The organism is Bacillota bacterium (assembly GCA_029961055.1).
In the GTDB taxonomy this organism is placed as follows: domain Bacteria; phylum Bacillota; class Sulfobacillia; order JAIMAT01; family JAIMAT01; genus JAIMAT01.
In genome coordinates this window covers 1-56,911 of sequence record JASBVM010000051.1, presented here as the reverse complement: position 1 = coordinate 56,911, position 56,911 = coordinate 1, and the positions used below count along the sequence as shown (strand labels likewise).

Genomic DNA, 56,911 nt, shown 5'->3' with positions numbered 1-56,911 from the left:
CCCCGGCCGGCGCCCCGCCCGAGGAGGGCGGCGAGGGCGTGGCCCTGCTCCCCGCGGAGGGGGCGCGGCTGCTCGCCGCCGGGGGTGTCCGGCCGCTCCCCGGCGAGGGCGGGGCGGGAGCCGGCGGGCTGGCCCCCGGCCGGTGGGACGTGGTCTTCCCCGTCCTGCACGGCCCCTTCGGCGAGGACGGTTCGATCCAGGGCCTCCTGGAGGTGGCCGGGATCCCGTACGTGGGCGCGGGCGTCACGGCCTCGGCGCTGGCCATGGACAAGGCGCTGACCAAGGACGTCCTGCGCGCCCACGGCCTGCCCGTCCTCCCCTTCCTCCTCGTCCGGCGCGACGAGGAGCCCGGCCGGGTGGCGGAGCGGGTGGAGAAGGAGCTGGGCTACCCGGTCTTCGTCAAGCCCGCCAACCTCGGCTCCAGCGTCGGCATCTCCCGCGTCGACCGCCCGGAGCGGCTGCCCGCGGCGCTCCAGCGGGCCGGCCGCTACGACCTCCGCCTGGTGGTGGAGCGGGCGATCCCCGCCCGGGAGATCGAGTGCTCGGTCCTCGGGAACAGCTCGCCCGAGGCCTCGCTTCCCGGCGAGATCGTCCCGCACCGGAGCTTCTACGACTACCGCGCCAAGTACCTCGAGGAAGGAAGCGCCCTCCTGATCCCGGCTCCGCTCGACCGCCCCACCACCGAGCGCGTCCGCCAGCTGGCGGTGGAGGCCTACCGGGCGCTGGGCTGCGAGGGGATGGCGCGGGTCGACTTCCTGATGGAGCGGGGGAGCGGCCGGCTCTACGTCAACGAGCTGAACACCATCCCCGGCTTCACGTCGATCAGCATGTACCCCAAGCTCTGGGAGGCGACGGGTCTGCCGCTCCCCAAGCTGCTGGAGCGGCTGATCGAGCTGGCGCTGGAGCGGCACCGGCTCCGCGCCGGCCTCAGCCTCCTGCCCGACCCGGACGAGGCGGCCGACGCGGCCGGCCCGGGCGAGCCGGCGGGGTAGCCTTCCGGGCTCAGAGCCAGCGGTCGGCCCAGCGGTGGAGATCCACCACCGTCCGCCAGAGGTCGTATCCCTTCTCGCTCAACCGGTAGCGGATGCGGACGGGGACCGTGGTCGCCTCCACCTCGCGCACCACCAGGCCCCGGCGCGCCAGGTCGCGGAGCCGGAGCGAGAGGAGCCGGTCGCTGAGGCCGGGCACCTCTTCCGCGATCTGGCTGAAACGGCGCGGGCCGGCCAGGAGGGCGGCCAGGATGGGGAGCGTCCAGCGCCTCTCCACCAGCCGGGTCGCCTCCATGTACCGGTCGCAGACCAGGCCGCACGTGCGCAGCGCCGCCTCCAGCGCCCCCGCGGGGGATCCCCCCGACGGGGCGGGGGCGTCGAAGGGCGCTTCCTCGTCGCGCCAGGGGAGGGTGGCGCTTCCGATGGCCGGCATGCGGGATCGCCTCGCTTTCGTGGGGCGGCTCCGCTTCCCTGGGACCGGCGGAGCCGCCGTTCTGTAGGCAGGCTATCCCGGGTGAGCGCCGGGCGGGTTGCGGGTCGACGAAGGTTGGATGAAGCAGGCGTTAACCTCCGGGACGGGACCGGCGGGGGATGGCCCCGGGCGCGCCGGTCCGGCACCCGCCCCACGAAACCTCTGTTCGGCGGGATCGACTCTCGCCTATAATCAGGCCACCGACAGGCGATGCGGTACCATGGGCCAGGCCGCCCGGTCTCCGGACGGACGGCGCCGGACCGGATCCGCGCGCCGCGGCCGGAAGGAGGGGAGCAGATGGCCCAGGTCGTGCGGGGCGAGAACGAGTCGCTGGACGCCACCCTCCGCCGGTTCCGCAAGGTCTGCCAGAAGAGCGGTGTTCTGGCGGACGCGCGACGCCACGAGTACTACGACAAACCCAGCGTCCGCAGGAAGAAGAAGTCGAAGGCCGCGCGGCGGAAGCGCGCCTGACCGCATCCTCTCCCGGCCTCGCAGGGCGCCGGCTCCGGCCGGCGCCCCGCTTCTACCCGGCGACCCACGTCCATAGACTCCTCGCGAGAGGGAGGGAGGCCCTTGCCAGAGCGGCCCAGCGGGCTGGCGGGCGCCCTCGAAGCGTGGCTCGAGCTGCCGGACGACACCCTCCTCGACCTGCCCCGGCTGACGCTGATCGGCCAGGTGATGCTCCTGCTGGAGAATCACCGCGGCCTCGTCCGCTACACGCCGGAAGAGATCCGGGTCGCCACCCGCATCGGCCTCCTGCTGGTGGGCGGAGAGGAGCTGGTGGTGCGCAAGATGGACCGCGAGCAGCTCGTCCTCGCCGGCCGGATCGCCTCCATCCGCCTCGAGCGCCCGGTCCGGCCGGAGGGACAGGCGCGGCCGGAGCGGCCGGGCGAGCGGAGGAAGCGGCCATGGGGCTGAGGCTGGCGCTCTGGTGGAGGGGCTTCCTGCGGGTGACGCTCAGCGGGCGGAGGCCGGAGCGGCTGCTCAACCGGCTGATGCAGGAAGACGTGCCCGTCTGGGGGGTGCGGACCGCGCGGGAGGATGGCGGGCTGGAGCTCCTCCTCCGGCTCCGCGACCTGCCGGCGCTGCGCCGTGCCGCGCGCGGCCTGCGCGTCCGGGTCCGGATCCGGGAGCGCGGGGGAGCGCCCTTCCTCGCGCGCAGGATGCGGGCGCACCGCGGCTGGGTGGGCGGCGCCGCGCTGGCGCTCCTCTTCGTCTACCTGCTGTCCAACTTCGTCTGGTTCGTCGAGGTGCGGGGGAACCACCAGCTCCCCCGCCAGGCCATCCTGGCCGTGCTCGCCCGGGAGGGGCTGAAGCCGGGGGCCTTCCGGCCGCTGATCGACCCGGCGAGGGTGGCGGGTGCCCTGGAGCGCTCGCTGCCGCAGGTGGCCTGGGCCGGCATCCGCATCCAGGGCTCCCGGGCGCTGGTGCGGGTGGTGGAGAAGCTGCCCGAACCGAAGCCGGCGCCCGCCCGGCCCGCCGACGTGGTCGCCCGGCGGGAGGCGCAGGTGGTCCGGGTGGAGGCGGAGCAGGGCCTGGCCCAGGTGAAGCCGGGCGACATCGTGGAGCCGGGCCGGGTCCTGATCAGCGGCCAGGTGCCGGTCGCCCGCGAGGGCGGCGGCGAGGGCGAGGGTGTCCTCTGGGTCCACGCCCGCGGCCGGGTCCTGGGGCGGGTCTGGTACAGCGCCTACGCCGAAGCCGCCCTGGTCTACCCGGCGGAGGTGCCCACGGGTCGCTCGTACGCGCGCTGGCAGGTGGAGGTGCTGGGCGCGCGCCTGGAGGTGGGCTGGCCGCCGTGGTGGCAGGCGCCGCCCTTCGGGCAGTACCGGCGCCGGGTGGTGGAGGTGCTGCCGGCCCAGTGGCGGCACCTCTGGCTGCCCGTGAGCGTCCGGCGCGTGCAGTATAATGAAAACGCCACCGTGCTCCGGCGACGCGACGTCCATGCCGCGGAGCGGGCGGCCCGCGAGAGCGCCCTGGCCCTGATTCGACGCCAGCTCGTCCGCGGCGCGCGCATCGTGGAGGAGCGGACGCAGGTGGTGCAGCGGACGGCCCAGCGGGTCGGGGTCTGGGTGCAGCTGGAGACCATCGAGGAGATCGGCGTCGCCCGGGCGGTGGAGCCCGCACCCGTTCCAGGGGGCGCCGGGCAGGAGGGGCGGACGGCTCCTCCGGGAGGTTGATGCCGAGCTTGCCGGCGAAGAATGTCTCCACCCGGCAGATCCTGATCCCCGATGACGCGGCCCGCCTTCTGGCCGGCCGTCAGGAAGAGCCTCTCAAGGCCATGGAGCGGGCCTTCGACGTGGAGATCGTCGCCCGCGGCAACGAGCTGGCCATCTCCGGTTCCCCGGAGTCGACGGAACAGGTTCGCGAACTGGTGGAGCAGCTGGTGGAGCTCCAGTCCCAGGGGCAGGAGATCTCCAGTCAGGACGTGCACTACGCCATCGACCTGGCGCGGCGCGGCGAGGTGCAGCGGCTGGGCGAGGTCGCGCGGGACGCCATTCTGACCACGCCCCGCGGCCGGCAGGTCCATCCCAAGACGCTGGGGCAGCGCCGCTACGTGGAGGCGATCCGCCGCAACGACATCGTCTTCGGCATCGGCCCCGCCGGCACGGGCAAGACCTACCTGGCGGTGGCCATGGCCGTGGCCGCGCTGCGCGAGCGGCGCTTCGTCCGCCTGGTGCTCACGCGGCCGGCGGTGGAGGCGGGGGAGAAGCTGGGCTTCCTGCCCGGCGACCTGCAGGAGAAGGTCAACCCCTACCTGCGGCCGCTCCACGACGCGCTCTGGGACATGCTGGGCGTCGACACCTTCGAGCGCTACGTCTCGCGGGGCATCATCGAGGTGGCGCCGCTGGCCTACATGCGCGGCCGCACGCTGGACGACTCCTTCGTCATCCTGGACGAGGCGCAGAACACGACGCCGGAGCAGATGAAGATGTTCCTCACCCGCCTCGGCTTCGGCTCCAAGGCGGTGATCACGGGCGACGTCACCCAGGTCGACCTGCCCCGCGACCAGTACTCCGGCCTCCAGGTGGTGCGCGGCATCCTCCAGGGCATCGAGGGCATCGCCTTCGTCTACCTGCAGGAGACCGACGTGGTCCGCCATCCGCTGGTGCAGAAGGTGATCCAGGCCTACGAGCGCTATGAGGAGGCCGAGCGCTCCCGGGACGGCAGGAAGTAGGGCGAGGCCGTTGCCGCCGTCGCAGGGCAGGGGGCCGCAGGATGCGGTGCGGGCGCGGGAGGCGGTCCGCCGCCTCTTCGCGCGCATCGCGCCGGGCCGGCGCGCGCAGCGGACCCTCCTGGTCGCCGGCCTCTGGCTGGTGCTCGCCCTCGTCCTGGGCACCGCCGCCTGGCCGCGGACGCTGACGGTCAGGGCCGGGCAGGTGGCGCCCGTCACGCTCAAGGCCCCCCACGACTTCGTCGACCGCCGGACCACCGAGAAGCTCCGGCAGGAAGCGGCCAGCCACGTGGCTCCGGTGATGCGGCGCGACCCCACGGTCACCGGGCGCGTCCTCGATCAGATCCAGAACGACTTCTCCGTCGTCCGCCAGGTACGCGCCGCCCAGCTCCCCCTCGACCAGAAGATGACGCTCCTGGAGAGCCGGCTCGACCTGCCCACCACCCGGCAGGCGCTCCGGGAGATCCTGACCGCCAGCGACCGTACGGTCGACTCGGTGGAGCGGATGCTGGACCAGGCGGTCTCCAGGGAGCTGGGGCAGGAGATCACCCAGGCCAACCTCTCCGCCTACCAGAGCGACCTCCGCCTGGCCACCGCCCAGATGGACTTCACCGCCGGCCTCCGCCAGTTCATGGCCGACCTGGGGGCGGCCCGCCTCCAGCCCAACACCTTCGAGGACAGGCAGCGGACCGCGCAGGCCGTGGAGGCCGCCCGGCGGGCGGTGCCGGACCAGATGATCCTGCGCGGCGAGGTGATCGTCCGCGAGGGCGAGCGGGTGACCCCCGAGCAGGTGGAGCTTCTCCGGGAAGCCGGCCTGCTCCGCGCCGCCGGGCCGCTGGACCGCCTGCGCGCGGCAGGCGGCGCGGCGGTCTGGGCGGGGCTGGTGGTGGCGCTGCTGGCGCTCTTCCTCCGGCGGTTCTGGCCGCATGTCTGGAGCCGGGTGAGCCACCTGGCGCTCCTGGCGCTGACCATGGCCAGCGCGCTGGCGCTCTCGCTCCTCCTGCGCCCCGTCTCGGCCTTCCTGGCGCCCCTGGCGGGGACGGCCATGCTGGTCACCATCACCTTCGAGCCCATGCTGGGCGTGGTGGTCGCCGTCCTCCTGGGCGGGGTGCTGGGCTTCGTCCTCTCGCCCCAGCCGGCGCTGACGCTGGTGCTGGGGGCGGGCGCCCTGATGGGCGTGGAGGCGGTCCGCCGGGTGCGGCTGCGCAGCGACATCCTCCGCGCCGGCCTCCTGGTGGGTCTGGTCCAGGCGGTGGCCACCCTGGCGGTGGAGGGGCTGCTCTCGCCGACGCCCCTCGGCAGCGCCACCCTCTGGATCGACGTCCTCGCCGCCGCGGCCGGCGGCCTCCTGCTGGGCGGGGTGACCACCATCGGCATGCTTCCGCTGGCGGAAGCCTTCGGCATCCTGACGCCGATCCGCCTGATGGAGCTGGCCAACCCCGACCAGCCGCTCCTGCGACTCCTGATCACCCAGGCGCCCGGCACCTACCACCACAGCCTGATGGTGGCCAACCTCGCCGAGGCGGCGGCCGACGCCGTCGGCGCCAACGGGCTCCTGGCCCGGGTGGGCGCCTACTACCACGACGTGGGCAAGATCCGCCGGCCCTACTTCTTCGTCGAGAACCAGTTCACCGGCGAGAACCCGCACGACCGCCTCTCGCCCTACCTGAGCGCGCTGATCGTCCAGTCGCACGTGCGCGACGGGCTGGAGCTGGCCCGGGAGTACGGGCTCCCCGAGGAGATCCAGGCGTTCATCCCCGAACACCACGGGACCGCCCTGGTGAGCTATTTCTATCATCGGGCCGCCAGCCAGGCGGGCTCGCCGCCGCCCGAGGCGCAGTTCCGCCACACCGGACCGCGCCCGCACAGCCGCGAGACGGCGATCGTCATGCTGGCCGACGGCTCGGAGGCGGCCGTGCGCTCGCTGGAGCGGCCGACGCCCCAGCACATCGAGGGAATGGTGCGGAAGATCATCCAGGACCGGCTGGCGGACGGCCAGCTCGATCGTTCGGACCTGACGCTCCGCGACCTGGACACGATCCGGGAGACCTTCGTCCGGGTGCTGACGGGAGCCTACCACCACCGCGTGGAGTATCCGGACAACCGGATGATCGAGGAGCTGGAGAGGGAGGTCGGCGAGGGTGACCGTCCGGGTGAGGGTGGAGCTGCCCAGCGACGAGGGCATCGATCCGGCGCTTGAAGGGCTCCTGGAGCGGGTCGGCCAGCGGGCGCTGGAGCGTGCGGGGGTGGGCGCGGGTGAGCTGGACGTGACGGTGACGGGCGACGAGGAGGTCCGGCGCCTCAACCGCCTCCACCGGGGCGTCGACCGGCCCACCGACGTCCTCTCCTTCCCCCAGTACGAGCCCGAGGAGATCCGTCGCCTGGCCGGATCGGCCGCCCCGCGCGCCCGCGAGGCGCCGCCGCTCCTCCTGGGCGACGTGGTGGTCAGCCTCCCCACGGCGCGCCGCCAGGCGGGCGAGTACGGGCACTCGCTGGAACGGGAGATGGCCTTCCTGGTCGTCCACGGCACGCTCCACGTGCTCGGCTGGGACCACCAGGAGCCGGAGGAAGAGGAGCGGATGATGGCCGAGACGGAAGCGGTCCTGGCCGAGTTCGGCCTCCGGCGGGAGGCCGGGGGATGAAGCCGCCGGGCCGGCCCGTGAGGCGCCCGCCGCTGCGGGCGCGGAGCCGGCTGGACTCCTTCCGCTACGCGTTCCGCGGCCTGGCCAACGCCTGGCGGACCGAGCCCAACTTCCGCATCGACGTGGTCGCCGCCTACCTCGCCCTGGCCGCCGGCTGGTGGCTGGAGGTGGGCGGCACCCGGCTGGCGGTGGTCGCGGTGGCCATCGCGCTGGTCCTGGCCGGGGAACTCTTCAACACGGCGGTGGAGGAAGCGGTCGACCTGGCGATGCCCCGCCTCCACCCCAAGGCGGGGCGCGCCAAGGACGTCTCCGCCGGCGCGGTCCTGGTGATGGCGGCGGGGGCGCTGGCGGTGGCGCTGGGTGTCCTGCTCCCGGCCGCGCTGGAGCCGGGGTGGGTCGTCCGGCGTCTGCTGGAGAGCGGCTGGCGGGAGGGGCTGGTCCTGGCGGGCGCGCTCGTCCTGGCCGCTCTGGCCTGGGCGGGCGGGCCGCGCGGGGGTCGCGGAGGGCATGGAGCGAGCGGGGGGCGCGGGGTGCGATGAGCAGGCGGAGGTGGCGACGGATCGGGGAGCCCTTCCTCGCCAGGCTGAGGACGCTCTTCCTGAGCGGGCTGGGCGCGCTGGTGCCGGTGGTGGCCACCGTCTACGCCCTCTGCCTGCTTTTCACCTGGACCGACAGCTTCTTGCGCGGCGTGCTCTTCAGCTTCCTGCCCTGGCACCTGCCGGGGCTGCGGCGGGGTTTCTGGTCGCCCGGCTTCGTGACGAGGGACCCCGGGGGCCTGGGCGAGCGCTGGCCCGGCCCGCCCGCCGCCGGCGACGGCCGGGCGGACCGCGGCGGCTCGCGGGCTGCGCCCGGATCGCTGGTCAACGTCTTCATCCCGACCACCCCCAACCCGGCCTCGGGCAGCCGGGTGATGGTCCCGCGCGACGAGGTGGTCTTCGTCGACATGAGCGTCGAGGAAGCGATGCGCGTCATCGTCTCCGCGGGCATGGTGGTGCCGGCTCCGCGCGGCGACACCGCCGGGCCGGGCGGCGCCGAGGGCCCCGCCCGGCGCCAGGGGGGCGGGAGGGCATGAGCTACCGGTCGGGCTTCGCCGTCCTGGCCGGACGGCCCAACGTCGGCAAGTCGACGCTGCTCAACGCGCTCCTGGGGACCAAGGTCTCCATCGTCTCGTCCAAGCCGCAGACGACGCGCCACCGGATCGCCGGCGTCCTCCACCACCCCGGCGGGCAGGTGGTCTTCCTGGACACGCCCGGCCTCCACCGGCCGCAGAGCCGGCTGGGCGAGTACATGGAGCGCGTGGCCGAAGGGGCGCTGGAGGGCGTCGAGCTGGTGCTCCACGTGGTGGCCGCCGACCGCGAGCCCCGGGAGGCGGAGCGGAAGGCGGCCGAGCGGATCGCCCGGGCCGAGGCGCCCCTCCACCTGGTGGTCAACAAGATCGACCTGGTCGACGCGGCGACGCTGGAGCGGCGCGAGGAAGCCTACGCCTCCCTGGCGCCCTACGCGCGGCGCTGGCGCGTCTCCGCGCTGACCGGCGCGGGGCTGCCCGAACTGCGCGAGGGCGTCCTGGCCGCCATGCCCGAGGGACCGGCCTACTTCCCCGAGGGCGAGCGGACGGACCAGCCGGAGGAGCGGGTGATGGCCGAGCTGATCCGCGAACAGGTGTTCGAGCTGACCCGGGAAGAGATCCCGTACTCCACCGCCGTCACCGTCGAGGCGCTGGAGCCGCGGCCCCAGGGCCGCCTCTACGTGGGGGCGACGATCTGGGTCGAGCGCGACTCCCAGAAAGGGATCGTCATCGGCCAGCGCGGGCGCATGCTGCGCGAGATCGGCAGCCGGGCGCGGCAGCAGATCGAGGCGCTCTTCGGCACCCCGATCTACCTCGACCTCTACGTCAAGGTGAAGGAGGACTGGCGCGACCACCCGGGCCGGCTCCGCTCGCTGGGTTACGCCGACGAGAACGGGAGGTCGTGAGACGGCGCGACTCCCAGGCGCGGTAGGATGTTGCCATCGGGAATAGGCCCCGGACTGGCGACCTGAGACTATCCCTGGCGGAGGGGGATGGTCGGGGTGGACTCGCAGGAACTCTGGTGGGAGCTCTTCCGGCTCACCGGCAGTGTCTCGGCCTATCTGGCCTATCGCGAGCTCTCGGCCGCCCGTTCCCAGGCCCCGGAAGGCGAGGCCGATGCCGTTCTACAAGACCGAGGCGCTGGTGTTGCGCTCCTCGGAGATGGGGGAGGCCGACCGGAGGCTCGACCTGCTCAGCCCTGAGTTCGGTCCGATCCGGGCGGTGGCGCGGGGGGCGAGGAAGGTGCCGAGCCGGCTCGGCGGCCGTCTCCAGCCCTTCGCCCGCGTGCAGCTCCTGCTCTGGCGGGGGCGGACCTTCGACGGGATCAGCCAGGCCGAGGTGATCCGCTCCTTCCACGAGCTGCGGGAACACCTGGAGAGCTTCGCCTACGCCTCCGTGGCGGCGGAGGCGGCGCTCGCCCTGACCCGCCCCGACGCGGACGCGCCCCGCCGTTACCGCCTTCTCCTCTACGCCTTCGACCGGCTGGCCGGCGGCGGGCGACCGGAGACGGTGCTGGCCTACTTCCTCGCCCAGCTCCTGCGCATCGAGGGCTTCGAGCCGTCCTGGTCGAGCTGCGTCCGCTGCGGGCGCCCCGTCACGGGCGCGCGCCGCTTCGCGCCGGCCGAGGGGGGCGTCCTCTGCGGCGAGTGCAGCCTCCGCTCCGGCCAGGGCGAGCCGCTGCCGGAGGCGGTCGCGCGGCTGGCCGAGGAGCTGGGACGCCTCGGCCCGCGGAGCGCCGAGGCGCTGCCCGTCGACCCGCAGACGGCCGGGGAGGCCCTGCGGGCGCTGGCCCGGACGCTCTCCGCCATCCTGGACCGTTCCATGAAGTCGATGGAGCTGCTGGATATAATCAGACACGATGCGAAGGGGAGTGCTGGCCATGGCGGATGAAGAGCGGCAGGGCGGGATCGGCCCGGAGCTGGACGAGCGGGAGCTCCTGCGGCGGATCGACCTGTTGCGCGAGCGGACGGGCGTCTCCTACCGGCGCGCCCGCGAGGTGCTGGAGGCGACGGGCGGCGACGTGATCGAGGCGCTGGTGGAGCTGGAGCAGGCGGAGCCCGTCCTCCGCGAGCGGATCCAGACGGCCGGCTCGGAGCTGCTCGGGCGCCTGCGCGAGCTGATCCAGCAGGGGAACGTCACCCACCTCCGGATCCGCCAGGGCGACCGGACGCTCCTCTCCCTGCCGGTGACCGCCGGGGCGGTGGGTGCGCTCGTCTGGCCCGTGGCGGCCGGCTACCTGGCGGCCGCCGGCATCCTGGCCGAGGCGGCAGGGCTGGTGGAGATCGAGATCGTGCGAAGGGAGCCGACGACGCGTTGACCGTCCCGCTCCATTTCCAGGAGGTGATCCTCCGCCTCCACCAGTACTGGGCCCGCCAAGGCTGCGTCCTCTTCGAGCCCTACGACGTCGAGAAGGGCGCCGGCACCATGAACCCGGCGACCTTCTTTCGCGTGCTCGGCCCCGAGCCGTGGCGCGTCGCCTACGTGGAGCCCTCGCGGCGGCCGGTGGACGGGCGTTACGGCGAGAACCCCAACCGGCTCTACCAGCACTGGCAGTACCAGGTGATCCTCAAGCCCTCGCCCGACGACGTCCAGGAGCTCTACCTGGGCAGTCTGGAGGCGCTGGGCCTCGACCTCCGTCACCATGACATCCGCTTCGTCGAGGACAACTGGGAGGCGCCGACGCTGGGCGCCTGGGGCCTGGGCTGGGAGGTCTGGCTGGACGGGATGGAGATCACCCAGTTCACCTACTTCCAGCAGGTGGGCGGCCTGGAGACCCACCCGGTCTCGGCGGAGATCACCTACGGGCTGGAGCGGCTGACCAGCTACATCCAGGACGTGGACAACGTCTTCGACATCGCCTGGGCGCCGGGGATCAGCTACGGCGAGGTCTTCCGCGAGTCGGAGGTGGAGCAGTCGCGCTACAGCTTCGAGCTGGCGGACGCGGAGACGCTCTTCCGCCTCTTCGACGCCTACGAGCGGGAGGCCCGGCGCCTCCTGGAGGCGGAGCTGCCGGTCCCGGCCTACGACTACATCCTCAAGTGCTCCCACACCTTCAACCTGCTGGACGCCCGGAACGCCATCAGCGTCTCCGAGCGGGCGACCACCATCCTGCGCATCCGCGACCTGGCCCGGAAGGCGGCGCGCGCCTGGCTGGCCGTGCGCGAGGCGAGGGGCTACCCGCTCCTGGCCGGCGGCGCCCCGGAGGCCACGGCCGGGGAAGGGGCCCGGGCATGAGCGACTTCCTCCTGGAGATCGGTGTGGAGGAGCTGCCGGCTGCCTACGTCCTCCCCGGCGTGGGGCAGCTGGGCCGTCTCCTGCGGCAGGCGCTGGCCGGGGCGCGGATCGAGGCGGAGGAGCCGGAGCGCTGGGCGACGCCCCGCCGGCTGGCGGTGCGCTTCCGCAACCTGCCCGAGCGGCAGCCCGACCGGGAGTGGGAGGTGCGCGGCCCGGCCGCCTCCGTCGCCTTCGACGCCCAGGGGAGGCCGACCCGGGCCGGCGAAGGGTTCGCCCGCTCCCAGGGCGTCCCCGTGGAGGCGCTGGAGGTGCGGGAGACGGAGCAGGGCGCCTACGTCTTCGCGCGCCGCCGGGAGACGGGGTTGCCCACCGCCCAGCTCCTCGCCCGGCTGGTCCCCGAGGCGGTGGCCTCGATCGACTGGCCGCGGAGCATGCGCTGGGGAAGCGGCTCCTTCCGCTTCGCCCGGCCGATCCGCTGGTGCGTCGCGCTCCTGGGGGAGTCGGTGGTGCCGCTGGAGCTGGACGGGGTGCGGAGCGGGCGCGAGAGCCGCGGGCTCCGCGTCCACCACCCCGAGCCGGTGGTCTTCGCCTCGGCCGCCGACTACCCCGGGCCCCTGGAGGCCGCCGGCGTGCTGGCCGACCCCGAGGAGCGCCGGAGCCGGCTCCTGGAGGCGGCGCGCCAGGCCGCCCACGCCGCCGGGGGGACGCTGGTGGAGGAGGCCGAGCTGGTGGACGAGGTGACCCAGCTGGTGGAGTGGCCCAGCATCGTCCTCGGCCGCTTCGACCCCGCCTTTCTCGAGGTGCCGGAGGAGGTCCTGATCACCACGCTCCGCCACCACCAGCGCTGCTTCCCCGTGCGCGGCGCGCACGAGCGGCTGCTCCCGCTCTTCATCGCCGTCCGGAACGGCGGGGGCGAGGGGGCCGAGCAGGTCCGCCACGGGAACGAGAAGGTGGTGCGGGCCCGCCTCTCGGACGCCGCCTTCTTCTGGCGGGAGGACCTGGAGCAGCCGCTGGAGGCGATGGTGGAGCGGCTGCGCGGCGTCCACTTCCACGAGGGCCTCGGCAGCCTCTACGACAAGACCGGGCGCGTGCGGCGGCTGGTGGGCTGGCTGGCGGAGACGCTGGGCATGAGCGCCGAGGTGCGCCGCCGGGCCGAGCGCGCCGCCTGGCTGGCCAAGGCCGACCTGGTCAGCCGCATGGTCTACGAGTTCCCCGAACTGCAGGGGATCATGGGCGGGCACTACGCGGCGCGGGGCGGCGAGCCGGCCGGGGTGGCGCAGGCGATCCGCGAGCAGTACCTGCCGGCGCAGGCGGGCGACCCGCTGCCGGCCTCGGTGGAGGGCCGGCTGCTGGCGGTGGCCGACCGGCTGGACACGCTCGCCGGCCTCTTCGCCGCCGGCGAGCAGCCGAGCGGCTCCCAGGACCCCCTCGGCCTGCGCCGGCAGGCGTCCGGCCTGATCGCCATCCTCCTGGAGGCGGGCTGGCCCGTGGGGATCGAGGAGGCGCTGGAGCAGGCGCTGGCGTTGGAGCCGCCGGAGCTCACCGAGGAGGAGCGGGGGAGGGTCCGGGAGCGGCTCCTGGACTTCCTGGCGGCGCGGATCCGCGTGCAGATGACGGAGGAAGGGCTGGAGCACGACGTGATCGACGCCGTGCTGGCCGGCCGCCTGGGCGTCCTCCCGGACCTCTGGCGGAGGGCGCGGGCGGTGGCCGCCCTGGCCGGCGACGGGGCGCTGGCGGCCGACGTGCTCACCGTCTTCCGGCGGGCGGCCAACCTGGCCAGGGAGGAGTCCGGCGGCGAGCGGCGGCCGAGCCGCGAGCTGCTGGTGGAACCCGAGGAGCGCCTCCTCTACGACGCGCTGGAGGTGACCGAGCCGCGGCTCCAGGAAGCGGTCGCCGCCGCCGACTACAGCGGCTACTTCCGGCTCCTGGCCAGCCTCCGCTCGGCCCTCGACCCCTTCCTGGACAAGGTGCTGGTGATGGCGGAGGATCCCGCCCTGCGCGCCAACCGGCTGGCGCTGCTCGGATGGGTGAAGCGCCTCGCCGCGCTGGTGGCCGACCTGGGGCGGCTCTCCGGCGAGCGCGGCCAAGCCGGCCCTTCCCGGCAGGAACCCCCGGCGGTGAAACGAACTTCCTGAAGGCGAGGACGCGGAGGGGTGTCGGCGATCGCGTCGGGGGAGAGCGAGCAAGCCGGGAGAGGTCGCTTCACCATCTTCGTGGTCTCCGACTCGCTCGGCGAGACCGCCGAGGTGGTGGCGCGCGCGGCCGCCAGCCAGTTCGAGCACGGTCGGATCCGGATCCACCGGATCCCCCACGTGGACAGCGCCGAGGCGGTCCGGAGCGCGGTCCGGCAGGCTTCGGGCGACCACTCGATCCTGCTCTACACCATCATCTCGCCGGAGATGCGCCGGCTGATGGTCCACGAAGCCAAGGCCGCCGGGATCCCGACCATCGACCTCCTCGGACCGGTGCTGACGCTGATCCAGCGGGTGACGCGGCTGACGCCCAGGCTTCAGGTGGGCCTCCTGCACCGGCTGGATCAGGAGTACTTCCAGCGCGTCGAGGCCATCGAGTTCGCCGTGAAGTACGACGACGGCCGCGACCCCCGCGGCTTCCACCTGGCGGACGTGGTCCTGCTGGGCGTCTCCCGCACGTCGAAGACCCCCGTCTGCATGGTCCTTGCCAATCACCGGGTCAAGGCGGCCAACCTGCCGCTGGTGCCGGAGGTGGAGTTGCCCCGCGAGATCTTCGAGGTGCCTCGCTCCAAGTTGATCGGTCTCACCATCCACGCCGAGCAGCTCCAGGAGATCCGGCGCGAGCGGCTCCGCGCCATCGGCCTGGATCCGTCGGCGCCGTACGGCGATCTGCGCCGCATCGTGGAGGAGCTGGAGTACGCGGAACAGGTCTTCCGCCGCCTGGGCTGCCGCGTGATCGACGTCAGCAACCGGGCGGTGGAGGAGACGGCCAGCCGAGTCTTGCAGATGCTGGGGAAGGAGGACGCGTGATGCTCGAGCGGCTAGTCTACCGGTTCGAAGAGGGCAGGGCGTCCATGCGGGACCTCCTGGGCGGCAAGGGCGCTTCCTTGGCGGAGATGACCCACGTCGGCCTCCCCGTGCCGCCGGGGTTCACCCTGACCACCGAGGTCTGCCGCCTGTACAACGCCAACGGCAAGGTGCTCCCCGAGGGGATCCCGGAAGCGATCGAGAGCGAGATGCGGGTGCTGGAGGAGAAGACGGGCAGGCGCTTCGGCGACGCCGAGAACCCGCTTCTGGTCTCGGTCCGCTCCGGGGCCCCGATCTCGATGCCGGGCATGATGGACACGATCCTCAACCTGGGCCTCCACGACGGGAACGTGGAGGGCTTCGCCCGTGCCACCGGCGACCGCCGCTTCGCCCTCGACTGCTACCGGCGGCTGATCCAGATGTTCGGGAACGTGGTCATGGGCGTCGCCCACGACGCCTTCGAGCAGGTGCTGGAGCGCGCCCGGGCCGAGCAGGGGGCCTCCAGCGACGCCGAGCTGAGCGCCGAGTCGCTGGAGCGGGTGGTGGCCGAGTACAAGGCGGTGGTGGAGCGGGAGGCGGGCGAGCCCTTCCCGCAGGACCCGCACCAGCAGCTGCTGCGCGCGGTCCGCGCCGTCTTCGACTCCTGGGAGAACGAGCGCGCCAAGGTCTACCGGCGCGTCAACAAGATCCCGGACACCCTGGGCACCGCCGTCAACGTCCAGGCCATGGTCTTCGGCAACACGGGCGACGACTCCGGCACCGGCGTCATGTTCACCCGCGACCCCTCCACCGGCGAGAAGGTGCTCTACGGCGAGTACCTCCCCAACGCCCAGGGCGAGGACGTGGTGGCGGGCATCCGGACCCCGCTGCCCATCGTCCGCCTGGAGCGGGAGGCGCCGGCCGTCTACGCCGAGCTGCAGCGCATCGCCGACCTGCTGGAGCGCCACTACAAGGACATGCAGGACCTGGAGTTCACGGTGGAGCACGGCAGGGTCTACATGCTCCAGGCCCGCGCCGGCAAGCGCAGCGCGGCGGCCGCGGTGCGCATCGCCGTCGACATGGTCAAGGAAGGGCTGATCGACCGGGAGACCGCCCTCCTCCGCGTCGACGCGCAGCAGCTGATCCAGCTCCTCCATCCCAGCGTCGACCCCTCCTACAGCGGCGGGATCCTGGCGGAAGGGCTGGCGGCGGCGCCCGGGGCGGCCACCGGCGAGGTGGTCTTCAGCGCCGACGAGGCCGAGCGGCTGGGGAAGCAGGGGCGGAAGGTGGTCCTGGTCCGGACCGAGACGACGCCCGACGACATCCACGGCATCGTCGAGGCGCAGGGCGTCCTCACCAGCCACGGCGGGATGACGTCCCACGCCGCCGTCGTCGCCCGCGGCATGGGCAAGCCGGCGGTGGTCGGCTGCGAGGCGCTGGAGATCCACGCGCAGGAAGGCTTCTTCCGCGTCCGCGGCCAGGAGGTCCACGCCGGCGAGGTGATCACCGTCGACGGCACCTCCGGCCGCGTCTTCCTGGGCGCGGTGCCGCTGAGCACGCCCGGGCTGAGCGCCGAGGTGCAGGAGCTGCTGGGCTGGGCGGACGAGGTGCGGCGGCTGGGCGTCCGCGCCAACGCCGACACGCCGGTGGACGCGCAGCGCTCGCGCGAGCTGGGCGCCGAGGGGATCGGCCTCTGCCGGACCGAGCACATGTTCATGGCCCAGGAGCGGCTCCCCGTCGTCCAGGAGATGATCACCGCCCAGAGCCGCGAGGAGCGGCAGGCGGCGCTGGACCGGCTGCTGCCCATGCAGCAGCAGGACTTCTACGAGATCTTCAAGGCGATGGACGGGCAGCCGGTGATCGTCCGCCTGCTCGACCCGCCGCTCCACGAGTTCCTTCCGGACGAGCAGGTCCTGGGCGAGGAGATCGCCCGGATGAAGGCCGAGAAGGCCGACCCGCAGGCGATCGCCCACAGGGAGAGGATGCTCGCCTCCACCCGGGCGCTGCGCGAGTTCAACCCGATGCTCGGCTTCCGCGGCTGCCGCCTGGGCATCGTCTACCCGGAGATCAACGAGATGCAGGCGCGGGCCATCTTCCAGGCGCAGGCCCAGCTTCTCCGGGAAGGCTTCCACCCCGTGGTCGAGGTGATGATCCCGCTGGTGGGCCTGCAGGGCGAGATGCGCGCCATGGACGACCTGGTCCGCCGGGTGGCGCGCCAGGTGATGGAGGAGCAGGGGATGGAGCTGGACTTCCACGTCGGCACCATGATCGAGGTGCCGCGCGCCTGCCTGATCGCCGACGAGCTGGCGGAGATCGCGGAGTTCTTCTCCTTCGGCACCAACGACCTGACCCAGACCACCTTCGGGTACAGCCGGGACGACGCGGAGGGGAAGTTCCTGCGCGAGTACCTGGAGCAGAAGCTCCTGCCCGAGGATCCCTTCGTCTCCATCGACGAGCGGGGGGTCGGCGAGCTGGTCCGCCTCGGCATCGAGCGGGGACGCTCGCGCCGGCCCGACCTGGAGGTGGGCATCTGCGGCGAGCAGGGCGGTGATCCGGCCACCATCGACTTCTGCCACCGGGTGGGGATGGATTACGTCAGCTGCTCGCCCTTCCGGGTTCCCATCGCCCGGCTGGCGGCCGCCCAGGCGGAGCTGCGCGCCCGCGACGCGGCCAGGGCGGCGGAGCGCGCCGAGGTCAACCAGTAGCCGGAGCGGCCGCGCAGCCGGCGCAGGGCGCCGGCGTGGCGCGGAAGGCGCGCGGTGCGCCGGCATCTTCACGGAGGAAGGGCGCCTGCCCCGCGGGGCGGGCGCCCTTCCGGCGCGCCCGGGGCGGGGAGGACGCGGAGGACGGTTCGAACCGTGCGCGGAAGGAGGTTGTCCCGCGGGCGGGGAAGGCTTCCTCGCGCGGGCGGGAGGGTGAGCGTCCAGTGGCGGAGATCGTGGACCGGGTCCGCCGGGCGAACGATCTGGTCGAGCTGGTCTCCGAGACGGTCCGCCTCCGCAGGCAGGGGCGGAACCTGGTCGGCCTCTGCCCCTTCCATCACGAGAAGAGCCCTTCCTTCACCGTCTCGCCGGAGAAGCAGCTCTTCCACTGCTTCGGTTGCCAGGCTTCGGGCGACGTCTTCAGCTTCGTCATGCGGCGGGACGGGGTCGGCTTCCGGGAGGCGCTGGAGAGACTGGCGCGGAGGGCGGGCATCGAGCTGGAGGAGACGGCCGATCCGCGCGAGCGGGCGCGCCGGCAGCGGCGCCGGGCGGCGGAAGAGATGCTGGAGCTGGCGGTCCGCTGGTTCGGCGAGTGGCTCCAGGCGCCGGAGGGGGCCGAGGCCCGGCGGTATCTGGCCGAGCGGCAGGTGGCGCCGGACAGCGTCCGCGCCTTCGCCCTGGGTTGGGCGCCGGGCGGGAACCGGCTCCTGCGGCGGCTGGAGGCGGCGGGCATGGAGCTGGCGGCGGCCCGGGCGGCCGGCCTGGTGGCGGAGGGGGAGCACGGCCTCTACGACCGGTTCCGCGAGCGGCTGATCTTCCCCATCCGGGACGAGCGGGGCCACCTGGTCGGCCTGGGCGGACGTCTCCTGACCGATGGCCAGCCCAAGTACCTGAACTCGCCCGAGAGCGAGATCTTCTCCAAACGGCGGGTCCTCTACGGGTTGGACCGCGCCGCCCCCAGCATACGGAACCGGGGGCGGGTGATTCTCGTCGAAGGTTATATGGACGCGCTCACCGCTCAACAGGCGGGGTTCGGCGAGACGGTCGCCTCCCTGGGGACGGCGCTGACCGCGGAGCAGGTGGAGACGCTCCGTCGCCTGGCGAAAGAGGTCGTGATCTGTTACGATGCAGATTCCGCCGGCCAGGAGGCGACGCTGCGCGGCCTGGAGATGCTCCGCCAGAGCGGGCTCAGCCTGCGGGTGGCGGAGCTGCCCGAGGGGAAGGACCCGGACGAGCTGATCCGCCGGCGCGGGCCGGCCGCCTTCCAGGCGGCGGTGGAGGCGGCCCGGCCGTGGCTGGAGTACCGCTTCCAGCGGCTGGTCGAAGACCGGAACCTGGAGGACATGGAGGTCCGGGTGGAGGTGGCCGAGGCGATGGCCGGGCTCCTGGCCGCGGAGAGGCACCCGGTCCGCCAGAGCGAGGGGATCCGCTGGGTCGCGGAGCGACTCGGGGTGGAGGAGACGGCGGTGCGCCGGCTGGTCGCCGGGAAAGTCGAAAAGCGTCGCGGGGTCGGCTCCGCATCACATAATCGGAGGCCGAATCGCTATACTAACGAACGCGCTTCGCGCATCCAGGGGCCCACGAGCCAGCGAGCGCGAGAGAACGGGGCAGGAACCGGGTCGGCGGCGACGAAAACCTTACTACGGGTGCTCCAGCATCATCCTCAGCTTCTTTCGCGGCTTGACGGTTTCGACACGGGTGTTATACCGGCGGATGCCGAACGCAAGGCCGTCGAAGCGCTGCGCGAGGCGCGCGGGGATTTGTCCGGGGCCCTGCGTAGACTGGAGGCGGAACAGGAGGCGAAGGCGGCTTCCTTTCTCACCGCGGCGGCGATGGACGAAACCCCGGACGCGGATCCGGAACGGGCGCTGGAAGACAGCCTGCTCAGGCTGAGACGGGAGGCGCTGCAGCGGAGGAGCAGGGAGCTGGGAGTCGCCATCGCGGAGTGCCAGCGGAGCGGGAGGGATTGTACGGAACTCTTGCGGCAGTGGAAGGAGTGCGAGGACCAGCTGCGCCTGCTGACGGGTTCCACCGGAGCCGGGCGTTCCGGCGGCCCGATCCCGGAGGGGAGAGGGGGGAGACGGGATGGCTGAGAAGGAGATCGTTCAGGCACCGGATGTCCGGGAGCTGCTCGAGCGGGCCAAGGACCGCGGCCACATCACCTATCGCGAGGTGAACCGCGGCCTGCAGCACAGCGGTCTGACGCCGAGCCAGATCGACGACGTCTACCAGGCGCTCTCCGACATGGGCGTCGAGGTGGTGGACGAGGGCGAGGAGGAGCCCCAGGAGGACCTGGTGGGCTTCGAGGAAGAGGAGCCCGAACTGGCGCCGGAGGAGACAAGCATCGAGCCGGCGGCCGGCGGCAAGGTCCACCACGAGGCCCTGGGCGACGAGGAGCTGGAAGCGCCTGACGGCGTGGCCATCGACGACCCCGTCCGCATGTACCTCAAGGAGATCGGCCGTGTACCGCTTCTGACCGCGCAGCAGGAGATCGAGCTGGCGAAGCGGATCGAGGCGGGCGACGAGGAGGCCAAGCGGGAGCTGGCGGAGGCCAACCTCCGCCTGGTGGTCAGCATCGCCAAGCGCTACGTCGGACGCGGGATGCTCTTCCTCGACCTGATCCAGGAAGGCAACCTGGGCCTGCTCAAGGCGGTGGAGAAGTACGACTGGCGGAAGGGCTACAAGTTCAGCACCTACGCCACCTGGTGGATCCGCCAGGCGATCACCCGCGCCATCGCCGACCAGGCCCGGACCATCCGCATCCCGGTCCACATGGTCGAGACGATCAACAAGCTGGTCCGCGTCCAGCGGCAGCTCCTCCAGGAGCTGGGCCGCGACCCCACGCCCGAGGAGATCGGCGAGGCGATGGGCATCGACGCGGAGCGGGTGCGCGAGATCCAGAAGATCGCCCAGGAGCCGGTCTCGCTGGAGACACCCATCGGCGAGGAAGAGGACTCCCACCTGGGCGACTTCATCGAGGACGAGGACGCGCCCGCGCCGGCGGAGGCGGCCAGCTACAGCCTCCTCAAGCAGCAGCTGGAGGAGGTGCTGCACACGCTGACCGAGCGGGAGCAGGAGGTGCTCCGGCTCCGCTTCGGCCTGGACGACGGGCGGCCCCGGACGCTGGAGGAGGTCGGCCAGGTCTTCGGCGTGACCCGGGAGCGGATCCGCCAGATCGAGGCCAAGGCGCTCCGGAAGCTCCGGCATCCGAGCCGCTCCAAGAAGCTGAAGGACTACCTGGAGTGAGGCGGGAGATGTCCGGCTACCGTCCTGGAGGGCGCCCCCCGGCGGGGCGCCCTCCCCATCCCCGTGTCGTCGAGCTCGCCCATGCCACCTGGACCGAGGTGGCCTCGCTCCCGCCGGAGCGGACGGTGGTCTGCCTGGCGGTGGGACCGATGGAGGAGCACGGGCCGCACCTCCCCTTCGGCACCGACGTCGTCAACGCCGAGACGATGCAGGAGCGGCTGGTCTCGGCGCTCGTGGAGCACGGCTACCACGCGCTGGTCTGCCCCACGCTGCCGTACGGGACGGCGCCGCTGGCGCGGGAGTTCCCCGGCTCGGTCTCCGTCCGCCGCGAGCACCTGGCCGCCTTCGTCGGCGACGTTCTGGCCTCCTTCGCGCGCAACGGCCTGCCCTGGATCGTGGTCACCAGCTGCCACATCGACCCGCCCTTCATCCGCGCCCTGGACGAGGCCTGCCAGGCGGTCAACGAGCAGGAGGGCGCCCGCGCCCTCCACGGCTACGAGGCGCTGATCCTACGCGACCTGCTCGAGGGGGACCCCGCCGAGCTCTGGGGCGAGGAGGCCCGCGACGACGTCCACGCCGGCCTCATCGAGACCAGCTACCTCCTCGCCGTCCGCCCCGAGCTGGTCCGCCTGGAGGAGGCGCGCCGGCTGCCGCCGGTGCCCGTCAGCTTCCGGGGGCTGCAGCGCCTGCGCTCCTTCCGCCAGCTGGGCGAGGGCCTGGGCTACACCGGGCGCCCCGGCGCGGCCAGCCCCGAGGCGGGCCGGATCTGGTGGGAGCGGTACACCGCCGCCTACGTCGACGCGGTCCTCCGCCACCTCCAGGGCGAGGACGTGAGCGGCCTGCTCCACTGGACGCCCGGGCCCCGGGCGGGCGAGAGGGGCGCCTGAGGATCCACCTGCCACCACCACCATCGCGAGCGATCCCGACCGCTCGCGCGGGAGAGGAGGAAGGCTACGGTGCCAGCGGAGGCTCCCACCATCGACGCCCGGCGCCTGCTCCGGCGGATCGAGGAGCTGGGCGAGATCGGCCGCCTGCCCGAGGCGCAGGGAGGCGGCATCAACCGGCCGACCTACGGTCCCGCCTGGCTCGAGGCGAGGGCCCGGGTGGCCGCCTGGATGAGCGAGGCGGGCCTGGCGGTCCGGGTGGACGCGGCCGGCAACCTGATCGGCCGCAGGGAGGGCGCCGGCGGCGCGGCCGGAGCGGCTGCCGAGCGGCCGGTCCCGGCCATCGCCCTGGGTTCCCACATCGATACCGTCCCCCACGCGGGGGCGCTGGACGGCGCCTACGGGGTGCTGGCCGCGGTGGAGGTGGCCGACGCCGTCCGCCGCGCCGGCAGCGAGCTCCGCCACCCCCTGGAGGTCCTGGTCTTCGCCGACGAGGAGGGGCGGATCGGCGGCGGCCTCTTCGGCAGCCGCGCGCTGGCCGGCCTGGTGGAGCCGGAGTACGCCGAGCGCAGGATGGACGTGGGCGACGCCATGCGCGAGGCGGGCCTCGACCCGAGGCGCCTCGGCGAGGCGGCGCGGAAGCCGGGGGAGCTGGCCTGCTACGTCGAGCTGCACGTGGAGCAGGGGGGTCGCCTCGACCGGATGGGGGGGCGGCTGGCGGTGGTGCGCGGGATCGTGGGCATCCGCCGCTTCCTGGTCACCTTCCGCGGCGAGGCCAACCACGCCGGGACGACCGAGATGCGCGGACGGCGGGACGCCGCGCTGGCGGCCGCCCACTTCCTGCTCGACTTCCGCGAGCGGATCCTGGAGCGGGGGGAGGGCGTGGTCGGGACCGTGGGAGCGCTCCGCCTCGAGCCGGGCGCGGTCAACGTCATCCCCGGCGCCGCCCGCCTGGAGGGCGAGTTCCGCGCCCTGGAGGCGGCGGAGCTGGCCGAGCTGGAGGCGGAGGTGGCGCGGCTGGCGGAGGCGGCGGCCGAGCGCGAGCGGTGCACGGCCGAGTTCGAGCCGGGCGCCTGGGACCCGCCCACCCTTTGCGACCCGCGGGTGATGGCGGCGCTGGAGGCGGCCGCGCGAGAGCGCCTGCGGGGCGACGAGGAGGTGCCGCGCCTGGACAGCCGCGCCGGCCACGACGCCCAGAGCATGGCCCACCTCTGCCCGGTGGGCATGCTCTTCGTCCCGAGCCTGGGCGGCTTCTCCCACGTGCCCCAGGAAGCGACCCGACCCGAGGACCTGGTCCTCGGCGCCGAGGTGCTGCTGGGGGCGACGCTCCGGCTCGACCGGACGCTCTGACCGTCTGACCGGGGCGCCGCGGCGGCGGTGGCGCTGCGGGAGCGGAAGCGGGGGTGAGGCGGGGGTGCGTCTGATCCTGGCCTCCAGCTCGCCGCGCAGGCGGGCGCTGCTGGAGGCGCTGGGTCTTTCCTTCGAGGTGATCCCGCCGGATGTGGACGAGCCGCGGCAGGACGGCCTGCCGCCCGGGCGGGTGGTGGAGCGGCTGGCGCTGCGGAAGGCGCTGGCCGTGGCCCGCCGCCTGGCGGCCGGCGGGCCGCCGCAGCCGGAGCCGGCCTGGGTCCTCGGCTCCGACACCGTGGTCGTCCTCGACGGCGAGATCCTCGGCAAGCCGGCCGACGCCGCCGAGGCGGCGGCCATGCTGGGACGCTTGGCGGGCCGGACGCACACGGTCTACAGTGGCATCGCGCTGGTCCCGGTCCGGCCGGGGGCCGGCGAGCCGCCCGGCGAGGGCGAGGCGCGGGTCGCCCACCAGCGGACGGAGGTCCACCTGCGCGCGCTGCGGCCGGGCGAGGCGGAGCGCTACGTGGCCACGGGCGAGCCCATGGACAAGGCGGGCGCCTACGCGGCCCAGGGCCGGGGAGCGGTCCTGATCGAGTGGATCCGGGGCGACTATACCAACGTGGTCGGTCTCCCGGTCCCGCTCCTCCTGGAGCACCTGGCCGCGCTGGACCGCGGGAGGGGATGAGGCGAGATGGTGCCGGTGCACGTCGAGCGCGTCCTCGAGCTGGTCACGGTGGAGGGGGAGAGGAGCCACATCCTCGTCCTCGTGGACGAGGAAGGGAGGACCGCCCTGCCCATCACCATCGGCTCCGGCGAGGCGGAGGCGATCGCCATCGGCATGAGCGGCGCGCAGCCGCCGCGGCCGCTCACCCACGACCTGCTCCTGCGCGTGGTGGAGGAGCTGGGCGGCCGCATCCAGCGGGTGCTGGTCCACGACATGCGCGGCGAGACCTTCATCGGCCAGCTCGACGTCGCCACCAGCCGCGGCGTGCTGGAGGTGGACTGCCGCCCCAGCGACGGCGTCGCCGTCGCCGTCCGCGCCGGCTGCCCCATCCTCGTGGACGAGGAAGTGCTCGCCAAGGCGGGCGTCGACCCCGACCGCTTCCGCGGCGAGGAGTCCTCCCCGCCCACCTGGGACTGAGCACCGCCCTTCCTCACGAGGACCCCGGCGCTCAGGAAGGGGGACGGACATGGACGGGATCCGCACGGTCTACGACTGGGTGCGCGCCACCCGGCAGGCGCTGCTCGACCACCTCGAGGGCTGGCCGCCCGAGCTCTACCGCCGCCCGCTGGAGCTCCTGGCGGGCGAGAGCGTCCGGGACCGGCACGTCCACATCGCCGAGGGCTACGTCGTCTGGCTGGAGCGGGTGGGGCTGCAGGAGCGGTCGTTCGCGGACCCCGCGCCGGGAGAGGTCCCGGACGCCCGCCGGGCGCGCGCCCTCTTCGCCGAGGTGGACCGGCTGGTGGAGCGTTTCCTGGCGCGGTTCGAGGGGGAGCTGGACCGGCCGCTTCCGCGGCGCTGGAAGGGGGAGGAGCTGGAGCTGACGCCCCGCTGGCTCCTCGCCCATCCCATCACCCACGAGTTCCATCACAAGGGGCAGATCGTCCTCGCCGCGCGGCTGCTCGGCCACCCGGTCGCGGACTCCGATCTGCGCTTCCCGCACGAGGCGGCGGCCCTCCCGGGAGCCGGGGCGGCCGGGGGAGACGACCGCGCGAGCGCTGAGGCGGCCGCGGGGCCCCGGCTCCGCATCGCCGACGCTCGCGGGGAGCCGGAGCGGGCCTGGCTCGCGAAGCTCTGGCGCGAGCGCTGGGGCGACACCGTCATGGTCACCCGCGGGCGCGTCCATCGCCTCGACTCCCTCCAGGCGCTGGTCGCCTACCTCGACGGCCAGCCGGCCGGAGCCGCCACCTGGCACGCCGACGACGACGAATGCGAGCTGGTCAGCCTCGACGCCACCCGGCAGGGGAGGGGCGTGGGCAGCGCGCTCCTCGCCGCCGTGGAGGAGCGCGCCCGGGCGGCCGGCTGCCGCCGCCTCTGGCTGGTCACCTCCAACGACAACCTGGACGCGCTCCGCTTCTACCAGCGGCGCGGCTACCGGATCACGGCCGTGCACGCGGGCGCCGTCGACGCGGCGCGCCGGCAGAAGCCGTCCATCCCCGAGCTGGGCGACGGGGGCATCCCCCTCCACGACGAGATCGAGCTGGAGAAGAGGCTCCCGGAGACGACGGGCGGCTGAGGGCGAGGAGACCCTGCCCGCTCCCTGCTCCCCCCGGCCCGCCTCAGCCGCTCGGATGCCTATCCGGGTTGCTGCAGAAGAACCTGACGCCTCCGGTACCCGCCGGGTACCCGCCGCCCTTCAGGCGGCCTCGCGGTCTCACCGCCGCAGGGTGACCTCCCAGAGGCCCGGCTCGCTCTCGCGGCTGTCGAAGCCGAATCCCCGACTCTCGGCCAGCCTGCGCAGATTGGCGACGGAGGACGGCCGGTCGACGACCACGACCAGGTCGCCCGTCGTCTGGTGGAGCGCCTGCTTCACCTGGTGCACGGGGTCGGGGACCGGCAGCTGGCGCCGCGGGTTGAGCGGCCAGCCGCGCGTGTCCAACCGGTTCCCCTCGAGCTTGAGACGGGGGCGGTACTCGCGCATGAGGCGGGCCTCCGCCTCGGCGAAGCCTGCCGCCGTCAGGTCGCCGCGCCCGAAGAGCGTGCAATGGCAGGTCCCCGTCGCCTCGATGTCCGCCAGGGCGAACTTGCACGGGCACATCAGCTTCCTGTCCATCGCCGCGTCGCCCGTCGGCTCGAAGCAGGGGCACTGCTGCGTGCCGTAGAGGTCGCGGTTCTCCTCGATCCAGATCTTCAGGTTGGTGCGCATCATCCGGTGCGGATTGACCCGGAGCCCGTTCCTGCGGGCGAAGTTCTGGATCCACCGCTCGTCCCGGCGCAGGCGGTCGCGGTACCTCCACCAGCCGGCGAAGAAGTCGCGGTAGGCCCGCCAGGACGCCCTGATCCTCGACCACGTTCTCACGCTTTCGATCCCCTCCGGTCCACGGGCTGAGACGCCGGAGGGAAGGCAGGAAGCGGGCAGATACCCCGGAGGGTAGCGTGCGGCTTGGCCCGGCCGGCGTCAAGCCACCCGCGGAGGGCGGCGGTGACCGCCTCTCCGGACCGACGGCGAAGGCGACCCCGCAGAATTACATGTGCGTTACGGACCCGGGAAGCGACTCCCCATCGCGTCAAAGTGGCGAAACGCTCACACCACGAAACCCGCGACGGCAGCCGTCGCATAGCCGAATACGCCAAGGAGGGAGCGCCCTCGGGCGCTCCCTCCTTAGAGTCCTAGCTGAGCGGTAGAGGTCCACGATAGCGTAGTGGCCGCTCCCGTCCGTGTAGAGATCGACTGTATCGCCAGGCTGCAGACCGGTGAAGCCGATGTACTTGCCCGACGTGATGCCGCTGAAAGCCGCGCCATTCACCACGGTCAGGTAGCCGCCGCTGAACCCGGCATCTTGAAGCTGGTGTCAACTGTGCCGTCGACCTTGACCGCCTTGAGCGTGACCGCCGTGGACGAAGCATTCAGCACTTGGCAAGGTGCCCTTGCCACTATCCGGCAGGGTCGTCACCTTCGACAAGGGGATTTTGGATTCACTGCGGGCAGGGTCTTCGCCAGCGGGGCCGGGAGCCTGCTCCGGCCCGACAACATCCGCCACGCATGGCTCCGGATTTGCGAGCGAGCAGGCGTCGAGGGCGTCCGGCGCCATGCCCTGAGGCACTCCCTCGAAGTCTCCTCCAGGAGGCGGGCGTTCCCCCGCTGGAAGGGGTCGCCCACCTCGGGCATAGCCGCGTCACCACGGCGCTCGGCGTCTACACCCACGCCTACGAAGGCCCGGCCTTCGTCCAGGCTCAGGACGCCTTCCGCAGGCTCCGCGGAAGCGAGGCGGATGGCCCAGCGAGATGAACCGCTAGCGCCGGAGAGAACCTGGGACAGGGTCGCTCTCCGCCCTTCGTGCTTTCGGAGATTGACCGGAGAGCCGTTCTCGGTCAATCCGCATCCGAACGAAAAAGCCCGAACCCCGCGTGGATTCGGGCTTCTTGGTTGGTGGGCGCGGCAGGGTTCGAACCTGCGACCTTTCGGATGTGAACCGAACGCTCCACCGCTGAGCTACGCGCCCTGGAAATCCGGGGAAGGAGCGGTCATGGATCCGCTTCCTCCAAATCTGGTGACCCCACCGGGATTCGAACCCGGGTCGCCACCTTGAAAGAGTGGAGTCCTAGACCGCTGGACGATGGGGTCCCGATCCAGGGCTTCACTATAGCACGGGCCGGGGCGGGGCTGCAACGGCCGCCGGACGCGGGCGCGCGGCCAAGGCCGGGCGGGGCGGGTGCCGTCTGGTAGAATGGCGGGGAATCGCCCGGCGGGGTCAGGAAGGAGGGGGCGCGGTGGAGCTGGGGCTCGTGGCCATTCTGCTGCTCATCCTCTTCCTGCCCTTCGTGGCCCACGCGATCGAGGAGAACCTGGAGGTCTTCCTGTTCGTCATGGGCGTGGCCGCGGCGCTGGTGGCGGGCGTGGCCGGCGGGCCGCTGCTGCTCCGCGCCCTGCGCGAGCCGGTCGCGATCACGCTGGCGGTGCTGGTCGCCAGCCTCCTCTTCAAGTGGTTCCACGGGGGGATGGAGGCGGCGGTCGCCCGGGTGGTCGACCGGGTCCCGCTGCCGCTCTTCGCGGGGCTGCTGGTGCTGGTGTTGGGCCTCCTCTCCAGCGTGATCACGGCCATCGTCGCCTCGCTGGTGCTGGCCGCTCTCCTGCACGCGATGCGCCTCCACCGCCGCTCGCAGATCAGACTGGCGGTGCTGGGGAGCTACGCCATCGGCCTGGGCGCCGTGCTGACGCCGGTGGGCGAGCCGCTGGCCACGATCGCCGTCAGCCGGCTGCAGGAAGACTTCTGGTTCCTGGTGCGGACGCTGGGCCGGTACGTCATCCCCGGCCTGGTCCTGCTGGCCGTGGTGGCCGGCGCGATGGTGGCGCACGCCCGGGCGCGCGAGGCCGCCGCCGAGGAAGAGCTTCCGGAGGCGCCGGAGGACTCCTACCTCGAGGTGCTGCTGCGGACGGTCAAGGTCTACCTCTTCGTCGTCGGCCTCACCTTCCTGGGCGCCGCCTACGAGGAGCTGATCAACCGCTACCTCCTGGGCCTCCACCCGGCCTACCTGTACTGGATCAACATGCTGAGCGCGGTGCTGGACAACGCCACGCTGGCCGCGGCGGAGCTGAGCCCGCGGATGACGACGCTGCAGGTGGAGTCGGTCCTGATCGGCCTCCTCGTCTCGGGCGGGATGCTCATCCCCGGCAACATTCCGAATATCATCACCGCCGCCCGCCTCCGCATCCGCATGGCCGATTGGGCGCGGCTCGCCGTGCCGATCGGTGCGGTGCTGCTCGTCGGCTACTTCCTGGTGCTGTTTATCTGAGGTAGGCGGGGGGCGGGGAAGCCCGTCTCCCGGACGGCCGGTGGCGCATAGCGCCAAAATCGACCGGCAGATCGCCGGTTCCCGAGGCAGGGGACGAGCCCCCGGTGGCGTAACTGCCTTCAACGTACAACATGTGGTGGAAGGTAATCGCCACAGACACAACATATAGTGTCCACGGCTCGGGCCGGGCGCTCCCGCCCCGTCCGGGGGCCACCCGGCCGGAGCCGGCGTCGAAGGAGTTGGGGTCATGGCAAGGAAGGCCGACGCGCGTGCATGGGCGTCGACGCGCTTCGCCGGCATGCCGACGGAGCTCTCGTGGAAGATCTTCATCGACCGCTACACCATGAAGGACGCCAACCGCGCCTTCCAGCCGGGCGACCTGGCGGTGGTCCCGACCCGGGAGGATCCGCGCTGGCCCCAGAAGGAGCTGGCCGAGGTGCTGGCCGTCGACGGCGACCGCCTCCGGGTCCGGCTCCTGACCGGCGAGGCCAGGGGCGAGGAGCTGGAGCGCTCGCGGCTCAGCTGCGACCGGCCGCTGGAGACGACCCTCGCCGAGGTGGCCGCGCGCATCGGCCGCGGCGTGGCGGCGGTGGAGCCCGACGACGAGCGCCGCGCGACGTGGGCCCGGGCTTTCGCCGAGGAGATCGAGGCGCTCCGCCTGATCCCCGGGGGCCGCGTCTGGGCGGGCGCCGGCACCGGCCTCGACCTGACGCTGTACAACTGCTACGTCATCCCGAGCCCCCGCGACTCGCGCCAGGGGATCGTGGAGACGCTCGGCCAGATGATCGAGATCATGTCCCGGGGCGGGGGCGTCGGCATCAACGTCTCCTCGCTGCGGCCCTTCCGGGCGCCGGTCCGCTCGGTCAACGGGCCCACCCAACGCCCGTCTCCTGGATGGAGCTCTACTCGATGGCGACGGGGCTGATCGAGCAGGGCGGGAGCCGCCGCGGTGCCCTGATGCTCCAGCTGGACATCCGCCACCCCGACTGGAAGCGCTTCGTCGACATCAAGAAGCAGCCGGGCCGGGTGGAGAACGCCAACATCTCCTTCCGGATCACCGACGACTTCATGCAGGCGGTCAAGGAAGACCGGGAGTGGGAGTTCTGGTTCCCGGACACCTCCACCCCCGGCTACGACGAGATCTGGCGCGGCGACTTCGACGACTGGGAGGCGCGGGGTCTGCCCAAGGTCGTCTACGATCGGCGGCCGGCGCGCGAGGTCTGGCGCGAGATCATCGAGGCGGCCTGGGAGTCGGCCGAGCCGGGCGTGGTCTTCTCCACCCGGCACGAGAAGGACTCCAACTCGTGGTATTTCAACAGGTTAATCTGTACAAATCCATGCGCCGAGCAGCCGCTTCCGGCCTGGGGCGTCTGCACCCTCGGCCACGTCAACCTGGCGCGGATGGTGAACGCCGAGGGGACGGACGTGGACTGGGAGAAGCTGGGCCGTTCCGTCCGGACGCTGGTCCGCTTCCTGGACGACGTGGTGGACGCGACGCCCTACTTCATGGAGGAGAACCGGCAGAACCAGCTGCGCGAGCGCCGGGTGGGGGCCGGCACCATGGGGCTGGGCGAGCTCCTGATCCGGCTCGGGCTGCGCTACGGCTCGCCCGAGGCCGTGGAGTTCACCGAGCGGCTCTACCGCTTCATCGCGCTGGAGGCCTACCGGGAGTCCATCGACCTGGCGAAGGAGAAGGGGCCCTTCCCCGCCTTCGACGCGGAGAGCTTCCTCCAGTCCGGCTTCATGCGCCGGATGCCGGAGGAGATCCGGGACGCCGTCCGCCAGCACGGGATCCGGAACGTGACGCTCCTCACCCAGGCGCCCACCGGGACCGTGGGCACGATGGTCGACACCTCGACCGGCATCGAGCCCTTTTACGCGCTCAAGTTCACCCGGCGCTCCCGGCTGGGCGAGGACGTGCAGTACGTGCGCGTCGCCCAGGAGTGGATGGAGGCGCACCCGGGCGAGGAGCTGCCGGGGTACTTCGTCGGGGCGATGGACCTGACGCCGGAGGAGCACGTCCGCATGCAGGCGGCGGTGCAGCGCTGGACCGACTCCTCCATCTCCAAGACGGCCAACGCGCCCGCCGACTACACGGCGGAGCAGGTCTCCGACCTCTACATGCTCGCCTACGACCTGGGCTGCAAGGGCGTCACCGTCTACCGGGACCGCTCGCGGCAGGAGCAGGTGCTGGCGACCCAGGAGGCGCCCGCCCGGGCGCAGGGGCGCGCCGGGGAGACCAGGGAGGAGGCGGCGCCGGGGCGGCCCGCCGCCGAGCCGCGCCTCCGGCCCGAGGCGCGGCCCGAGGTGCTGACCGGCCGGACCACGCGCATCCGGACGCCGCTGGGGAACCTGTACGTCACGGTCAACGAGCTGAACGGCAGGCCCTTCGAGGTCTTCACCCAGATCGGCAAGGCCGGCTCGGACGTGACCGCGCTGACGGAGGCGCTGGCCCGGCTGATCTCGCTGGCCCTCCGCTCGGGCGTCGATCCCGACGCGGTGGCCGAGCAGCTGATCGGCATCGGCGGAAGCCAGTCCGTCGGCTTCGGCCCGCACCGGATCCGCTCCGTGCCGGACGCCCTGGGGCGGCTCCTGGCGGGCACCTGGCCGGACGGCCACGCCCCCGGCGAGGAAGGGGAGGCGGACGACGCCCCCGCGGCCACGCTGGAGCCCGCCGCGACGGACGGCCCGGCGGCGGCACCCGCGCCCCGGAGGCCCCGCAGCCCCAAGGACATCGACCTCTGCCCGGTCTGCGGCGCCATCGCCGTCCACCAGGACGGGTGCGTCAAGTGCCTGGAATGCGGCTTCAGCTCCTGCTGAACCGGCGGCCGGAGCGGCGGCGGAACCGGTCCGAGGAAGGGGGGCACGCCGGCGCCTATGCGCTCCTGGTGCTGGCGCCCCTCCTCTGGAGCGGGAACTTCCTGGCGGGCAGGCTGCTGGCGGGCAGCCTGCCCCCCGTCACGCTCAGCCTGGTCCGCTGGCTGGTGGCGACGCCGGTCCTGCTCCTCCTGGCGCACCGGGCGGGGCTGGGCCGCCCGCCGCGGGCCGCCCGGCCGGCGCTGGCCTGGATGGGGCTGAGCGGCGTGGCGATCTTCACGCCCGCGGTCTACCTGGCCCTCCACACCACCGCGATCCTGAAGGCCTCGCTCCTCCAGTCGACCACGCCGGTCTTCGGCGTCGCCCTGGCGGCGCTGGCGGGCCTCCGCCCGGGCTGGAGGCAGGCGGGGGGCTCGCTGCTGACGGTGGCCGGCGTGGCCCTCATCCTGCTCGCCCCCGCCCGCCTCCCGGCGGCCGCGCCAGCCCCCGGGGGCGGGGCGGCGGGCGGCTGGGGAGGTCTCCGGCTCGGCGACCTGCTCATGCTCCTGTCCGCCCTCCTCTGGGCCGTCTACACCCTCTACGCCCAGCGCGCGGCGGAGGCCTGGCAGTCGGCCCCGGACGCGCCGTCGCCGGGCTCGCGAGCGGTGCGGCCGGCCCCCGGCCGCACCGACCTGGCCCTGGGCGTGACCGCCTGGTCCTCGCTGGCGGGGTTGGTGCCGCTGGCGCTCCTGACCGCCGCGGAGTGGCTCTGGGGCGGGGCGTGGAAAGAGGCGTACGGCAGCGGTCCCCGCCTGGAGCTCTCGCTCTCCGCGCTGGCGGGCGTCCTCTACGTGGCGCTGGGCGCCTCGGTGCTGGCCATGTGGGCCTGGAACAGCGGCGTCCGCCGGATCGGCTCCGCCCGCGCCATCAGCTTCAACAACCTCCTGCCCGTCTTCACCGCGCTCTGGGGGAGCCTCTTCCTGCAGGAGCCGGTCGATCCCTGGTCGGTGGCGGGCGGCCTGCTGGTGGTCGGGGGGGTCAGCCTGGCGGCCGGGGCGGCCCGCCCGGGTGCGGGCGCGACGGCGGTGGCGGGGCCGGAGCGTCGCGGGAGCATCCGCCCGTGGCGGTGGAAGCGGCCGCCGGTGCAGGAGAGACCGCCGGCGGAGTGAGCGGGCCGCGCCCCCGGCCCTCCGGGCGCCTTGCCGCGGACGGGGGCGGGGCACGTCAGCGGGTATGGCCGCCCGGCGCGTGCCGACGCTACCGGGGCGAGGCGACCGGCTCGACCTGCAGCACCCCGCGCAGGATCGATTCGACCGAGGGCACGCCCGCAGTCCCGGGCGAATTCCAGAAGTTCCGGTAGTCGAGATGGCCCACGCCCGGCATGACGAAGACGGAGGCCGGGCTGGCGTAGGGGTAGGTCTGCATCTCCACCGGGACCACGCCGTCGCTCCGGGGATAGCCGAGGAGGGCCAGGAGTGCCAGGCCTGCCAGGACCTGGATCCCCATGGTGAGGGAGGGCCGCCGGATCTCGCCGACCATGGAGACGATGGGGTAGCCGAGCCTCGGGTGCAGCCCGGCCACCTCGGCCTGGACGGTTGCCGGCGTGAGCCAGCGGTCGGAGGGGGTGCCGTAGCCGAGGAGATCCGGGACGATCCGGGTCAGGGGGTTCCCGGCCAGGGCGCGGTCGACGTCGGCCAGGGGGCTGCCGCCCCAGGGCGTCCCCAGCGTCACCAGCGCGGCGACGGCCGGGCTCCCGTAGCGCGCGGTGGCCTCGGCCACGTCCAGCCCGCCCATGCTGTGCCCGATGGCGACGAGCCGGTCCTGGGCCATCCGGCTGAGGCGGTTCAGCTGTTCGGCCAGGATGGCGCCGTCGGCGACGGCGTCGGCGCCGGGGTCGAGCTTGACCGCGGCCACGTTGTAGCCGGCCTGGAAGGCCTGGCCGTACATGGGTTGGAAGTACGACGGGCCCTCGTGGATCCCGTGCACGAAGACCAGCCAGGGCGCCTCGCGGCCGGGATGGCGGGAATAGAAGACGGTGCCGACGGCGGCCGAGCGGTCGAGGCTCGGGTCCAACGCCTCCGGCGGGACGGCGCGCAGCGTGACCGTGGCGAGGGAGCGGGGGGTGAGGGAGCCGGGCTCCCCGCCGTAGGGGACGGCATCCCCCGGGGAGTCCGGTGGAACCGCGCCGGGTGCCTCCGCCCGGGCGACCGCCGGCAGGAGCGCGATGGTCCACAGCACCAGGATCGTGGACCAGGCCAGGAGGGCGCGCCAGGGTGGGCGCCCGGGACGGGCGGGCCGCATGCTCGAAGCTCCTCCTCCTTCCGACTCCTTCCGACCGCGGCGGACGACGGGTAGGGGTCTACCCGCCCGGGCGGAGGTCGGGGCCGGGGTGCCGTCCGGCACACCCTTTTCATTTTCATATGTCTACGCGTCCGGTCCTTCCGTGGGAACCGGGGAACCGGCGGCGGCTGCTGCGGGCTGGCCCACCGGTGCGAACCCTCCTCCCCTCCTCCGGGGGAAGAACCGGGCGGCCGGCGCCTGGGCCGGCCGCCCGCTGCCGCTCTTCCCGCGGCCGGGAGAGCCGGGAGAGAAGACAGGGAAGGGCCGTCAGCTGTGCGAGGCGACCCGCTCTTCCTCTCCCGCAGGTTCGACCAGGTAGCCGTGGTCGGCCTCGAACATCTGGCGGAAGAGGGAGTAGAAGACGACCAGCGCGCCCAGCGCGGCGAGCCAGAGCTGGTGGAAGAGACCGCCGTAGCCGAGGATCAGGACGCCGGCCGCCAGGACCAGCGGCAGGAGGGTGGGCGAGGGGAGGCGGATCGCGCCGGGTGCCGGCTGCCCGCCCTCCGCGGCGGGGCCGCGCTCCCCGCCCTGCTTCGCCGCCCAGAAGGCGTCGCGCGAGCGGACCTCGGGGATGCGGGCGAAGTTGTAGGCCGGCACCGGCGAGGGGACCGACCACTCCAGCGTCCGGGCGTCCCAGGGGTCGGCGCCGGCCTGGCGGCCGCGGTAGACGCTCCAGAGCATGTTGCCCACCGTCATCAGGACGCCCGCCCCGAGGATGTAGGCGCCGATGGAGGAGAGCAGGTTGAAGGTGGCGACGCCCAGCTCGGGCGGGTAGGTGTAGATGCGCCGGGACATGCCCAGGAGGCCGCTGAGCAGCATCGGGAAGAAGGTCAGGTTGAAGCCGACGAAGGTGACCCAGAAGGACCAGACCCCCGTCCGCTCGTCCAGCAGCCTGCCCGTCATCTTGGGCAGCCAGTAGTAGGCTGCGGCCAGCATGGAGAAGAGGATGCCGCCCACGGCCACGTAGTGGAAGTGGCCGACCACGAAGTAGGTGTCGGTCAGCTGCAGGTCGGCCGGCGCCGTCGCCAGCATCAGCCCGGTGAGCCCGCCGACGATGAAGACCGGCAGGAAGCCGACGGCGTACAGCATGGCGGTGGTGTAGCGGATCCGGCCGCCCCACAGGGTCAGGAGCCAGGTGAAGACCAGCGCGGCCGTCGGCCAGGAGACCAGCTTGGTGGTGATCATGAAGGCGTCGTTGACCACCGGCCCCATGCCCGTGGCGTACATGTGGTGCGACCAGACGGTGAAGGAGATGGCCGCGATGGCGATCAGGGCGAGGACGGCGCCGCGGTAGCCGAAGAGCGGCTTCCTCGAGAAGGTGGGGATCACCTCGGAGATGACGCCCCAGGCCGGCACCGCCAGGATGTAGACCTCCGGGTGGCCCATGATCCAGAAGAGGTGCTGCCACATCAGCGCGTTGCCGCCCATGGCCGGCACGAAGAAGCCCGTCCCGGCCCAGCGGTCCAGGAGGAGCAGGATGAGCGCCACCGTGAAGGGCGGCATGGCGAAGAGGATGAGGGCGCCGGTGATCAGGCTGGCCCAGGCGAAGATCGGCACCCGCATCAGCGACATGCCCGGGGCGCGCATCTGCAGGACGGTCACGATCAGGTTGACGGAGGAGACGATGGAGGAGAGGCCTGAGATCAGGAGGCCGAGGATGTAGAAGTCCTCGCCGACCCCCGCGTAAGGTCCGGCCAGCGGGGTGTAGTTGAACCAGCCCGCGTCGGGCGCCCCGCCCAGGAACCAGCTCGAGTAGAGGAGGAGACCGCCGGCCAGGTAGAGCCAGTAGCTGAGCGCGTTCAGCCGCGGGAACGCGACGTCGCGCGCCCCGATCATGATGGGCATGAAGTAGTTGAAGTACGCCGTCTCCATGGGCAGGACCGCGAAGAAGAGCATGGTGGTGCCGTGCATGGTGAGGAGCTGGTTGAACAGCCCGGGACCGATCAGCTGGTTGTCGGGCCGGATCAGCTGCGTCCGCATCAGGAGCGCCTCCACGCCGGCGACGGCGAAGAAGGCGAAGGAAGTGACCAGGTAGAGGATACCGATGCGCTTGTGGTCCACGGTCGTCAGCCAACTGAGGAGACCCCGCTCGGAAGGCGCCCGGGCCTCGACCCGGGGAAGCGCACGTTCGGCGGTGGCCATGCTGGGAGGACCTCCTTTCGAACCGGAGCGGGCCACCGGGCAGGAGGCGTGGCATGGAAGGACCGGGCCCGGCGGCGTTTTCCCTGATTGCACTAAATTATGTAGTCGCATCCGTTCCGCGGCAATCCATTTCGAGCTAAGAAAACAAAGGATAGGCAAAAGTATGAAAACTCCCCGCTGTTCCGGGGAATCCTGCCGACCCGCATCCCCGCGCCGGGCGGAACGACCGGGCGGGGGCGACGGCCCGGGTGCGGCGGGACCGGGTGCCCGCCGGGGTCGCCGGCACGGACGAGCAGGCGCTCGCCGCTGCGGGTCGAAGTAGGCTCCCATCCGAGGGCGACGGGAGGAGGGCGAGAGGTTGGAGGTCAGGGGCGAGCAGGTGCTGCGGGCGGCGCGCCCGGTGGTCTACGGCTTCCTCATGGATCCCGAGGTGCTCTCGCGCTGCATCCCCGGGTGCAAGGCGCTGCGCCAGGTGGCCGACGGCGCCTACGAGGCCGACCTGGAGCTGGGCGTCGCGGCCATCAAGGGGCGCTACAGCGGCCGGGTCGAGATCCGCGACGCCGAGCCGCCGGAACGATACACGCTGCTGGTCTCGGGCCAGGGAGGCCCGGGTTTCGTCAACGCCGAGCTTCACTTCGCCCTGGAGGAAGAGGACGACGGCACCCGTCTCCGCTACGAGGGCGAGGCCCAGGCCGGCGGCACCATCGCCAGCGTCGGCCAGCGGATGCTGGGCGGGGTGGCCAAGCTGATCACGGGCCAGTTCTTCTCGGCGCTGACGCGCGAGGTGGAGGCGCGCACGGCGCAGGGGGAGGCGGGTGCCCCGTGAAGCCGCCCCGCTTCGCCTACGCGGTGCCGGAGAGCCTGGAGGAGGCGCTCGGCCTCCTCCGGGAGTACGGGGGCGACGCCAAGGTCCTCGCCGGCGGGCAGAGCCTGATGCCGATGCTCAACCTGCGGCTCCTCAGGCCGTCGGTCCTGGTGGACATCAACCGTCTCCCCGGCGAGGACCGGATCGAGGAAGAGGACGGCTTCCTCCGCATCGGCGCGCTGGTCCGCCACCGGCAGGCGGTGCGCTCGCCGCTGGTCCGGCGGCGCCTCCCGCTCCTGGCGGAGGCGGTCGGCCAGATCGGCCACCCGCAGATCCGGAACCGGGGGACGCTCTGCGGGAGCGTCGCCCACGCCGACCCGGCGGCGGAGATCCCCGCCGTCCTGGCCGCGCTGGGCGGCGAGGTGCTCCTGCGCAGCGCCGCGGGGGCGCGGAGCGTGCCGGCCGAGCAGTTCTTCCTCGGGTTTCTGACCACCGCGCTGGGACCGGAGGAGATGGTGGAGGCGATCCGCCTCCCGGTGGCGCCGCCCGGGAGCGGGTCGGCCTTCCTCGAGTTCAACCGGCGGGCGGGCGACTTCGCCATCGTCGGCGTGGCGGCGCAGCTCACCCTGGACGAGCGCGGCCGCATCCGGGCGGCCGGCCTGGCGCTGACCGGCGTGGGCGGGGCGCCCTTCCGCGCCGGCTCGGCGGAGGCGCTCCTGCGCGGGGAGGCGCCGTCGGAGGCGCTCTTCGCGCGGGCGGCGGAGCGCGTCGCCGAGGAAGTCGACCCCGAGGCGGACATCTACGCCTCCGCGGAGTACCGGCGCCACCTGGCCGGGGTGCTGACCCGCCGCGCCCTGGCGGCCGCCTGGCGGCGCGCGACCTCTGGCAACCGGGAGGGAGAGGCTTGACGGAGCTGTTGGAGAGGAAGCGGATCCGGCTCCGCGTCAACGGGCGCGAGGTCGAGGACGAGGTGGAGGTCCGGACCACCCTGGCGGACTGGCTGCGCGAGGGGCTGGGGCTGACCGGCACCCACCTGGGCTGCGAGCACGGTGTCTGTGGCGCCTGCACGGTCCTGGTCGACGGCCAGGCGGTCCGCTCCTGCCTGATGCTGGCGGTCCAGGCCGACGGGACCGAGGTGCGGACGGTGGAGGGCCTGGCCGGGCCGGAGGGGCAGCTCCACCCGGTGCAGCAGGCCTTCCTGGAGCACCACGCGCTCCAGTGCGGCTTCTGCACGCCGGGCTTCCTGATGACGGCGGTCGCCTTCCTCGGGGAGAACCCGGAGCCGGACGAGGCGTCGATCCGCGAGGCGTTCTCGGGCAACATCTGCCGCTGCACCGGCTACCAGCCCATCGTCGAGGCGGTGGCCGACGCGGCCGGGCGGCTCCGCCGGGCACCCGCGGGCGGGGCCGGGCCCGCGCGCTGAGGCGCTCGCCATGCGCTGCGGCATCCTCACCGCCAGCGACTCCGGCGCCCGCGGCGAGCGGCAGGACCGCTCCGGCGACCTGATCGAGAGCTGGCTCCGGGAGCACGGCCACGAACCGGCCTACCGGACGCTCCTCCCCGACGACGAGGAAGCGATCCGCCGCGCGCTCCTCCACTGCGCCGACGAGCTGGACCTGGAGCTGGTCCTGACCACCGGCGGCACCGGCCTCGCCCCGCGCGACGTGACGCCCGAGGCGACCCGCGCGGTGGTGGAGCGGGAGGTGCCCGGCATCGCCGAGGAGCTCCGCCGCCGGGGCGCGGCGGCCACCCCGCGCGCGCTCCTCTCCCGCGGCGTCGCCGGCGTCCGGCGCGGCACGCTGATCGTCAACCTCCCCGGCAGCCCCTCCGGCGTCCGGGACGCCCTGGCCGCGCTGGAGCCGATCGTGGAGCACGCCGTCGCCATCCTGCGCGGCCGGCCCGTCGACCACTGAGCGGCCGCGGCCGGGGGCTGGGAGGCGGGGGCGGGCCGGCGCTACCAGGTGGAGCCGCCCGACGGCGGCGGCCAGTCCCCGATCTGCCGCCGCAGGAGGACGATCTGCCCGAGGTGGTACGAGTTGTGGATGGCGGTGTCGGTGAGCAGCTCGCCCACCGAGCGCCGGCTCCCCGCGACGGGCTCCTGCCAGCGGGGCAGGTAGCCGCTCACCTGGCCCAGGGTGGAGAGGAAGTGGGCCACCTCCCCGTCCAGCTCCTCCTGGCTCGAGGGAGCGGGAGGGAAGGGCCACCCCTCCTCGGCGTGCGCCGGCTCCTGCGGCTCGTCGCCCCGGAGCTGCGCCAGGGTGAACTCGAGCCAGAAGGTCAGGTGGCCGAGAAGCTGGTGGATGGTATACGGCGCCGACTCCGGCAGCCGGCCCGCCGTCCCCACCCCGAGCGCCTCCAGGGCCACCTCGGGCCGGACGTGGGCCGGCACCTCGTCCAGCGCCAGGCGGATGGCCCGGACGGCCAGATCGGCCGCCGGGCGAGTCGGTGTCGGCAACGGACGTCCCCCCTCCGCTTGATCATAGACCGGGCGGGGTAGACTGAGTGCGAGGGGAGGGGGGTGGCGGGCATGCTTCCTGGCGGTGTCGCCGTCCCGGCGGAGGGCGGGTGGCGCCTGAGCCCGCTCCTTCTGGCCGCGGCCGGCCTTCTGCTCGCCCTCTACCTGGCGGGCTGGGTGCGGATGCGGCGCCGCGGCCTCGGGAAGAGCGCCGCCGCCTGGCGGGCGCTCCTCTTCCTGGCGGGGCTGGCCGCCGTGGTCGTCGCCTTCGACTCGCCGGCCGAGGCGCTCAGCCGCCGGCTGGTCAGCTTCCACGTGCTGGAGCACCAGCTGCTGGCGCTGGTGGCGGCGCCGCTCCTGCTCCTCGGGCTGCCGGGCCCGGCCTGGGCCTGGGGGCTGCCGGCGGCCTGGCGGCGGCGCTGGCTGCCGGCGCTGGTCCGCTGGCGGCCGCTCCGCCAGACGCTCGGCTGGCTCCTCCGCGTGCCGGTGGGCTGGATGGGCTTCGTCTGGGTCTTCGCCTTCAGCCTCCTGCCGCCCGTCGAGCGCTGGGCGCACGGGAGCGGCTTCGGCGGCGAGGTGACGCTGGCGCTCTTCCTGGCCAGCGGGGTGGCCTTCTGGGGGCCGGTGGTGGGCTACTCGCTCCACGGGCGCCGTCTGCGGCCGGCGGCGGGCATGGCCTACATCGGCAGCCTGGTGCCGGTCCTCTGGATCGCCGCCGTCGTCCTCCTCTTCGGCGGCCGGATCCTCTACGCCCGGGGAGGGGAGGCGCTGCCCCTCGGTTTCTCGGCGCTGATGGACCAGCAGGTGGCGGGGGCGGGCCTGCTGGTGATCTCGGTGCTCTACGTCTTCGCCTTCCTGCTGGAGGTTGCCGCCTGGCTGGAAACCGGCGAGTCCGGCGCCCCGGGAAGCCAGCCCCCCGCCCGGGTCATCCTCCTCCGCCGGCGCCGCTCCGCCTGAGGGGCGGACGGGCGGAGGAGGGGGAGGAGCGGGCGGGGCCGGACCGCGCCGCCCGGGCTGGACCGGCCCCGCCCCGCGTCTCGGGTCTCAGGCGGCGCGGGGCAGCGTCCGCGCCCGCGGGACCGGGCCGAGGCCGGTCTTGGCCGCCTGCGGGTAGAGCAGGCGGAAGATCTGCTCCAGGCCGTCCACGATGCGCGGCCCCGGCCGGGAGACCAGGTTCTCGTCGATGACGTAGACGCGCCGGTTCTTGACCGCGTCCAGGCGCGCCCAGGTCGGCCGCCGGCCGCCCAGGACGGCCTGCCGCTCGGCCGCGTTGCTGCTGGGCAGGAGGATCACCTGCGGATTCCGGGCGAGGAGCTCCTCCTCGCTGAACTCGGGCCAGGCGCTCTTGGCGTCGTGGGCGATGTTGATCCCGCCCGCGCGGGTGATCAGGTCGTCGATGAAGCTGCCCGGGCCGGCCGTCATCAGCGGCTGGTTCCAGACCTCGTAGAAGACGCGTACCCGCTCCGAGGAAGGGATGGCCGCCGCCCGCGCCTCCACCGCCCGGATCCGGCGCTCCATGGAGGCGACCAGCCGCTCCGCCGGGGCGACGGCGCCCGTCGCCCGGCCGATCAGGCGGATGGAGTCGAGCACCTGCGACAGGTCGGCCGGCTGGATGACCAGCACCGGGATGCCCATCTGGCGGAGCTGATCGTCCGCCTTCTGGGTGCCGCGGATGGTCAGGACGAGATCCGGCTTGAGCGCCACCGTCTTCTCCACGCTGTAGTTGAGCTGCGGGCCGGTGGCGCTCACCTTGGGGAGCGACTTGGCCTGGGGAGGGTAGTCGCTGTAGGCGTCGACGCCCACCAGCCGCCTCCCCAGCCCCAGGGCGAAGAGGATCTCGGTGTTGGAGGGGGCGAAGGAGACGATCCTCCGGGGCTCCTTCGCGATCGTCACGCGGTGGCCCGCGTAGTCGGTCAGGGTGACCGGAAAGTGCGCCTGGGCCGCCCGCGCCACGGAACCGGCGCTGCCGCCGGCCCCCGGCTTGGCGGCCTGGCCCGTCTGGCCCGGCTGGCCGCCGCACCCGCTCACCACCAGCGCCAGGGCGAGGACGATCCAGGCGGGGGAGAGCCGCCGGCGCCTCCGCCCGCGGAGAGATCTCACGGATGGGTCACTTCCCTTCCTGGTCCTGCCATGGCCGGGGTGCTTCGGCGGCGCCCCGGCCGGCGGTCGAAGTCGAACAGGGCCGCAGGTGCGAGCGAAGAGACGGGAGACGTGCCGACCCGGCGCTCAGGCGCCGGGTCGATCGGGGAGGGATGACGACCGCATCGGACCAGCCCCCTTTCCTGCGAAGGCGGACTCGGTACGCGGCAGGCAGGTCTCCTGGCTTCCGTTCGTCGCCGTGGACGCCTTCCCGTCGGCTGCGCGACAGTGGCTTCCGTCCCGGCTCCCGGTCACAGTGGCGGGACCGCGCCGGAATCGCCCGGACCGCCGCAGGCGGTACCGGGCTCACCGGACTTCCCTATTCTCCCGGCGGACGACCCCTGCGGGCCGGGCCGGGCACCTGCCACGGGATTCCTGCCGGGGAGCCGACCTCCCCGGACGTGCTAGCTTTCCATGAGGGGCGCGGAGATCCTGCCCGCCGGGAGATGCCCGCCTCCGGTATCCCTGAGACCGGTCCTCCGCACGCGGCCCTGCCGGGCGCCGTACCGGCACCCGGCAGGGGTTGCGGGCGTTACTGACCGGCGTGCGCCTTGTCGATCACCGTCAGCGGCGCCGGCGTGAAGCCCGAGGGGACGCTCCGGCCCGCCTTCAGGTCGACCGCGTACTCGACGGCCTTGGAGCCCATCCAGCTCGGCTGCTGGGCGACGGTCACCAGGAGGTCGCCCGCCTTGACCGCGGCCACGCCGTCCGGGGTGCCGTCGATGGCGGTCACCAGGACCTTGCCGTTCTTGCCGGCGGACTTGAGCGCCTGGATGGCGCCGAGCGCCATCTCGTCGTTCTCGGCGAAGACGCCGTTCAGGTCGGGATGCGCCTGGAGGAGGTTCTCCATCACCGAGAGCCCCTGGGCACGGTCGAAGTTGGCCGTCTGCCGCGCCACCACCTGGATGCCGCCGTACTGGCCGAGCGCCTGCTCGAAGCCGCGCGTCCGGTCGTTGGTCGCCGAGGCGCCCGGCACGCCCATCAGCAGGGCCACCTTCCCCTTGCCGCCCAGCGCCTTGAAGAGCGCCTCGCTGGCCAGCTTGCCGGCCTCCACGTTGTCCGAGGCGATGAAGGCGGCGAGCTTGCCGCCGGCCACCCCGCGGTCGACCGCGATCACCGGGACGCCCGCCTTGTTGGCCTCCTCCACCGCCGGGACGATGCCGGAGGAGTCGACCGGGTTGACGATGAGGGCATCGACCTTCTTGGTGATCGCGTCCTCGATCTGGCTGGTCTGCTTCGCCAGGTCGTTCTGGGCGTCGTAGACGATCAGCTGGGCGCCCCGGGTGTCGGCCTCCTTCTGCGCGCCGTCCCGGAGCGTGACGAAGTACGGGTTGTTCAGCGTCGAGACGGCCAGCGCGATGGTCACCTTCGCCTTCGTGCCGGACGAGCCGGAGCCGCCGGCGTTGCTGGAGCTGGACGAGCCCTGCTGGTTGGCGGGCGCCTGGCCGCCGCCGCAGGCGGCGAGCGCGAGCGTGCCGGCAAGCAGGAGAGCGACCCAGATGCCCGTTCGATTCCGTCGCATGGCCATTCCTCCTCGAGGTCGTCTGGCGGGAGCGCGCCGGCCCGATGTCGACGGGTCAGCCCGCCTCCCCGCTGGAGAGCAGCCGACGCAGTTCCTTCAGATTGCCCAGTGCCACCGCCAGCAGGATGACGATGCCTTTCACCACCTCCTGGTAGAACGGCGAGACGTTGAGGAGATTCATGCCGTTGCCGAGGACGCCGAGGATGAGGGCGCCCAGCAGCGTCTTGAGTACCTGTCCCTCCCCGCCGAAGAGGCTCGTGCCGCCCAGGACGACGGCCGCGATGGAGTCCAGCTCGTAGCCGGTCCCCGCCTGCGGGTCGGCGGTGGCCAGGCGGCTGGTCAGCACGATGCCCGCCACGGCGGCGAGGAAGCCGGAGATCAGATAGGCGGCCAGGCGCACGCGCCGGACCGGGATGCCCGCGTAGGCGGCCGCCTTCCGGTTGCCGCCGACGGCGTAGACGTACCGGCCGAAGGCGGTGGTGCGAAGGACCAGGTAGGCCACCAGGTAGACCAGCAGCATCAGCAGGACGGGGATGGGGATCGGCCCGAGGTAGCCCCCGCCGATGGTGAGGAAGGCGGGGGGCAGGTTGCCGATCGGGAGGCCGTTGGTGTAGATGAGCGTCAGCCCGCGCGCCGCGCTCAGCATGGCCAGCGTGACGATGAAGTCGGGGATGCCCAGCCGCGTGACGACCAGGCCGTTGAAGGCCCCCACCAGGAGGCCCGTCAGCAGCCCCGCCAGGATGCCGGCCGCCATGCCGTGCTGGACCATGGTGCCCGCCGCGACCGCGCCGGAGAGGGCGAGCGCCGAGCCGACCGAGAGGTCGATGCCGGCGGTCAGGATGACGAAGGTCTGGCCCGCGGCCAGGAGCGCGTTGACCGCCACCTGGCGCGCCACGTTGAGCAGGTTGGTCGCGCTCAGGAAGGAGGGCGAGAGGACGGCGAGGAAGGCGCAGAGCAGCAGGAAGCCGACCACCAGCCCGTAGTCCGTCACCGTCAGACGCTCGCGCCATGCCCGCATCAGGCTGCACCCCCCATCGCCAGCTGCAGCACCCGCTCGGGGGTCGCTTCCTCGCGCGGGAGGAGGCCGGCCGGGCGGCCCTCGCGCAGGACCAGGAGGCGGTCGGCGAGCCCCAGCAGCTCCGGAAGCTCGGAGGAGATGAGGAGGATGGCCACCCCCTGCGACGCCAGGCGGTCGATCAGCCGGTAGATCTCGTGCTTGGCCCCGACGTCGATACCGCGCGTCGGCTCGTCCAGGAGGAGGACGCGGGGCTCGATGCCAAGCCACTTGGCGAGCACGACCTTCTGCTGGTTGCCGCCGGAGAGCCCCTCGACGCGCGCCTCGACCGACGGCGCCCGGATGGCCAGCTCGCGGACGGCCTCCTCGGCCGCCGCCCGTTCGCGCCGGGCGTCGACCCGGCCCCAGCGCCCGCGGACCGCCAGGCTGGCGTGGGAGACGTTCTCGCGGATGGAGCGGGGGAGGACGAGGCCCTCCAGGTGGCGGTCCTCGGGCACGTAGGCGATGCCGAGGCGCATCGCCTCCCGCGGCGAGCCGATGTGCACCTCGCGCCCGTCGACCCGGAGGCGGCCGCCCGTCAGCGGCACCAGCCCGAAGAGCGCCCGGGCGACGCTGCTCCGGCCGGAGCCGACCAGCCCGGCCAGGGCCAGCACCTCGCCGCGGTGGAGCCGGAGGTCGACGCCGGCGAAGCGGCCGCGGCTCTCCAGGCCCTCGGCTTCCAGGACGACCGGGCCGGGCCGGCGGCGCCCCTCGGGGAAGAGCTCGCCGAGCTCGCGGCCGACCATCAGCCCGATCAGCCGCTCCTGGCTCGCCTCGTCCCGGGGGAGCGTGGCCACGACGCGCCCGTCGCGCATCACCGTGACGGGGTCCGCGAGGGCGAGGACCTCCTCCAGCCGGTGGGAGACGAAGAGGATGGCGACGCCTTCGCCCTGCAGCCGGCGGACGATGGCGAAGAGCGCCTCGATCTCCCGCTCGCTCAGGGCGGCGGTCGGCTCGTCCATCACCAGCAGGCGGGCGCGAGCGGAGAGCGCCTTGGCGATCTCGACCAGCTGCTGCTGGGCGACGCTCAGGCGGCGGACGGGCTGATCCAGCGGCAGGTCGACGCCCAGCCGGTCCAGCGTCGCCAGGGCTTCCTGGCGGAGCCGGCGGCCGTCGAGGCGGAGACCGCGCGCGGGCAGGTGGTCGAGGAGGATGTTCTCGGCCACGCTCAGCCCTGGCACGAGGCTGAACTCCTGGTGGATGACGCGGATGCCCAGCGCCTGGCAGGCCCGCGGCGAGCCGAAGGGGAGGGGCCGGCCGTCGAAGCGGGCCTCCCCCGCGTCGGGCCGGAGGACGCCCGCCAGCACCTTGAGGAGCGTCGATTTGCCGGCGCCGTTCTCGCCCACCAGGCCGTGGACGGTGCCGGCCGCGACGTCCAGGTCGACACCCCCCAGCGCCTGGACGCCGGGGAAGCCCTTGCGCAGGCCGCGCACCTGGAGAAGGGCGGCGCCCATGGAAGTCCTCACCTCCCGCCCGAGGCCGGCCCGAAGGCGACGCCGGCGCGGAGGAGGACGTTGGCGTACGGCGTGAACTCGCCGGTCCGGACCACCGCCGCCGCCAGGCCGCTCAGGCGCTTCAGCTCCTCGTGCGGGACCGCCTCGACCCGGACGCCCGGACCGAGGAGCCGGCGCACCGACTCCAGCAGGGAGGCGTTTCCCCTGGCCAACTCCTCGGCCACCGTGGCACCCTCGACCACCATGGCGCCGGTCACCGCCTCCAGCACCGGGAGGAAGCCGGGCAAGCCCGGCGTCACCGCCAGGTCGATGCGCCGGACGCCGGGCGGAACGGGCAGGCCGGCGTCCGCCACCACGATCGTCTGGCCATGGCCGAGCGCCGCCAGCAGGCCGAGCAGCTCGGCGTGCAGCAGGCCGTCGCGTCTCATCGGTCCACCTCGTTTCGGGCGTTGTCGGGAGAGGTCGAGTTCGCGGCCGGCGGCTGGAGGAGGGCGTCGACCTGCGAGCGCGCCGGGATGGAGCTCTGGGCGCCGGGCCGGGTGGTGGAGAGGGCGGCCGCCCGGTTGGCGAAGCTGGCCGCGGCGGTGAAGGCCAGCCCCTCGGTCAGGCCCACCGCCAGGGCTCCGGCGAAGACGTCGCCGGCGGCGGTGGTGTCCACCGCCGGCACCCTCAGCCCCTCGATGTGCAGGAAGTCGCTTCCTTCGCCCACCAGCACGCCCTGCGCGCCCAGCTTGACCACCACCCAGCGCAGGCCGCGGGCGAGCAGGTCGGCGCCGGCCAGACGCGCCGAGGTCAGGTCGGCCACCGGCCGGCCGGTCAGCGCGCCCGCCTCCAGCCGGTTGGGCAGGCAGGCGTCGACGTAGCGCCAGACCTCCTCGGGAAGCGGGATCGGCGGCGCCGGGTCGAGGAGGACCGTGAGGCCGTGGCGACGGCCCAGGCGCGCCGCGGCGACGATGGTCTCGGCCGGGACCTCGCACTGCAGGAGCAGGACCCGGGCCTCCTCCCAGAGGCCCGCCGCGGCCGAGGCCTCGAGGTCCTCCACGCCCAGCCGGCCGTTGGCGCCGGGGATGACGACGATCCGGTTCTCGCCGCCCTGCTCGACGCCGATGACGGCCAGCCCGGTAGGTGCCTCGGCGTCGGCGACCACGCCGCTCACGTCGACGCCGAAACGGCGGAGGTTCTCCAGGAGCGCGGCCCCGAAGGCGTCCCGGCCGACGCGCCCGACCATGGCCACCTCCCCGCCCAGCGCCGCCGCCGCGGCCGCCTGGTTGGCGCCCTTGCCGCCGGGCACCTGGAGGAAGCGCTCCCCCAGCGCGGTCTCGCCCGGGCCGGGCCAGCGGGGCACCTGGACCACCAGGTCCATGTTCAGGCTGCCGACGACCACGATCCGTGCCACTTCCGCCATCCCCCCGCTCTGCTCCCCTGTCTTCGCGTCCACCGAGCGCAGGCCGATCGGGTCCTCACGCCGACTCGCGCACCACCAGCCGCGGCGTCAGCTGCACGTCCAGCGGTTCGGCCGGCGCCCGGCCGGCCGCGCGGGCGGCGATCCGGGCGGCCAGCCGCTCCCAGGCGAGGGTGCCGGCGCGGTAGGCGGGCTGGAGGACCGTGGTCAGGCGCGGCCGGACCAGCCGCGCCAGCAGGATGTCGTCGAAGCCGACCACCGCCACCTGCTGCGGGACGTCCAGCCCCTCGTCCTGGCAGGCCTGGATGGCGCCCACGGCCAGCAGGTCGTTGGCGGCGAAGATGGCGTCGAAGTCGACTCCGGACGCCAGGAGCGCGCGCGTCCGCTCGTAGCCGCTCTCGAAGGCGAAGGGGCCCCGGCTGACCAGTTTGGGGTCGGGCTCGAGACCCGCCTCGCGCAGGGCGTCGGAGAAGCCCAGGGCGCGGTCGCCGGCGGAGGTGACGCCTTCGGGCCCGCCCAGATGGGCGATCCGCCGCCGCCCCCGGGAGAGCAGGTGGGCGACCGCCAGCCGCCCCCCCAGGCGGTTGTCGGTGGAGACCGAGTCGGCCGGCCAGCCGTCCACGCGGCGGTCGATGAGGACGGTCGGCACGTCGCCGACCACCGCCGGCAGGCGCTCGGGCTGGCCGCTGGAGGCGATGATCAGCCCGTCCACCAGGCGCTCGCGCATGACCGCGACGTGCGCCGCTTCCTGGGCGGGGTCGTTGTCGCTGTTGCCCAGGATGACGGCGAAGCCGGCCGCCCGCGCCGCGTCCTCGACGCCGCGGGCGAGGGCGGGGAAGTAGGGGTTGGCGATGTCAGGGAGGACCAGGCCGATGGTCCGCGTCACCCCCTTGGCCAGCCCCCGCGCCAGGCCGTTGGGCGTGAAGCCCAGCGCCTCCACGGCTTCGAGGACGCGGCGGCGCGTCGACTCGCGCACCGGTGCCTGGCCGTTGAGCACCCTGGAGACCGTCGCCGGGCTGACGCCCGCCATCCGCGCCACCTCGCGGATCGTGGCCAGATCCGACGCCCCCTTGCCCTCCGCCGGAGGGAACATGAAACACGTTTCATGAATACTGAAACCGGTTTCACCGCTGTACGAAGACCCATTTCGACGGCCAGGGAGAAATCCCTTCCCGGGAGGTGAAGGCAATCCGGGGAGACGGAGCCGGAGGGGGGGCGGTGCCCGGGGAAGCGGGGTCGGAGAAGCTTCCTCCAAGTTTGCGAGGGGGTCGCGGTCTCGGGTTCGGCCAGCGGGTCGTCCCGTCGGAACGAGCGGAGACGTTGCGGAACGTGACCCGGGAGCAAGCGCGGCCGTCATCGGACCCGGGCGGCGAGCCCCCGCTAGCGCCCCGGCCCGGCGGGCGCCAGCTCCGTCAGCCAGAGCTCCTCCGCCGCGGTGCCGGTCGCCGGAGCCAGGCGCCAGAGGAGGAAGAGCCGTCCGTCCGCCGCCGCCGTCACGGCCCGGGTTCCGCCCGCGACGAGGCGCAGGCCGGCGAGGGGCGTCCGATCCGTGCCGAAGGCGGCGACTTCCGGCCAGGGCCGCCCGGCCGCCGGCCGGGACGGCTCCGCGTAGATCCGCAGCTCCTCGCTCCAGCGGAAGGTCGCCGGATCGCCCGGCACCAGCCGGCCCACGGTGTTCCGGTAGACCACATACCAGCGGGGTCCCCCGCCCAGCAGGTGGAAGACCGGCGCATCGGTGGCCACCGGCGGCGGGATCCTCCCCAGATCGGCGAGCGGGCGGCCGTCCGGGGCGACCTTCACCACCTCCAGGAAGCGCTGCCCCTCCCGGCTGACCAGCTCGACCCAGTCGCGCGTGCCGGGTACGGGCGCGGCGTCCCACAGGTGGCTCCAACCCAGGGCCAGCGGCGGACGGGCCACGGGCAGAGCCGCCGCCGGCTGCCAGCCGGCCCCGGTGCGGAGGAGACTCCGCTCGACGAGCGCGCCCTGCGCGTCGAACCCTGACGCCAGGGTGACGACGGGCTCCGCCTTCCCACCCGTACCGGGCCGCAGCCCCAGGGAGAGGAAGGGACCTTCGCCCACGCGCTCCGGCCCGAGCCACCGCCCGCCCGCCAGCTCCGCGTACCAGGTGGTGCGCGCGGCGAGGTCGAGGGCGTCGCCCGCGGGCGTGGCGGGCGCGGTGGTCAGGAGGACGTGGAGCCGGCCGCTCCGGTCGACCAGGGCGGTCGTCGCCTCGACGCGGAGGCCGCTGGCCTTCATGGCCGGCGGCCAGACCAGCCGCGGCGCCCAGCGCCAGCCGGAGGCCGGGGAACGGCTCGCCGCCTCCAGCCCTGCGGGACCCGCGGCCACCAGCCAGAGGAGCCGCCCGCCGCCGGCGAAGACCCCGTCCGCCGCGCCGGCGAGGCGAAGCGAGCCGACCGGCCGCAGGACCGGCGGGGCGGCGGGCTGCGCGCGGGCCTGCGTCATCACCGGCAGCAGGGCCCAGACGGCCGAAAGCAGGAAGGCGCCGGCCAGGGCGGCCGCCCTGTGCGCGCGCGGGGGGACCGCGCCCGGCCGGAACGGAAGGAGCCCAAGGCGCTCCACGGCTCATCGCCTCGCATCGGCGGGAAGGATGACGGGGAAGAGGATAGGCGGAGCGCCAGGGGGATCGGTCGGAAAACGTGTCGGGGGCGGGTCGACGGCAGGCGCCCCGTTCAGGGGGCGGCGGGAGGGAACCAGATCGCCGTCGCCAGGGCGCTGACGGCGCCGAACAGGTAGCCGGCCACCACCTGGGCCGGGGTGTGCCGCCGGAGCCGCAGCCGGCTCCAGCCCACGACGGCGGCGAGGAGGGTGGCGGCGAGGAAGAGCAGCAGGGCGAGCCCCGGCTGTCCGGCGCGGGCCGGGACGAGCGCCAGGGCGCCGGCCATCGCCCCGATCGCACCCGTGTGCAGGCTGATCTTCCAGCGCAGGGTGATCAGCCAGACGCCGGCGAGCCAGACGACGACCACGGCGAAGCCGGTCGGCAGCCAGCTCGCCGGCGCCCAGCGGAGCGCGGACAGCCAGGCCAGCACCGACCCCGTCCAGGCCACCGGCAGGAAGAGCGAGCGTTCCCCGCGGTCGACCAGGTCGGGATGGCTCCACCACCCGAGCCGCCGCCCCGCCGCCAGGACGGAGAGGGGGAGGGCGACCGCCGCCAGCCAGCCCACCGCGGCGGCCCGGCGGCTGGCGGGGGTGAGCCAGGCGACCGCACCCAGCCAGAGGGTCAGGTGGGTGTACGGGTTGAAGAGGGCCGAGATCCAGGCGGCGACCCGGTCCGCCGCCGGCGGGGCTCCCCCCGGGGACGCGTCGCCCTCCGCCTTCAGCCTTGTGCCCATGGACCTCCTCGCTTCCGGCTCCTCCGGCCCGCTCGCTCATTCGGCGCGGATCAGGCGGCCGTCCGGGTCCAATTCGACGAAGTGGTGGACGCGCCCCTCCCGGTAGGAGGCGCACTGGTTCTGGGGCAGGTCGTCCACGGGCTGGCGGGGGTCGTGGGCGACGTCCACCGCCCAGTCCGGGATCACTTCCTGGGAGAGGCAGGGGCCGTCCGCCATCTCCACGCCCTCGGCCGCCTTGGCGCGGAAGAGCTGCTCCGCCGCCCGGATCGCCTCCGCGCGCCGGGCGAGGTAGCTGTCCGAGTCGGTGCCGGCGGCACCCGTCGCGCCGCCGCCCCCTCCGGCACCCGCCCCGCAGCCCGCCAGGAGCAGGACGGCCAGGGCGAACGCGGCCAGGGACGCCCGGGGCCGGACGCCCGGGCGCGGGCTCGGCTCCCGGTCGGTCATGGGCATCCCCCCGGGTGCAAGGATAGACCGCCGGGCGGGGCCTCTGCCTGCCGGCTTCGTGCGGGGAGGGGAGAGACGCGCTCCGGCGGCCGGTGGCCGGGACCACCGTCGCCTTCCTGGTCCTGGGGGCGCTCATGGCGAGCGCCGGGATGGCGGCGACAGCGCTCGGGTATCCGGCGGAGCGGCTGGTCGCGATGCAGAATGTCTCCGCCTCGCTCCTGACCATGGCGTCGGCCCCCCCGGCTCGGGCTGGCGCTGGGCCTCCTGCCTCCCGAGGAGAGGGACCCGGGGCTCTTCCGCCGCGTGCTGGCGGTCGACGCGGTCGCCCTCGCCGCCCTGAGCGGGCTCTCCCTGCTGCTGAAGCTGGCCGGGTGAAGCCCGGCGGGCACCGGGCCGGCTCCCGGCCGGCTATGCATGCGCCCGGGTGCATGCATGGCCGCCGGATCCGCCGTCCGTCCTCCGCCTGGTGCCCGCGATGCGCCGGCAGGAGGGAGCCAGCGGCTGCGGATGCGATCCCAGCGGCGGCCGGAAGCCACTGGTGCACGCATTGCATGAAACGAAATGAGGAACCGGCAGGAGGAAGAACGCGTTCAATGCAAGACCGATCTCTCGCGGTTCCTACCCAACCTCTCCACGCTGGCGCTCGTCTACAACACCCGACTCTGGATGTGGGCGCCCAGGGGGCCGGCGACGCCCTGGCCAAGGGGAAGGCGGCCATGGTGATCGAAGGGAACGGGGTGGTGGCGGCGCTCCGCCGGGAAGCGCCGGATCTGAAGTGGGCGGTGGCTCCGCTTCCTGTGGGCAGGAGGCCGGGTAGCCTCGCCTTCACGGTCGCCTACGTGATGGGCAAGGATACCCAGCACCCGGACGAGGCCTATCAGCTGATCGACTTCCTGACCAGTGCGGACGGTGAGAAGTTCACGGAGCAAGGCGGGCTGGAGATGCCATCGGTCCGGTCGATGCTGGAGACCTTCACGCAGGACGACCCGGAGCAGAAGGCCTTCGCCGGCGAGGCGGAGCATGCGCTGCCCTGGCAGCTCGGTCCCAACGGCCAGACCGTGATCGACGCGGCGGGCGAGGCACTCCAGGCGATCTACCTGCAGGGTGCCGACCCGAAAGAGGCGCTGCGGCAGGCGCAGGCCTCCATCCACCCGTAGCGAGGGCGTCGAGGAAGGAGGGGTGGCGGAATGGCGGGCGCTCCCGTCGCCGGCACCGGGCCGGACCGGAGCGAGAGGCCGGAGGGCAGGCCGGTCCGCCGCGCGCCGGCGACGCCGCCCCGCGTCGCCGTGGCGGGCGACCGGCTCTGGCTGGCGCGCCGGGTGGGCGAGATCCGGCCGGGTGGGGTGGAGGGCTTTTACGCCGGCGACACCCGCCTGCTCTCGCGCCTGGAGTGGCGGTCGACCGTGCGCGAGGGCGAGGGGCGGCTGCGCAGGCGGAGCCGCCTCCGCCTGGACGACGACGGCGCCCTGCTCGAGCTCCGGTGGAGGGCGGAGGCGCGCGGGCCGCTGACCGCCCTCGTCGAGCTGGCGCTGGAGGGCGACTTCGCCGACCTGATGGAGGTGCGGGGCTTCGTCGAGCCGCGGCCGAGGACGCCGGAGACCGCAGCGGACCGCGCCTCCGGGCGGATCCGCTGGCGCCATGCGGGCGCCGACGGCGTCGAACGCTGGCTGGAGATCGAACTGGATCCCGTGCCCGGCGAGATGGACACCTGCTCCGCCGTCTGGCGGTTCCGGCTGGCCGCGGGCGAGGAGGCGCGGATCCGTTGCCGCCTGCGGCCCGGCCGCCGCCCGCCCCTGGGCCTCCCCTGCTCGCGGCGCCGGTCCGCCCCGCCCCCGGGGACGGGACGGGCCGACCGCCGCCTGGCCTGGGAGGCGGGCGGGGCCCGGGTGGAGTTCGAGCCCGCCGCTGCGGGGGGCGCAGGGGGCATCGGGGGCGCGGGGGATGCCTCTGCCTGGGAGCGCGTGCTCCGCCGGTCCGAACGGGATCTGGAGGCGCTCTCCCTCGACCTGGGAGCCGGCCCCACCGTCGCCGCCGGGGCGCCCTGGTTCGCCACCCTCTTCGGCCGCGACGCCCTGCTCACCGCCTTCGAGCTGCTGCCCTTCCGCCCGTCGCTCGCCCGGGCGACGCTGGAGACGCTGGCCGCCTGGCAGGGTCGCCGCGAGGAGACCTGGCGCGAGGAGGAGCCGGGCCGCATCCCCCACGAGCTCCGCTTCGGCGAGGCGACCGGCACCGGCAGGCTCCCCTACGGCCGCTACTACGGTTCCATCGACGCCACGCCGCTCTTCGTCTGGCTGGCCGCCGCGACCTGGCGCCGGACGGGCGACCGCCCCTGGCTCGAGCGGATCCGCCCCGCCGTCGAACGGGCGCTGGCCTGGGTGGAGCGGGCGCGGGCACGGGATCCCGAGGGCTTCCTGAGCTTCGAGCCGCACGCGGGCCGCCACGGGGCCGAGGGGCTCCGGACCCAGGCCTGGAAGGATTCGGCGGACTCCATGGTGGACGAGCGGGGACGGCCGGTCGAGCCACCGCTGGCGGTGGTGGAGGTGCAGGGCTACGTCGTGGCGGCGCTGCGCGCCTGGGCGGAGGTGCTCGCGGAGCTGGGGGAGGAGGGGCGGGCGGCGGGCCTCCGGCGGGAGGCGGACCGCCTGGCCGAGCGGATCGAGGCGCGCTTCTGGCTTCCCCGGGAAGGAAGCTACGCCCTGGCGCTCGGCGCCCGCCGGGGCGCGGCGCGGCGGCGGGCGGGGGCGGTCACCTCCGACGCGGCCCATCTCCTCTGGGCGGGGGTGGCCGCGCCCGAGCGGGCGGCGGCGCTGGCCCGCCGCCTCCTGGCGCCCGACCTCTTCACCGGCTGGGGGCTCCGGACGCTCTCGGCGGCCAACCCGGCCTACCACCCGCTGGCCTACCATCGCGGCGCGGTCTGGCCGCACGACACGGCCGTCGCCGTCGCCGGCCTCGCCCGCTACGGCCACCTGCGGGAGGCCTATGACCTGGCGGCGGCGCTCCTCGACGCCGGTGCGGCGCTGCCCCGCCATCGCCTGCCGGAGTGCTTCTCGGGGGCGGAGCGCCCGCCGGCGACCCCGCCGGCGGGAGACCGGAACGGAGGCGCGGCGGGAGGGCGCCCCGAAGAGTACCCGGCGGCCTGCCGGCCCCAGGCGTGGGCGGCGGGGGCTCCCTTCCTGGTGGTGGCGGCGCTGGCGGGGCTGGAGCTGGACGCGGTGCGGGGGCGGATTCGGCTCCGCCCCTTCCTCGGCGGCGGGGAGGGGGAGCGGGCGCTGGCAGCCGTCCGCCTCCGGGGGCTGGCCGTGGGCGGCCAGCGGCTGGACCTGGAGATCCGCCGGCTGGCGGGGCGGGAGCTGGAGGTCCGCCTTCGCCGCCTCGGCGCAAGGCGGTCCGAGGAACGCCGGCGGCTGGAGGAGGGCGCCGAGACCTTCTTCGCCCTCCGTGCGTGAGGCCGGCCGAGCCAGGAGATCGGGTGGCGCAGGGTGAAAAGGAGGCCGGGGTCAGGCAGCCGGGCTGGCGGAGGAGCTGCGACGACGCCTGGCGGCGCCGGAACCGTGGATGGGAGGTGGCACGTGCGAACCGAGGTCCTCACCGCGGCCCTGACGATCCTGGGCTATCTCCTGGGCTCCTTCCTGCCGGCGCGCTGGGTGGTGCGCCGCTACCGCGGGCAGTCGCCCGAGGAGCTGGGCGAGAATCCCGGGGGCAACGCGACGTGGCGCCTGGCCGGCCCCGTGGCCGGCATCACCGTCCTCCTGGCCGACATGGCCAAGGGGGCGCTCCCCATGCTCCTGGCGCGCTGGACAGGCCTCGGCGGCTGGTGGCTCCTGCCGGTGGCGGTGGCGCCCACCGTGGGCCACAACTGGCCCGTCTACACCCGCTTCCGCGGAGGAAGGGGCCTGGCCGCGGCCCTGGGCGCGCTCTTCGTCCTCGCCCCGGCGCAGATGGTGCCCGCCGCGGCCACCGGAGCGCTGGCCGCGCTCCTCACCCGCCGCATGCCCATGGTCGGCTACGTCGGCTTTCCCGTCGGCCTCGCCCTGCTCCTGGCGACCGCGCCGGCCTCCCAGGCGGTCAGCGCGCTGGCCGTCATGGTGGCCGTCCTGTTGCGCCAGCTGGGCTGGGGCCGGGGCCGCTCCCGGGGCGCCATGTTTCGCTGAGGGCGTCTTCCCCGGCCCCCCTCCCCATCCGCGCCTCGGGTGCGAAGAATATACATGGATGCCAGTCGCTGCCGGCCGGAGGTTCGAGGCTGCCGGCATGGAGGGCCTCCGAGGGATGCGGGACGCGGGCATGAAGCGGGGGGAGGGCATCGGAAGCCGCCTGGCCGGGGCCGGGGGCCGCCGGTGGCTGGCGGTCGGCGCCTTGCCGGCCTTTCTGGGCGCGATGGCGCTGGGCGTGGCCCTGGCCGCCACGGGCCTCGCCCGCTGGGCGACGGCACCCATGCTGGTCACCGAGCCGGTCCCCGCCGCGGTCGAACGGGTCCCGGTCCGGGTCACGCTCCCTCTCGGGCCGGCGGGCGTGGTCACCGTGCGGATCGAGCCGGAGCGGCCGCGCCACGTGGCGTCGGCCTCGCCTGCCCACACCGGCCCGGGGCAGCCTGCCGCTCCGGCCTCGCGCGGCGCGGACCTGCCCCCCGGCTCCTCCGGCCGCGAGGAGCCGGAGGCGCCGGAGAGCGAGGAGTGAGGTCGCCAGGCGCTCCCGGCCGCGGGGCAGCTCACCTGGGCCGGCGCGGGCGGCGGGCGGAGGGCAGAGCGCCGGAGGGACGCTAGGGCAGCTGGTAGGCGACGCCCAGCGTGCCCGGTCCGAGGTGGACGCCCGCGGTGGGGCTCACCTCCCAGAGGAAGGACTCCTCCACCCGCCAGGTGCGGCGCAACCGCTCCAGGAGCGCCGCGGCCTCCTCCTCGCAGAGCGCCTGGTCCACCACCAGGCGGAGCGGGTCCCCCGGATGCCACCCCAAGGCCTCCAGGTCGGCCTGCAGGAGGCGGAGGAGGAGCTCCACGCTCTCCTCCCGGGTGGGTGCCTGGGCCACGGGGTGCCAGCCGTCGGCGGCGACGCGGAGGACCGCGCGCGGGCCGTCCTCGCCCGGCTCCCCGGCAGCCTCTTCCGCCTGGCCGGCGCGGAGCCGGCCCCCGCGCGCCATGTGGCGCAGGGTCTGGGCGGTGAAGAGCATGCCGCTCCGACCCAGGAGCCGCTCCACCAGCGCCAGCACCTCTTCCTTCCCGGCGCCCTGCTGCGCGGCCCGCGCCGCCGCCAGGGCGCCCAGCCCCTGCGGCGCCAGCACCGTCCGGCTGTCGACCACGGTGATGTCCGCCTCCTCCAGCACCTCCCGGGCGGCCAGGGCGTTCCGATAGGTGACGCTCAGGCTCGGCCCGATGGAGAGGCAGACGACGCTCTCCGCCCGTTCCAGCGCGCGCTGGTAGGCCTCGAGGAAGTCCTCCCCCGAGGCGCCGGCGGTGCTGACCGTGCGCCCCTGCTGCAGCGCCCGGTAGACCTCCTGCGCGGGGAGGTCGTAGCGGTCGCGGTAGTCCTGGCCGTCGACGATGGTGTGGACCGGGGCGAGCTCGACGCCCGCTTCGCGCGCCAGGTCGCCGGGCAGGTCGCAGGCGCTGTCGCTGACGATGGCCACTTTCTGCATGGTGCTCCCCCTCTCGCCTTCCCGCTGGAACCCAGCTACCGCGGCCGGACCCCCGCTTCCTGCCGGCCGCCCGGGAGCGCAGGAAGCCCCTGGCCTCGGTGGAACACTCTCGACAGCTGGCCCGAAGGAGGGAGCGCCATGCCGGTCGCGCAGGAGGGAAAGGCCGGTGCACCCCGCCAGGTCCGCGCCCCGCGCGGGACGAGGCTGACGGCCAAGTCGTGGCAGACCGAGGCGCCTCTGCGCCTGCTGATGAACAACCTGGACCCCGAGGTGGCCGAGAAGCCGGAGGAGCTGATCGTCTACGGCGGCGCGGGGAAGGCGGCGCGCAGCTGGGAGGCCTTCGACGCCATCGTCGACGCGCTCGCGCACCTCGAGGAGGACGAGACGCTCCTCGTCCAGTCCGGGAAGCCGGTGGGCGTCTTCCGCACGCACCGCATGGCGCCCCGGGTGCTGATCGCCAACGCGCTCCTGGTGCCCGCCTGGGCGACCTGGGAGAACTTCTGGGAGCTGGAGCGGAAGGGCCTGACCATGTACGGCCAGATGACGGCCGGCTCCTGGATCTACATCGGTTCGCAGGGGATCATCCAGGGGACGTTCGAGACGCTGGCCGAGCTCGGCCGCCAGCACTTCGGCGGCGGCCTGGAGGGGCGGCTCGTCCTCACCGCGGGTCTGGGCGGGATGGGCGGCGCCCAGCCGCTGGCCATCACCATGAACGGCGGCGTCGGGCTGATCGTGGAGGTGGACCCGGCGCGGATCCGGCGGCGCCACGAGGGGAAGCTGGTCGACCGCTGGACGGCCTCCCTGGAGGAGGCGCTGGCCTGGGTGGAGGAGGCGCGCCGCGCGCGGCGGCCGCTCTCGGTGGCGCTCCTGGGGAACGCCGCCGAGGTGGAGCCGGAGCTGGCGCGGCGGGGCTTCCTGCCGGACGTGGTCACCGACCAGACCTCGGCCCACGACCCGCTCAACGGCTACGTCCCCGCGGGGCTCAGCCTGGAGGCGGCGGCGGGGCTGCGCCGGACGGATCCCGAGGAGTACGTCCGTCGCGCGCGGGCCTCCATGGCGGAGCAGATGCGCGCCATCCTCGACTTCAAGCGGCGCGGCGCGGTCGCCTTCGACTACGGCAACAACCTGCGCGAGCAGGCGACGCTGGGCGGCGTCCCGCGCGAGGAAGCCTACTCCTACCCCGGCTTCGTCC

At 73.9% G+C, this 56,911-nt stretch carries 51 protein-coding genes, 2 tRNA genes, 1 pseudogene and 1 riboswitch (1 of these 55 cut by a window edge); of the genes and pseudogenes, 36 read left to right on the top strand and 18 right to left on the bottom strand.

The genetic code is table 11. The annotated features are described in order from the left end of the window. A protein-coding gene (locus QJR14_10770; protein ID MDI3318080.1) for a D-alanine--D-alanine ligase family protein crosses the window boundary here: on the top strand, positions 1-992 show its 3' portion. Its footprint begins 271 nt before the window's first position; the window shows 992 of its 1,263 coding nt (coding positions 272-1,263); its start codon lies beyond the left edge, outside the window; it ends in the stop codon at positions 990-992. 10 nt (positions 993-1,002) lie between these two features. On the opposite strand, the gene QJR14_10765 is transcribed toward QJR14_10770, so the two are convergent. Continuing rightward, complete coding sequence (locus tag QJR14_10765; GenBank protein ID MDI3318079.1) at positions 1,003-1,422, bottom strand: winged helix-turn-helix transcriptional regulator; 420 nt, start codon at positions 1,420-1,422, stop codon at positions 1,003-1,005. Positions 1,423-1,758: 336 nt separating this feature from the next. Between QJR14_10765 and rpsU the strand changes: the two genes are divergently transcribed. The 22 genes from rpsU (at position 1,759) to QJR14_10655 (ending at position 24,972) form a co-directional block, all read left to right on the top strand. After that, positions 1,759-1,932: a 30S ribosomal protein S21 gene (gene rpsU / locus QJR14_10760; GenBank protein MDI3318078.1), complete on the top strand. Its 174-nt coding sequence runs from the start codon at positions 1,759-1,761 to the stop codon at positions 1,930-1,932. 102 nt (positions 1,933-2,034) lie between these two features. Beyond that, positions 2,035-2,379, top strand: a complete 345-nt coding sequence (gene yqfC, locus QJR14_10755) for a sporulation protein YqfC (GenBank protein ID MDI3318077.1) — start codon at positions 2,035-2,037, stop codon at positions 2,377-2,379. Further along, positions 2,370-3,638: a sporulation protein YqfD gene (gene yqfD, locus QJR14_10750; GenBank protein MDI3318076.1), complete on the top strand. Its 1,269-nt coding sequence runs from the start codon at positions 2,370-2,372 to the stop codon at positions 3,636-3,638. Before yqfC ends, yqfD begins: the two co-directional genes overlap by 10 nt. Before the next feature lie 38 nt (positions 3,639-3,676). Continuing rightward, on the top strand, positions 3,677-4,636 hold the full coding sequence (locus QJR14_10745; protein ID MDI3318075.1) for a PhoH family protein: 960 nt from the start codon (positions 3,677-3,679) through the stop codon (positions 4,634-4,636). 10 nt (positions 4,637-4,646) lie between these two features. After that, positions 4,647-6,833: an HDIG domain-containing protein gene (locus tag QJR14_10740; protein MDI3318074.1), complete on the top strand. Its 2,187-nt coding sequence runs from the start codon at positions 4,647-4,649 to the stop codon at positions 6,831-6,833. Further along, the gene (gene ybeY / locus QJR14_10735; protein ID MDI3318073.1) at positions 6,775-7,275 is read left to right on the top strand and encodes an rRNA maturation RNase YbeY; all 501 of its coding nucleotides are present in this window, start codon (positions 6,775-6,777) and stop codon (positions 7,273-7,275) included. The genes QJR14_10740 and ybeY overlap by 59 nt, the downstream gene beginning before the upstream one ends. Beyond that, entirely contained in the window at positions 7,272-7,814 is a 543-nt protein-coding gene (locus tag QJR14_10730) for a diacylglycerol kinase family protein (protein MDI3318072.1), read from the top strand. The genes ybeY and QJR14_10730 overlap by 4 nt, the downstream gene beginning before the upstream one ends. Further along, positions 7,811-8,347: a hypothetical protein gene (locus tag QJR14_10725; protein ID MDI3318071.1), complete on the top strand. Its 537-nt coding sequence runs from the start codon at positions 7,811-7,813 to the stop codon at positions 8,345-8,347. The genes QJR14_10730 and QJR14_10725 overlap by 4 nt, the downstream gene beginning before the upstream one ends. Continuing rightward, positions 8,344-9,246 carry a GTPase Era gene (gene era / locus QJR14_10720; protein ID MDI3318070.1) on the top strand — a complete coding sequence of 301 codons (903 nt, stop codon included), beginning with the start codon at positions 8,344-8,346 and terminating at the stop codon, positions 9,244-9,246. The genes QJR14_10725 and era overlap by 4 nt, the downstream gene beginning before the upstream one ends. Positions 9,247-9,457: 211 nt before the next feature. After that, positions 9,458-10,231: a DNA repair protein RecO gene (gene recO / locus QJR14_10715; GenBank protein MDI3318069.1), complete on the top strand. Its 774-nt coding sequence runs from the start codon at positions 9,458-9,460 to the stop codon at positions 10,229-10,231. Beyond that, the gene (locus QJR14_10710; GenBank protein MDI3318068.1) at positions 10,221-10,658 is read left to right on the top strand and encodes a DUF4342 domain-containing protein; all 438 of its coding nucleotides are present in this window, start codon (positions 10,221-10,223) and stop codon (positions 10,656-10,658) included. Before recO ends, QJR14_10710 begins: the two co-directional genes overlap by 11 nt. Continuing rightward, positions 10,655-11,575 carry a glycine--tRNA ligase subunit alpha gene (glyQ, locus tag QJR14_10705; GenBank protein ID MDI3318067.1) on the top strand — a complete coding sequence of 307 codons (921 nt, stop codon included), beginning with the start codon at positions 10,655-10,657 and terminating at the stop codon, positions 11,573-11,575. The genes QJR14_10710 and glyQ overlap by 4 nt, the downstream gene beginning before the upstream one ends. After that, on the top strand, positions 11,572-13,710 hold the full coding sequence (gene glyS / locus QJR14_10700; GenBank protein ID MDI3318066.1) for a glycine--tRNA ligase subunit beta: 2,139 nt from the start codon (positions 11,572-11,574) through the stop codon (positions 13,708-13,710). Before glyQ ends, glyS begins: the two co-directional genes overlap by 4 nt. Before the next feature lie 18 nt (positions 13,711-13,728). Further along, positions 13,729-14,577, top strand: coding sequence for a pyruvate, water dikinase regulatory protein (locus QJR14_10695; GenBank protein MDI3318065.1), 849 nt, complete (start codon positions 13,729-13,731; stop codon positions 14,575-14,577). After that, positions 14,577-17,258 carry a pyruvate, phosphate dikinase gene (gene ppdK / locus QJR14_10690; GenBank protein ID MDI3318064.1) on the top strand — a complete coding sequence of 894 codons (2,682 nt, stop codon included), beginning with the start codon at positions 14,577-14,579 and terminating at the stop codon, positions 17,256-17,258. The genes QJR14_10695 and ppdK overlap by 1 nt, the downstream gene beginning before the upstream one ends. Before the next feature lie 221 nt (positions 17,259-17,479). Next, positions 17,480-19,348 (top strand): DNA primase, encoded by a 1,869-nt coding sequence (gene dnaG / locus QJR14_10685; GenBank protein MDI3318063.1) that lies wholly within the window; start codon positions 17,480-17,482, stop codon positions 19,346-19,348. Continuing rightward, positions 19,341-20,501: an RNA polymerase sigma factor RpoD gene (gene rpoD, locus QJR14_10680; GenBank protein MDI3318062.1), complete on the top strand. Its 1,161-nt coding sequence runs from the start codon at positions 19,341-19,343 to the stop codon at positions 20,499-20,501. Before dnaG ends, rpoD begins: the two co-directional genes overlap by 8 nt. A gap of 8 nt (positions 20,502-20,509) precedes the next feature. Further along, positions 20,510-21,388: a creatininase family protein gene (locus QJR14_10675; protein ID MDI3318061.1), complete on the top strand. Its 879-nt coding sequence runs from the start codon at positions 20,510-20,512 to the stop codon at positions 21,386-21,388. A gap of 69 nt (positions 21,389-21,457) precedes the next feature. Next, positions 21,458-22,735 (top strand): Zn-dependent hydrolase, encoded by a 1,278-nt coding sequence (locus QJR14_10670; GenBank protein MDI3318060.1) that lies wholly within the window; start codon positions 21,458-21,460, stop codon positions 22,733-22,735. 64 nt (positions 22,736-22,799) lie between these two features. Continuing rightward, positions 22,800-23,420 (top strand): Maf family protein, encoded by a 621-nt coding sequence (locus QJR14_10665; GenBank protein MDI3318059.1) that lies wholly within the window; start codon positions 22,800-22,802, stop codon positions 23,418-23,420. 6 nt (positions 23,421-23,426) lie between these two features. Beyond that, positions 23,427-23,876, top strand: coding sequence for a bifunctional nuclease family protein (locus tag QJR14_10660; GenBank protein MDI3318058.1), 450 nt, complete (start codon positions 23,427-23,429; stop codon positions 23,874-23,876). 49 nt (positions 23,877-23,925) lie between these two features. Next, the gene (locus QJR14_10655; GenBank protein ID MDI3318057.1) at positions 23,926-24,972 is read left to right on the top strand and encodes a DinB family protein; all 1,047 of its coding nucleotides are present in this window, start codon (positions 23,926-23,928) and stop codon (positions 24,970-24,972) included. Between the two features lie 138 nt (positions 24,973-25,110). Here QJR14_10655 and QJR14_10650 read toward each other — a convergent pair whose 3' ends face one another. The 3 genes from QJR14_10650 to QJR14_10640 form a co-directional block, all read right to left on the bottom strand. Beyond that, complete coding sequence (locus QJR14_10650) at positions 25,111-25,755, bottom strand: ferredoxin-thioredoxin reductase catalytic domain-containing protein (protein MDI3318056.1); 645 nt, start codon at positions 25,753-25,755, stop codon at positions 25,111-25,113. Positions 25,756-26,824: 1,069 nt separating this feature from the next. Beyond that, a tRNA-Val gene (locus QJR14_10645) sits at positions 26,825-26,899 on the bottom strand. A gap of 46 nt (positions 26,900-26,945) precedes the next feature. Then, positions 26,946-27,021, bottom strand: a tRNA-Glu gene (locus tag QJR14_10640). Positions 27,022-27,167: 146 nt separating this feature from the next. On the opposite strand from QJR14_10640, the gene QJR14_10635 reads away from it, so the two are divergent. The 3 genes and pseudogenes from QJR14_10635 to QJR14_10625 all read left to right on the top strand — a co-directional run bounded on the left by QJR14_10635 (position 27,168) and on the right by QJR14_10625 (position 32,155). Then, a complete protein-coding gene (locus QJR14_10635; GenBank protein MDI3318055.1) occupies positions 27,168-28,190 on the top strand; it encodes a DUF1646 family protein in 1,023 nt (340 codons plus the stop codon). A gap of 298 nt (positions 28,191-28,488) precedes the next feature. After that, positions 28,489-31,010 (top strand): annotated as a pseudogene (locus QJR14_10630) (adenosylcobalamin-dependent ribonucleoside-diphosphate reductase). Next, positions 30,989-32,155 carry a DMT family transporter gene (locus QJR14_10625; GenBank protein ID MDI3318054.1) on the top strand — a complete coding sequence of 389 codons (1,167 nt, stop codon included), beginning with the start codon at positions 30,989-30,991 and terminating at the stop codon, positions 32,153-32,155. The pseudogene QJR14_10630 and the gene QJR14_10625 overlap by 22 nt, the downstream one beginning before the upstream one ends. A gap of 88 nt (positions 32,156-32,243) precedes the next feature. Here QJR14_10625 and QJR14_10620 read toward each other — a convergent pair whose 3' ends face one another. Continuing rightward, positions 32,244-33,287: a hypothetical protein gene (locus tag QJR14_10620; protein ID MDI3318053.1), complete on the bottom strand. Its 1,044-nt coding sequence runs from the start codon at positions 33,285-33,287 to the stop codon at positions 32,244-32,246. Positions 33,288-33,593: 306 nt separating this feature from the next. Then, a complete protein-coding gene (ctaD, locus tag QJR14_10615) occupies positions 33,594-35,468 on the bottom strand; it encodes a cytochrome c oxidase subunit I (protein ID MDI3318052.1) in 1,875 nt (624 codons plus the stop codon). A 358-nt stretch (positions 35,469-35,826) separates the two neighbouring features. Between ctaD and QJR14_10610 the strand changes: the two genes are divergently transcribed. Genes QJR14_10610 through QJR14_10595 form a run of 4 tightly spaced genes read left to right on the top strand, consistent with a single transcriptional unit; the run spans position 35,827 to position 38,186 of the window. After that, positions 35,827-36,294 (top strand): carbon monoxide dehydrogenase subunit G, encoded by a 468-nt coding sequence (locus QJR14_10610; GenBank protein MDI3318051.1) that lies wholly within the window; start codon positions 35,827-35,829, stop codon positions 36,292-36,294. Then, complete coding sequence (locus tag QJR14_10605; protein ID MDI3318050.1) at positions 36,291-37,181, top strand: xanthine dehydrogenase family protein subunit M; 891 nt, start codon at positions 36,291-36,293, stop codon at positions 37,179-37,181. Before QJR14_10610 ends, QJR14_10605 begins: the two co-directional genes overlap by 4 nt. 5 nt (positions 37,182-37,186) lie before the next feature. Continuing rightward, on the top strand, positions 37,187-37,696 hold the full coding sequence (locus QJR14_10600; GenBank protein ID MDI3318049.1) for a (2Fe-2S)-binding protein: 510 nt from the start codon (positions 37,187-37,189) through the stop codon (positions 37,694-37,696). 10 nt (positions 37,697-37,706) lie between these two features. Further along, entirely contained in the window at positions 37,707-38,186 is a 480-nt protein-coding gene (locus tag QJR14_10595) for a MogA/MoaB family molybdenum cofactor biosynthesis protein (GenBank protein ID MDI3318048.1), read from the top strand. A gap of 41 nt (positions 38,187-38,227) precedes the next feature. On the opposite strand, the gene QJR14_10590 is transcribed toward QJR14_10595, so the two are convergent. Beyond that, positions 38,228-38,728, bottom strand: coding sequence for a DinB family protein (locus tag QJR14_10590; protein MDI3318047.1), 501 nt, complete (start codon positions 38,726-38,728; stop codon positions 38,228-38,230). A 72-nt stretch (positions 38,729-38,800) separates the two neighbouring features. On the opposite strand from QJR14_10590, the gene QJR14_10585 reads away from it, so the two are divergent. Continuing rightward, on the top strand, positions 38,801-39,685 hold the full coding sequence (locus QJR14_10585; protein MDI3318046.1) for a cytochrome c oxidase assembly protein: 885 nt from the start codon (positions 38,801-38,803) through the stop codon (positions 39,683-39,685). Between the two features lie 87 nt (positions 39,686-39,772). Here QJR14_10585 and QJR14_10580 read toward each other — a convergent pair whose 3' ends face one another. From QJR14_10580 to QJR14_10535, 10 genes are all read right to left on the bottom strand, one after another. Continuing rightward, entirely contained in the window at positions 39,773-40,828 is a 1,056-nt protein-coding gene (locus tag QJR14_10580) for a cobalamin-binding protein (GenBank protein ID MDI3318045.1), read from the bottom strand. A 191-nt stretch (positions 40,829-41,019) separates the two neighbouring features. Continuing rightward, a riboswitch (cobalamin riboswitch) is annotated at positions 41,020-41,247 on the bottom strand. A gap of 152 nt (positions 41,248-41,399) precedes the next feature. Next, the gene (locus QJR14_10575) at positions 41,400-42,389 is read right to left on the bottom strand and encodes a D-ribose ABC transporter substrate-binding protein (GenBank protein ID MDI3318044.1); all 990 of its coding nucleotides are present in this window, start codon (positions 42,387-42,389) and stop codon (positions 41,400-41,402) included. A gap of 55 nt (positions 42,390-42,444) precedes the next feature. After that, a complete protein-coding gene (locus tag QJR14_10570) occupies positions 42,445-43,407 on the bottom strand; it encodes an ABC transporter permease (GenBank protein MDI3318043.1) in 963 nt (320 codons plus the stop codon). After that, entirely contained in the window at positions 43,407-44,897 is a 1,491-nt protein-coding gene (locus tag QJR14_10565; GenBank protein ID MDI3318042.1) for a sugar ABC transporter ATP-binding protein, read from the bottom strand. Before QJR14_10565 ends, QJR14_10570 begins: the two co-directional genes overlap by 1 nt. An 8-nt stretch (positions 44,898-44,905) precedes the next feature. Beyond that, entirely contained in the window at positions 44,906-45,325 is a 420-nt protein-coding gene (gene rbsD, locus QJR14_10560) for a D-ribose pyranase (GenBank protein MDI3318041.1), read from the bottom strand. Beyond that, the gene (gene rbsK / locus QJR14_10555; protein ID MDI3318040.1) at positions 45,322-46,302 is read right to left on the bottom strand and encodes a ribokinase; all 981 of its coding nucleotides are present in this window, start codon (positions 46,300-46,302) and stop codon (positions 45,322-45,324) included. Before rbsK ends, rbsD begins: the two co-directional genes overlap by 4 nt. Before the next feature lie 55 nt (positions 46,303-46,357). Then, positions 46,358-47,392, bottom strand: coding sequence for a LacI family DNA-binding transcriptional regulator (locus QJR14_10550; GenBank protein ID MDI3318039.1), 1,035 nt, complete (start codon positions 47,390-47,392; stop codon positions 46,358-46,360). 287 nt (positions 47,393-47,679) lie between these two features. After that, positions 47,680-48,879 carry a hypothetical protein gene (locus tag QJR14_10545; protein ID MDI3318038.1) on the bottom strand — a complete coding sequence of 400 codons (1,200 nt, stop codon included), beginning with the start codon at positions 48,877-48,879 and terminating at the stop codon, positions 47,680-47,682. A 110-nt stretch (positions 48,880-48,989) separates the two neighbouring features. Next, on the bottom strand, positions 48,990-49,649 hold the full coding sequence (locus tag QJR14_10540; GenBank protein MDI3318037.1) for a phosphatase PAP2 family protein: 660 nt from the start codon (positions 49,647-49,649) through the stop codon (positions 48,990-48,992). Positions 49,650-49,685: 36 nt separating this feature from the next. After that, positions 49,686-50,099, bottom strand: a complete 414-nt coding sequence (locus QJR14_10535; GenBank protein ID MDI3318036.1) for a hypothetical protein — start codon at positions 50,097-50,099, stop codon at positions 49,686-49,688. Positions 50,100-50,761: 662 nt separating this feature from the next. On the opposite strand from QJR14_10535, the gene QJR14_10530 reads away from it, so the two are divergent. From QJR14_10530 to QJR14_10515, 4 genes are all read left to right on the top strand, one after another. Beyond that, positions 50,762-51,250 (top strand): extracellular solute-binding protein, encoded by a 489-nt coding sequence (locus tag QJR14_10530; GenBank protein ID MDI3318035.1) that lies wholly within the window; start codon positions 50,762-50,764, stop codon positions 51,248-51,250. Positions 51,251-51,280: 30 nt separating this feature from the next. Beyond that, positions 51,281-53,539, top strand: coding sequence for a glycogen debranching N-terminal domain-containing protein (locus QJR14_10525; GenBank protein ID MDI3318034.1), 2,259 nt, complete (start codon positions 51,281-51,283; stop codon positions 53,537-53,539). A 123-nt stretch (positions 53,540-53,662) separates the two neighbouring features. Continuing rightward, positions 53,663-54,244, top strand: coding sequence for a glycerol-3-phosphate acyltransferase (locus tag QJR14_10520; GenBank protein MDI3318033.1), 582 nt, complete (start codon positions 53,663-53,665; stop codon positions 54,242-54,244). 115 nt (positions 54,245-54,359) lie between these two features. Further along, positions 54,360-54,767, top strand: a complete 408-nt coding sequence (locus tag QJR14_10515; protein MDI3318032.1) for a hypothetical protein — start codon at positions 54,360-54,362, stop codon at positions 54,765-54,767. 82 nt (positions 54,768-54,849) lie between these two features. On the opposite strand, the gene QJR14_10510 is transcribed toward QJR14_10515, so the two are convergent. Next, the gene (locus QJR14_10510) at positions 54,850-55,719 is read right to left on the bottom strand and encodes a DegV family protein (protein ID MDI3318031.1); all 870 of its coding nucleotides are present in this window, start codon (positions 55,717-55,719) and stop codon (positions 54,850-54,852) included. 138 nt (positions 55,720-55,857) lie between these two features. Here QJR14_10510 and hutU point away from each other — a divergent pair. Then, positions 55,858-56,911: urocanate hydratase (gene hutU, locus QJR14_10505; GenBank protein MDI3318030.1), on the top strand; the 1,054-nt coding region annotated here is incomplete at its 3' end.

Coding starts and splice junctions, on each gene's coding strand:
- QJR14_10565 (MDI3318042.1), bottom strand. CDS start 44,897: ATGGGCGCCGCCCTTCTCCAGGTGCGCGGCCTGCGCAAGGGCTTCCCC.
- QJR14_10710 (MDI3318068.1), top strand. CDS start 10,221: ATGGCGGATGAAGAGCGGCAGGGCGGGATCGGCCCGGAGCTGGACGAG.
- QJR14_10655 (MDI3318057.1), top strand. CDS start 23,926: ATGGACGGGATCCGCACGGTCTACGACTGGGTGCGCGCCACCCGGCAG.
- QJR14_10660 (MDI3318058.1), top strand. CDS start 23,427: ATGGTGCCGGTGCACGTCGAGCGCGTCCTCGAGCTGGTCACGGTGGAG.
- QJR14_10535 (MDI3318036.1), bottom strand. CDS start 50,099: ATGCCCATGACCGACCGGGAGCCGAGCCCGCGCCCGGGCGTCCGGCCC.
- QJR14_10765 (MDI3318079.1), bottom strand. CDS start 1,422: ATGCCGGCCATCGGAAGCGCCACCCTCCCCTGGCGCGACGAGGAAGCG.
- QJR14_10585 (MDI3318046.1), top strand. CDS start 38,801: ATGCTTCCTGGCGGTGTCGCCGTCCCGGCGGAGGGCGGGTGGCGCCTG.
- QJR14_10620 (MDI3318053.1), bottom strand. CDS start 33,287: ATGCGGCCCGCCCGTCCCGGGCGCCCACCCTGGCGCGCCCTCCTGGCC.
- ctaD (MDI3318052.1), bottom strand. CDS start 35,468: ATGGCCACCGCCGAACGTGCGCTTCCCCGGGTCGAGGCCCGGGCGCCT.
- ppdK (MDI3318064.1), top strand. CDS start 14,577: ATGCTCGAGCGGCTAGTCTACCGGTTCGAAGAGGGCAGGGCGTCCATG.
- QJR14_10510 (MDI3318031.1), bottom strand. CDS start 55,719: ATGCAGAAAGTGGCCATCGTCAGCGACAGCGCCTGCGACCTGCCCGGC.
- QJR14_10575 (MDI3318044.1), bottom strand. CDS start 42,389: ATGCGACGGAATCGAACGGGCATCTGGGTCGCTCTCCTGCTTGCCGGC.
- QJR14_10595 (MDI3318048.1), top strand. CDS start 37,707: ATGCGCTGCGGCATCCTCACCGCCAGCGACTCCGGCGCCCGCGGCGAG.
- QJR14_10725 (MDI3318071.1), top strand. CDS start 7,811: ATGAGCAGGCGGAGGTGGCGACGGATCGGGGAGCCCTTCCTCGCCAGG.
- QJR14_10515 (MDI3318032.1), top strand. CDS start 54,360: ATGCGGGACGCGGGCATGAAGCGGGGGGAGGGCATCGGAAGCCGCCTG.
- rbsD (MDI3318041.1), bottom strand. CDS start 45,325: ATGAGACGCGACGGCCTGCTGCACGCCGAGCTGCTCGGCCTGCTGGCG.
- QJR14_10550 (MDI3318039.1), bottom strand. CDS start 47,392: ATGTTCCCTCCGGCGGAGGGCAAGGGGGCGTCGGATCTGGCCACGATC.
- rpoD (MDI3318062.1), top strand. CDS start 19,341: ATGGCTGAGAAGGAGATCGTTCAGGCACCGGATGTCCGGGAGCTGCTC.
- glyS (MDI3318066.1), top strand. CDS start 11,572: ATGAGCGACTTCCTCCTGGAGATCGGTGTGGAGGAGCTGCCGGCTGCC.
- yqfD (MDI3318076.1), top strand. CDS start 2,370: ATGGGGCTGAGGCTGGCGCTCTGGTGGAGGGGCTTCCTGCGGGTGACG.
- QJR14_10730 (MDI3318072.1), top strand. CDS start 7,272: ATGAAGCCGCCGGGCCGGCCCGTGAGGCGCCCGCCGCTGCGGGCGCGG.
- QJR14_10570 (MDI3318043.1), bottom strand. CDS start 43,407: ATGCGGGCATGGCGCGAGCGTCTGACGGTGACGGACTACGGGCTGGTG.
- QJR14_10675 (MDI3318061.1), top strand. CDS start 20,510: ATGTCCGGCTACCGTCCTGGAGGGCGCCCCCCGGCGGGGCGCCCTCCC.
- era (MDI3318070.1), top strand. CDS start 8,344: ATGAGCTACCGGTCGGGCTTCGCCGTCCTGGCCGGACGGCCCAACGTC.
- QJR14_10540 (MDI3318037.1), bottom strand. CDS start 49,649: ATGGGCACAAGGCTGAAGGCGGAGGGCGACGCGTCCCCGGGGGGAGCC.
- rpsU (MDI3318078.1), top strand. CDS start 1,759: ATGGCCCAGGTCGTGCGGGGCGAGAACGAGTCGCTGGACGCCACCCTC.
- QJR14_10525 (MDI3318034.1), top strand. CDS start 51,281: ATGGCGGGCGCTCCCGTCGCCGGCACCGGGCCGGACCGGAGCGAGAGG.
- recO (MDI3318069.1), top strand. CDS start 9,458: ATGCCGTTCTACAAGACCGAGGCGCTGGTGTTGCGCTCCTCGGAGATG.
- rbsK (MDI3318040.1), bottom strand. CDS start 46,302: ATGGCGGAAGTGGCACGGATCGTGGTCGTCGGCAGCCTGAACATGGAC.
- QJR14_10625 (MDI3318054.1), top strand. CDS start 30,989: ATGCGGCTTCAGCTCCTGCTGAACCGGCGGCCGGAGCGGCGGCGGAAC.